The 57,671-nt window shown below is 43.1% G+C and carries 56 protein-coding genes and 1 pseudogene (1 of these 57 running past the window's edge); 26 read left to right on the forward strand and 31 right to left on the reverse strand.

The features are described from left to right. A pseudogene (locus ACNPNW_RS09285) lies at positions 1-542 on the forward strand (hypothetical protein); the annotation flags it as partial. Positions 543-606: 64 nt separating this feature from the next. On the opposite strand, the gene ACNPNW_RS09290 reads toward ACNPNW_RS09285, so the two are convergent. Beyond that, positions 607-1,371 carry a glutathione S-transferase family protein gene (locus ACNPNW_RS09290; protein WP_448766919.1) on the reverse strand — a complete coding sequence of 255 codons (765 nt, stop codon included), beginning with the start codon at positions 1,369-1,371 and terminating at the stop codon, positions 607-609. A 294-nt stretch (positions 1,372-1,665) separates the two neighbouring features. Here ACNPNW_RS09290 and ychF point away from each other — a divergent pair, with 294 nt between their 5' ends. Together ychF and ACNPNW_RS09300 are read left to right on the forward strand one after the other, a co-directional pair. Further along, positions 1,666-2,757, forward strand: coding sequence for a redox-regulated ATPase YchF (gene ychF, locus ACNPNW_RS09295; RefSeq protein ID WP_004645523.1), 1,092 nt, complete (start codon positions 1,666-1,668; stop codon positions 2,755-2,757). 210 nt (positions 2,758-2,967) lie between these two features. Further along, a complete protein-coding gene (locus ACNPNW_RS09300) occupies positions 2,968-3,585 on the forward strand; it encodes a superoxide dismutase (protein ID WP_213687448.1) in 618 nt (205 codons plus the stop codon). A gap of 190 nt (positions 3,586-3,775) precedes the next feature. Here the strand turns inward: ACNPNW_RS09300 and ACNPNW_RS09305 are convergent, their stop codons facing one another. Next, positions 3,776-4,273, reverse strand: a complete 498-nt coding sequence (locus ACNPNW_RS09305; RefSeq protein ID WP_191112690.1) for a hypothetical protein — start codon at positions 4,271-4,273, stop codon at positions 3,776-3,778. A 103-nt stretch (positions 4,274-4,376) separates the two neighbouring features. Here ACNPNW_RS09305 and ACNPNW_RS09310 point away from each other — a divergent pair, with 103 nt between their 5' ends. The 6 genes from ACNPNW_RS09310 to dapC all read left to right on the forward strand — a co-directional run bounded on the left by ACNPNW_RS09310 (position 4,377) and on the right by dapC (position 11,427). Then, the gene (locus ACNPNW_RS09310; protein ID WP_004278940.1) at positions 4,377-5,129 is read left to right on the forward strand and encodes an AzlC family ABC transporter permease; all 753 of its coding nucleotides are present in this window, start codon (positions 4,377-4,379) and stop codon (positions 5,127-5,129) included. Beyond that, the gene (ygaH, locus tag ACNPNW_RS09315) at positions 5,126-5,473 is read left to right on the forward strand and encodes an L-valine transporter subunit YgaH (RefSeq protein WP_004278941.1); all 348 of its coding nucleotides are present in this window, start codon (positions 5,126-5,128) and stop codon (positions 5,471-5,473) included. The genes ACNPNW_RS09310 and ygaH overlap by 4 nt, the downstream gene beginning before the upstream one ends. A gap of 93 nt (positions 5,474-5,566) precedes the next feature. Continuing rightward, positions 5,567-6,211, forward strand: coding sequence for a hypothetical protein (locus ACNPNW_RS09320; protein ID WP_448766920.1), 645 nt, complete (start codon positions 5,567-5,569; stop codon positions 6,209-6,211). Positions 6,212-6,326: 115 nt separating this feature from the next. Beyond that, positions 6,327-7,541 (forward strand): formate-dependent phosphoribosylglycinamide formyltransferase, encoded by a 1,215-nt coding sequence (gene purT / locus ACNPNW_RS09325; RefSeq protein ID WP_448766921.1) that lies wholly within the window; start codon positions 6,327-6,329, stop codon positions 7,539-7,541. Between the two features lie 26 nt (positions 7,542-7,567). Continuing rightward, positions 7,568-10,240 carry a [protein-PII] uridylyltransferase gene (gene glnD / locus ACNPNW_RS09330; RefSeq protein ID WP_448766922.1) on the forward strand — a complete coding sequence of 891 codons (2,673 nt, stop codon included), beginning with the start codon at positions 7,568-7,570 and terminating at the stop codon, positions 10,238-10,240. 17 nt (positions 10,241-10,257) lie between these two features. Then, positions 10,258-11,427, forward strand: a complete 1,170-nt coding sequence (gene dapC / locus ACNPNW_RS09335) for a succinyldiaminopimelate transaminase (RefSeq protein WP_448766923.1) — start codon at positions 10,258-10,260, stop codon at positions 11,425-11,427. A gap of 101 nt (positions 11,428-11,528) precedes the next feature. Here the strand turns inward: dapC and ACNPNW_RS09340 are convergent, their stop codons facing one another. After that, positions 11,529-12,005 (reverse strand): glutathione peroxidase, encoded by a 477-nt coding sequence (locus ACNPNW_RS09340; RefSeq protein WP_004278946.1) that lies wholly within the window; start codon positions 12,003-12,005, stop codon positions 11,529-11,531. Further along, the gene (gene msrB, locus ACNPNW_RS09345) at positions 12,002-12,421 is read right to left on the reverse strand and encodes a peptide-methionine (R)-S-oxide reductase MsrB (RefSeq protein WP_004645533.1); all 420 of its coding nucleotides are present in this window, start codon (positions 12,419-12,421) and stop codon (positions 12,002-12,004) included. The genes ACNPNW_RS09340 and msrB overlap by 4 nt, the downstream gene beginning before the upstream one ends. Positions 12,422-12,649: 228 nt before the next feature. Here msrB and ACNPNW_RS09350 point away from each other — a divergent pair, with 228 nt between their 5' ends. Both ACNPNW_RS09350 and ACNPNW_RS09355 read left to right on the forward strand, forming a co-directional pair. Continuing rightward, entirely contained in the window at positions 12,650-14,080 is a 1,431-nt protein-coding gene (locus ACNPNW_RS09350) for a pyridoxal phosphate-dependent aminotransferase (RefSeq protein WP_448766924.1), read from the forward strand. Positions 14,081-14,292: 212 nt separating this feature from the next. Beyond that, the gene (locus ACNPNW_RS09355; RefSeq protein ID WP_448766925.1) at positions 14,293-15,504 is read left to right on the forward strand and encodes a YbfB/YjiJ family MFS transporter; all 1,212 of its coding nucleotides are present in this window, start codon (positions 14,293-14,295) and stop codon (positions 15,502-15,504) included. On the opposite strand, the gene ACNPNW_RS09360 is transcribed toward ACNPNW_RS09355, so the two are convergent. From ACNPNW_RS09360 to icd, 3 genes are all read right to left on the reverse strand, one after another. Next, positions 15,483-16,040, reverse strand: a complete 558-nt coding sequence (locus ACNPNW_RS09360; protein ID WP_448766926.1) for a M23 family metallopeptidase — start codon at positions 16,038-16,040, stop codon at positions 15,483-15,485. The genes ACNPNW_RS09355 and ACNPNW_RS09360 overlap by 22 nt on opposite strands. A gap of 143 nt (positions 16,041-16,183) precedes the next feature. Further along, entirely contained in the window at positions 16,184-16,312 is a 129-nt protein-coding gene (locus tag ACNPNW_RS09365) for a hypothetical protein (RefSeq protein ID WP_267460046.1), read from the reverse strand. A gap of 299 nt (positions 16,313-16,611) precedes the next feature. After that, positions 16,612-17,868: an NADP-dependent isocitrate dehydrogenase gene (icd, locus tag ACNPNW_RS09370; protein WP_448766927.1), complete on the reverse strand. Its 1,257-nt coding sequence runs from the start codon at positions 17,866-17,868 to the stop codon at positions 16,612-16,614. Between the two features lie 194 nt (positions 17,869-18,062). Here icd and ACNPNW_RS09375 point away from each other — a divergent pair, with 194 nt between their 5' ends. Together ACNPNW_RS09375 and uraH are read left to right on the forward strand one after the other, a co-directional pair. After that, positions 18,063-18,851, forward strand: a complete 789-nt coding sequence (locus ACNPNW_RS09375) for an rRNA large subunit pseudouridine synthase E (RefSeq protein WP_004731551.1) — start codon at positions 18,063-18,065, stop codon at positions 18,849-18,851. A 118-nt stretch (positions 18,852-18,969) separates the two neighbouring features. After that, positions 18,970-19,365, forward strand: coding sequence for a hydroxyisourate hydrolase (gene uraH / locus ACNPNW_RS09380; protein WP_253173563.1), 396 nt, complete (start codon positions 18,970-18,972; stop codon positions 19,363-19,365). Between the two features lie 26 nt (positions 19,366-19,391). Here the strand turns inward: uraH and ACNPNW_RS09385 are convergent, their stop codons facing one another. Further along, a complete protein-coding gene (locus ACNPNW_RS09385; protein ID WP_249449791.1) occupies positions 19,392-20,438 on the reverse strand; it encodes a DUF2971 domain-containing protein in 1,047 nt (348 codons plus the stop codon). 167 nt (positions 20,439-20,605) lie between these two features. On the opposite strand from ACNPNW_RS09385, the gene paaI reads away from it, so the two are divergent. Beyond that, complete coding sequence (gene paaI / locus ACNPNW_RS09390; protein ID WP_448766928.1) at positions 20,606-20,998, forward strand: hydroxyphenylacetyl-CoA thioesterase PaaI; 393 nt, start codon at positions 20,606-20,608, stop codon at positions 20,996-20,998. Positions 20,999-21,075: 77 nt separating this feature from the next. On the opposite strand, the gene ACNPNW_RS09395 is transcribed toward paaI, so the two are convergent. Then, positions 21,076-22,779 (reverse strand): M61 family metallopeptidase, encoded by a 1,704-nt coding sequence (locus ACNPNW_RS09395; protein ID WP_448766929.1) that lies wholly within the window; start codon positions 22,777-22,779, stop codon positions 21,076-21,078. Positions 22,780-22,954: 175 nt separating this feature from the next. Here ACNPNW_RS09395 and ACNPNW_RS09400 point away from each other — a divergent pair, with 175 nt between their 5' ends. The 3 genes from ACNPNW_RS09400 to slyD all read left to right on the forward strand — a co-directional run bounded on the left by ACNPNW_RS09400 (position 22,955) and on the right by slyD (position 26,415). Further along, the gene (locus tag ACNPNW_RS09400) at positions 22,955-24,268 is read left to right on the forward strand and encodes a D-alanyl-D-alanine carboxypeptidase family protein (protein ID WP_448766930.1); all 1,314 of its coding nucleotides are present in this window, start codon (positions 22,955-22,957) and stop codon (positions 24,266-24,268) included. A 241-nt stretch (positions 24,269-24,509) separates the two neighbouring features. Next, positions 24,510-25,796 carry an NAD(P)/FAD-dependent oxidoreductase gene (locus tag ACNPNW_RS09405; RefSeq protein WP_004645547.1) on the forward strand — a complete coding sequence of 429 codons (1,287 nt, stop codon included), beginning with the start codon at positions 24,510-24,512 and terminating at the stop codon, positions 25,794-25,796. A gap of 136 nt (positions 25,797-25,932) precedes the next feature. Then, positions 25,933-26,415 carry a peptidylprolyl isomerase gene (gene slyD, locus ACNPNW_RS09410; protein ID WP_004278960.1) on the forward strand — a complete coding sequence of 161 codons (483 nt, stop codon included), beginning with the start codon at positions 25,933-25,935 and terminating at the stop codon, positions 26,413-26,415. 166 nt (positions 26,416-26,581) lie between these two features. Here slyD and ACNPNW_RS09415 read toward each other — a convergent pair whose 3' ends face one another. The 5 genes from ACNPNW_RS09415 to ACNPNW_RS09435 form a co-directional block, all read right to left on the reverse strand. Continuing rightward, positions 26,582-27,355, reverse strand: coding sequence for a M48 family metallopeptidase (locus ACNPNW_RS09415; protein WP_425879889.1), 774 nt, complete (start codon positions 27,353-27,355; stop codon positions 26,582-26,584). Positions 27,356-27,467: 112 nt separating this feature from the next. After that, a complete protein-coding gene (locus ACNPNW_RS09420) occupies positions 27,468-27,776 on the reverse strand; it encodes a hypothetical protein (RefSeq protein WP_004731567.1) in 309 nt (102 codons plus the stop codon). 160 nt (positions 27,777-27,936) lie between these two features. Beyond that, positions 27,937-29,256: an adenylosuccinate synthase gene (locus tag ACNPNW_RS09425; protein ID WP_004278963.1), complete on the reverse strand. Its 1,320-nt coding sequence runs from the start codon at positions 29,254-29,256 to the stop codon at positions 27,937-27,939. 70 nt (positions 29,257-29,326) lie between these two features. Continuing rightward, positions 29,327-30,493 (reverse strand): ATP phosphoribosyltransferase regulatory subunit, encoded by a 1,167-nt coding sequence (locus tag ACNPNW_RS09430; RefSeq protein ID WP_004278964.1) that lies wholly within the window; start codon positions 30,491-30,493, stop codon positions 29,327-29,329. 206 nt (positions 30,494-30,699) lie between these two features. Further along, the gene (locus ACNPNW_RS09435) at positions 30,700-31,155 is read right to left on the reverse strand and encodes an Lrp/AsnC family transcriptional regulator (RefSeq protein ID WP_114541872.1); all 456 of its coding nucleotides are present in this window, start codon (positions 31,153-31,155) and stop codon (positions 30,700-30,702) included. Positions 31,156-31,302: 147 nt separating this feature from the next. Here ACNPNW_RS09435 and ACNPNW_RS09440 point away from each other — a divergent pair, with 147 nt between their 5' ends. Together ACNPNW_RS09440 and ACNPNW_RS09445 are read left to right on the forward strand one after the other, a co-directional pair. Further along, the gene (locus ACNPNW_RS09440) at positions 31,303-32,052 is read left to right on the forward strand and encodes an AzlC family ABC transporter permease (RefSeq protein ID WP_253111946.1); all 750 of its coding nucleotides are present in this window, start codon (positions 31,303-31,305) and stop codon (positions 32,050-32,052) included. Continuing rightward, positions 32,049-32,348: a branched-chain amino acid transport AzlD family protein gene (locus ACNPNW_RS09445; protein WP_114541870.1), complete on the forward strand. Its 300-nt coding sequence runs from the start codon at positions 32,049-32,051 to the stop codon at positions 32,346-32,348. Before ACNPNW_RS09440 ends, ACNPNW_RS09445 begins: the two co-directional genes overlap by 4 nt. A gap of 42 nt (positions 32,349-32,390) precedes the next feature. Here ACNPNW_RS09445 and ACNPNW_RS09450 read toward each other — a convergent pair whose 3' ends face one another. Together ACNPNW_RS09450 and ACNPNW_RS09455 are read right to left on the reverse strand one after the other, a co-directional pair. Next, positions 32,391-32,687 carry a hypothetical protein gene (locus ACNPNW_RS09450; protein WP_004645555.1) on the reverse strand — a complete coding sequence of 99 codons (297 nt, stop codon included), beginning with the start codon at positions 32,685-32,687 and terminating at the stop codon, positions 32,391-32,393. A 192-nt stretch (positions 32,688-32,879) separates the two neighbouring features. Beyond that, a complete protein-coding gene (locus ACNPNW_RS09455; protein WP_448766931.1) occupies positions 32,880-33,902 on the reverse strand; it encodes a type I glyceraldehyde-3-phosphate dehydrogenase in 1,023 nt (340 codons plus the stop codon). Between the two features lie 389 nt (positions 33,903-34,291). Between ACNPNW_RS09455 and alaS the strand changes: the two genes are divergently transcribed. The 3 genes from alaS to csrA all read left to right on the forward strand — a co-directional run bounded on the left by alaS (position 34,292) and on the right by csrA (position 38,835). Then, entirely contained in the window at positions 34,292-36,985 is a 2,694-nt protein-coding gene (gene alaS / locus ACNPNW_RS09460) for an alanine--tRNA ligase (RefSeq protein ID WP_314103407.1), read from the forward strand. Positions 36,986-37,049: 64 nt separating this feature from the next. Next, positions 37,050-38,330: an aspartate kinase gene (locus tag ACNPNW_RS09465; protein WP_253173579.1), complete on the forward strand. Its 1,281-nt coding sequence runs from the start codon at positions 37,050-37,052 to the stop codon at positions 38,328-38,330. Between the two features lie 250 nt (positions 38,331-38,580). Continuing rightward, on the forward strand, positions 38,581-38,835 hold the full coding sequence (csrA, locus tag ACNPNW_RS09470) for a carbon storage regulator CsrA (RefSeq protein WP_004278972.1): 255 nt from the start codon (positions 38,581-38,583) through the stop codon (positions 38,833-38,835). 95 nt (positions 38,836-38,930) lie between these two features. On the opposite strand, the gene rnhB is transcribed toward csrA, so the two are convergent. Together rnhB and ACNPNW_RS09480 are read right to left on the reverse strand one after the other, a co-directional pair. Next, positions 38,931-39,518 carry a ribonuclease HII gene (gene rnhB / locus ACNPNW_RS09475; protein WP_004278973.1) on the reverse strand — a complete coding sequence of 196 codons (588 nt, stop codon included), beginning with the start codon at positions 39,516-39,518 and terminating at the stop codon, positions 38,931-38,933. Positions 39,519-39,577: 59 nt separating this feature from the next. Continuing rightward, complete coding sequence (locus ACNPNW_RS09480; protein WP_448766932.1) at positions 39,578-39,949, reverse strand: hypothetical protein; 372 nt, start codon at positions 39,947-39,949, stop codon at positions 39,578-39,580. A gap of 217 nt (positions 39,950-40,166) precedes the next feature. Here ACNPNW_RS09480 and ACNPNW_RS09485 point away from each other — a divergent pair, with 217 nt between their 5' ends. Beyond that, positions 40,167-40,730: a cytochrome b gene (locus ACNPNW_RS09485; RefSeq protein ID WP_026055720.1), complete on the forward strand. Its 564-nt coding sequence runs from the start codon at positions 40,167-40,169 to the stop codon at positions 40,728-40,730. A gap of 43 nt (positions 40,731-40,773) precedes the next feature. On the opposite strand, the gene ACNPNW_RS09490 is transcribed toward ACNPNW_RS09485, so the two are convergent. From ACNPNW_RS09490 to yaaA, 4 genes are all read right to left on the reverse strand, one after another. Further along, complete coding sequence (locus ACNPNW_RS09490) at positions 40,774-41,127, reverse strand: hypothetical protein (RefSeq protein WP_448766933.1); 354 nt, start codon at positions 41,125-41,127, stop codon at positions 40,774-40,776. A gap of 45 nt (positions 41,128-41,172) precedes the next feature. Continuing rightward, complete coding sequence (locus tag ACNPNW_RS09495) at positions 41,173-42,174, reverse strand: adenosine deaminase (protein ID WP_448766934.1); 1,002 nt, start codon at positions 42,172-42,174, stop codon at positions 41,173-41,175. Positions 42,175-42,250: 76 nt separating this feature from the next. Beyond that, the gene (locus tag ACNPNW_RS09500) at positions 42,251-43,573 is read right to left on the reverse strand and encodes an NCS2 family permease (protein ID WP_004645563.1); all 1,323 of its coding nucleotides are present in this window, start codon (positions 43,571-43,573) and stop codon (positions 42,251-42,253) included. Between the two features lie 1,181 nt (positions 43,574-44,754). Next, entirely contained in the window at positions 44,755-45,537 is a 783-nt protein-coding gene (yaaA, locus tag ACNPNW_RS09505; RefSeq protein WP_044113004.1) for a peroxide stress protein YaaA, read from the reverse strand. Positions 45,538-45,660: 123 nt separating this feature from the next. Between yaaA and ACNPNW_RS09510 the strand changes: the two genes are divergently transcribed. Then, positions 45,661-46,293 carry an alpha/beta hydrolase gene (locus ACNPNW_RS09510; protein WP_448766935.1) on the forward strand — a complete coding sequence of 211 codons (633 nt, stop codon included), beginning with the start codon at positions 45,661-45,663 and terminating at the stop codon, positions 46,291-46,293. A 31-nt stretch (positions 46,294-46,324) separates the two neighbouring features. Here ACNPNW_RS09510 and ACNPNW_RS09515 read toward each other — a convergent pair whose 3' ends face one another. The 5 genes from ACNPNW_RS09515 to pheA all read right to left on the reverse strand — a co-directional run bounded on the left by ACNPNW_RS09515 (position 46,325) and on the right by pheA (position 51,834). Next, positions 46,325-46,867, reverse strand: coding sequence for a GNAT family N-acetyltransferase (locus ACNPNW_RS09515; RefSeq protein ID WP_448766936.1), 543 nt, complete (start codon positions 46,865-46,867; stop codon positions 46,325-46,327). Then, on the reverse strand, positions 46,855-47,217 hold the full coding sequence (locus ACNPNW_RS09520) for a hypothetical protein (protein ID WP_004278984.1): 363 nt from the start codon (positions 47,215-47,217) through the stop codon (positions 46,855-46,857). Before ACNPNW_RS09520 ends, ACNPNW_RS09515 begins: the two co-directional genes overlap by 13 nt. A gap of 99 nt (positions 47,218-47,316) precedes the next feature. Continuing rightward, a complete protein-coding gene (locus ACNPNW_RS09525) occupies positions 47,317-49,563 on the reverse strand; it encodes a bifunctional prephenate dehydrogenase/3-phosphoshikimate 1-carboxyvinyltransferase (RefSeq protein ID WP_448766937.1) in 2,247 nt (748 codons plus the stop codon). A 3-nt stretch (positions 49,564-49,566) separates the two neighbouring features. Further along, positions 49,567-50,658, reverse strand: a complete 1,092-nt coding sequence (hisC, locus tag ACNPNW_RS09530; protein WP_004645569.1) for a histidinol-phosphate transaminase — start codon at positions 50,656-50,658, stop codon at positions 49,567-49,569. A 66-nt stretch (positions 50,659-50,724) separates the two neighbouring features. Beyond that, positions 50,725-51,834 carry a prephenate dehydratase gene (gene pheA / locus ACNPNW_RS09535; RefSeq protein ID WP_004645570.1) on the reverse strand — a complete coding sequence of 370 codons (1,110 nt, stop codon included), beginning with the start codon at positions 51,832-51,834 and terminating at the stop codon, positions 50,725-50,727. 488 nt (positions 51,835-52,322) lie between these two features. Between pheA and ACNPNW_RS09540 the strand changes: the two genes are divergently transcribed. Beyond that, positions 52,323-52,841, forward strand: coding sequence for a DJ-1/PfpI family protein (locus tag ACNPNW_RS09540; protein ID WP_448766938.1), 519 nt, complete (start codon positions 52,323-52,325; stop codon positions 52,839-52,841). 83 nt (positions 52,842-52,924) lie between these two features. Here the strand turns inward: ACNPNW_RS09540 and ACNPNW_RS09545 are convergent, their stop codons facing one another. After that, the gene (locus ACNPNW_RS09545) at positions 52,925-54,067 is read right to left on the reverse strand and encodes an acyl-CoA dehydrogenase family protein (RefSeq protein ID WP_004731607.1); all 1,143 of its coding nucleotides are present in this window, start codon (positions 54,065-54,067) and stop codon (positions 52,925-52,927) included. Between the two features lie 158 nt (positions 54,068-54,225). Further along, complete coding sequence (locus ACNPNW_RS09550) at positions 54,226-55,569, reverse strand: dicarboxylate/amino acid:cation symporter (RefSeq protein ID WP_448766939.1); 1,344 nt, start codon at positions 55,567-55,569, stop codon at positions 54,226-54,228. A gap of 409 nt (positions 55,570-55,978) precedes the next feature. On the opposite strand from ACNPNW_RS09550, the gene ACNPNW_RS09555 reads away from it, so the two are divergent. Next, a complete protein-coding gene (locus tag ACNPNW_RS09555; protein ID WP_253174995.1) occupies positions 55,979-56,980 on the forward strand; it encodes a glycosyl transferase family protein in 1,002 nt (333 codons plus the stop codon). An 82-nt stretch (positions 56,981-57,062) separates the two neighbouring features. Here the strand turns inward: ACNPNW_RS09555 and ACNPNW_RS09560 are convergent, their stop codons facing one another. Beyond that, positions 57,063-57,335, reverse strand: coding sequence for a YeaC family protein (locus ACNPNW_RS09560; protein WP_448766940.1), 273 nt, complete (start codon positions 57,333-57,335; stop codon positions 57,063-57,065). 3 nt (positions 57,336-57,338) lie between these two features. Beyond that, on the reverse strand, positions 57,339-57,671 hold the 3' end of the coding sequence (locus tag ACNPNW_RS09565; protein ID WP_004645573.1) for an NAD(+) kinase. The gene runs 606 nt beyond the window's last position; only the last 333 of its 939 coding nucleotides appear in the window; its start codon lies beyond the right edge, outside the window; the stop codon is at positions 57,339-57,341.

Here is a 57,671-nt window from a genome sequence, read left to right on the forward strand (position 1 = left end):
GTGTAGATATCGGTGCCATCGCAGGACTGGTCGGCAACCTGATTGGCGGTAATGCAGGCAGTGATTTTGATCTTGGTGCTATTACCGATTTAATTAGCGGCTTTGTAGGCGGAAATGCAACGGGTGGTTTTGATGTCGGTGGCTTCACTGACTTACTGAGCGGTCTAATCGCGAATGGTTCAAATGGCATAGACTTAGGTGGGTTATTGGGTAATCTGAATCTCGGTAGCGATCTGGATCTGGGTGGTATGATCGAAGGTATTTCCTCTGCTTCAAACGGCTTTGACTTAGGCAGTATTGCCGAAGGTGTTGGTCAGTTGGTGGGTAGTGGCTCTTCGATTGAATTGCCTGACCTCGGTGATCTTATGCAAGGTGTGGGCGCGACTGATTCCAATATTGATCTGTCTGCTCTCCTGCCTGGCATCAAAGATACGATTCAGAATATTGGCAGTGGCGGTTCTTCATCCGGATTTGATTTTGGTTCACTCCTCAATAATTTTACTAAAAATATTGATATCGACCAGACTAATCCTTGGGGTTAATCATAATCTCATCAAAAAAACGCGCTTCATGCGCGTTTTTTAATTCTTGGATTGGCATTTAAACTTATACACCACGCCAGTCTACCCGGGCATTACGTTCGGTTCGGTAAATACGGCAAATATATTCACCCAGTGGAAGCTCATTCAAATACTGCTGATAGTCGCGATATTCTTCGGACAAGGTTTCAAAATTTTCTTTTTCCCATGGCGTACCTGGAATCGCCAGAAGCGGTGCCAACATGGAACAGACTGCAATATCCGCCAGACCTAAACGATTTCCGACAAAATAATGCCCACCTTGGCTGACCAGCATCTGATTGAGCTGTTGTACCGCAACATCGATGTGTTGTTTAGATTCCGCCACGGTTTCCTCATTCAATGCATACCCCTTGGCCACCATCGCTTTCAATAAAGGTTTAGAAAATTTTTCAAACTGGCGCAGATAGCCCTGCTCACCAATTAGAATATCCAGAGATTCATGATCAGAAGTCAGTGCTTGAGAGAGCATCCAGCGACGGACATGACGACCCAATTCCAAAGTAATTTCATTAATTTCTAAAGCTTTATTTCGAAAATATCCTTCCGCGCGCAGTAAACGATGTTCTGGATAAGTATCATCCAGATACAGAGCAATCTGGGTGGAATCTGCGATCCATCGATCCTGATCACGCAAAATAGGCAGACGATTCTGACCTGTTTTCAGGCGGGCAAAAGCGCGGTGTACCCCGGGTATCAGATTGTGAGCAACATAGTACAGCTCTTTATGGTCCAGCATCCAACGTGCTTTTTCGCAAAAGTGAGATAAAGGAAACTGGTATAAAGTTCGCATGTATGCTCCATGTTTATCGTTATTGGATCAGGGCGTGTAGGCCGCTGTTTTATTCAGATACTTTAGTCACTCACTTTTAGAAAAACAATGTGATTTTTATTCAAAAGTAAAATACTGGCTGATTATTCCTTTATGGCTGGTGGACTCACGATACATCCTGGAAAGCTCAGCGAGTCATTTTAGGTCGCCAGAAGCATTTGATTGCAATAAACCACAAGCACATGACCTGACTTTAGTCATGCTTTCATGTAAAATCGGGGGCAATTTTTATATAACGCTTTTGTGAGTTATTTCATGGGTTTTAATTGCGGTATTGTCGGCTTGCCGAACGTTGGTAAATCTACACTTTTCAATGCCTTAACCAAAGCTGCTATTGCTGCAGAAAACTTCCCTTTCTGTACGATCGAACCAAACACCGGAATTGTACCTGTTCCTGATCCACGTTTAGACAAATTGACTGCAATTGTTAAACCGCAACGTGTTATTCCGACTTCTATGGAGTTTGTAGACATCGCAGGTCTGGTAGCAGGTGCTTCTAAGGGTGAAGGCTTGGGTAACCAGTTCCTGGCCAACATTCGTGAAACTGATGCAATTGCTCACGTTGTGCGTTGTTTTGAAGATGAAAACGTGATTCATGTGAATGGTCGTATTGATCCACTGGATGACATCGCTACGATTAATACCGAACTTGCGCTTGCAGACTTGGATGCTGTAGCCAAAGCGATTACGCGTTTGACTAAATCTGCTAAGGGTGGCGACAAAGAAGCGCTAGCTACTAAAGCAGTTCTGGAAAAAATCCAGCCTTTACTGGATGAAGGTAAACCGGCTCGCGCAGCGGACCTAGATGATGACGAACGCAAGCTGGTACGTGGCTTTGGTTTAATGACGCTTAAACCAACGATGTATATTGCCAACGTTGCTGAAGACGGTTTTGAAAACAACCCGCATTTAGATGCAGTCAGAAAATTAGCCGCTGAAGAAAATGCAATTGTGGTTCCACTTTGCAACCAGATTGAAGCTGAAATTTCATTGCTTGAAGATGAAGACCGTGCTGAATTCCTTGAAGCAATGGGCATGGAAGAACCGGGTTTAAACGTGGTCATTCGTGCAGGTTATTCACTGCTTGGCCTACAAACTTACTTCACCGCGGGTGTACAAGAAGTTCGTGCCTGGACCGTAAAAGTTGGCGCAACTGCACCACAGGCAGCAGGCGTGATTCATACCGACTTTGAAAAAGGCTTTATCCGTGCAGAATGTATCGCTTATGATGATTTCGTGCAGTACAACGGCGAAGCCGGTGCGAAAGAAGCAGGCAAATGGCGTCTAGAAGGTAAAACTTACATCGTTCAGGATGGCGATGTTTTACACTTCCGTTTTAACGTTTAAGTCATTGCTGTTAAAAAAAGCCCCTTCTTGGGGCTTTTTTATTGCTTATAAAAAGAGGATTCACACGTATAACAGGCTTTCTGGAAGCGCATAAGATCAACATATATTAACAATAATGATAACTATTCTCATATATGAATATTAAATTAGAGTGTACCTTAAATCTAATGAAAAATAACCTAACTCCATTCTCCCCAAGGAATCCTGCCAATGAGCTACACCTTGCCTGTACTGCCTTATGCTTATGATGCGCTAGAGCCTCATATCGATAGCAAGACTATGGAAATTCATCATAGCAAGCATCATCAAACTTATATCAATAATATCAATGCAGGAATCGCGGGTACAGAATGGGAAGATTTATCAGTCGAAGCCTTAATTAGCAAATTCAATGAAGTGCCCGAGCAACTCAGACAGAACGTGATCAACAATGCTGGTGGACATGCCAATCATTCCCTGTTCTGGACAGTGATGAGTCCAGACGGCGGTGGTCATCCCGAAGCTGAAATTGCCAAGGCAATCGAACATGAATTAGGAGGATTCGAGGCATTTAAAGAAGCGTTTACCCAAGCAGGGCTTAGCCGTTTTGGTAGTGGGTGGGCCTGGTTAAGTATGGCGCCAGATCAAACGCTTATTGTAGAAAGTAGCGCCAATCAGGATTCTCCACTGATGCATGGCAATATTCCCCTTTTAGGTCTGGATGTTTGGGAACATGCCTATTATTTACAATATCAAAACCGTCGTCCGGAATATATCTCAGCTTTTTTCAATGTCGTGAACTGGAAAGAAGTAAATCGTCGTTATCTGGAAGCGTTAAACGCACTTTAAATCTTTGAGGAGATCAGTCATGTCTACACGTATGCTGATTCAACGCATGATTGGCAGCACCCTGCTGATCTGCGGTGTCATGGTGCTTTTATTAGAACATGTGTGGATGCCCTATTTTTAAAGTTTATTTTGCTAAAAAAGCCAGTCTAAATGACTGGCTTTTTATAGGTACATTTAAATGGGCAAAGGTTTATTGCATATTGGCAATTGCAGTACCTTTTTGCTTAGGATCAGTATTTCCGAGTGCAGGATGGGCAATGGCATTCTGGCATTGCAGTTTATCCCGCTCATAATCCGCCTGTTTTTGTTGCAGACTATTACCATTTTCCATGGTCGTCCGCGCCCAGATTTCCAGACTGGTCAAGGCTTTACGACACAGGGCATATTTGCCTTCGGTTACCGAATCAGTCATTTTGACATTAATACGCCAGTCTGTACTCAATTTACGTGCTGGTTGACGTACCTGTGTTTCCAGCTGATCCACTTCTTTATTATAGACCAGAGGATCCACTTCATTGATCAGTTGCCATGCGGCATTGGCATAAGTCGTCGCATCATTAGTCAGTTTAGGTGCCGGTTTAATTTCTGGCTTATCAGTCGATTGACTGTCATTCCCACACGCTTGTAACAATATTACCGTGCCTATTAAAGCAGCAGTCAGCATCGTACGTGTCTTGAACATCCACATATCAGGCTCGCCAATTTAAACATTTCGGCACTATGCTATTAAATTCACGTAGAATACACAATCTTCATTTGACCCATCGTTCAACTCTCCTTCAAGGTGTGTCGTGTCTGAACCGAATCAACTCGCTACGCAACCTGCTGGCTTCTGGCAAGGTGCAAAAGATAGCCAAGCGATTATCTTCACTTATTTACCGGTGTCGTTTGCTTTTGGTGTGTCAGCTACTCAGTTTGGCTTTACCGCCTGGGAAGCACTGTTCCTGTCCTGTTCGATGTATGCAGGTGCCAGCCAGTTCCTGGTAGTTGCGCTCTTAGGCAGTGGTACATCTATCTGGATGACAGCATTGACCGTGATTGCCTTGGACATTCGTCATCTGCTCTATGGCCCTGCGTTACAAAATCTGATTCAAGACCGGCTCAATTTAAAAAAAACGGCAATCTGGTCTTGGGGTCTGACCGATGAAGTCTTTGCCTCCGGTATGATCAAACTCTCGCAACGGCGACAGGAATGGTCAGAATCCTGGATGCTGGGTTTAAGTCTGTTTAGCTGGATGTCTTGGGCGCTCGGATCTTTCCTCGGTGGATTGTTTGCTGATCAAGTCAGCAACTTGCCACAGTTCTTGCAGGCAGCGCTGGATTTCTTGTTACCTGCGCTGTTCCTGAGTTTCTTGTTGGCTGCCTTTGAGAAAAAACATACTTTTGTGGTAGCTGTCACGATTCTGGTGTCTGCGATTGCCTGTTATTTTATCGACCTGTCTGCCGCGATTTTTATCGGTATAAGTTCTGGTATTTTCGCAGGCCTGTTCAAGCACTATATTTTGAAACAGCCAGATCCTGAACACGCAGGAGATCAAGCATGAATCTAGAGATTATTCTGGTCGGGATTTTAGTCGGAATCGCCAATTTTGCCTCACGCTTTGGTCCTTTTTTTGTCATTCAGAAATTTCAGCAAGGTTCGCAAAAACGCGGAGCGTTGTGGCTAAAAATTGCCTTGGGTTCAATTGGCATCGCTGCGATCAGCTCCATGTTGGTAGTTGCTACCCTGCCACCTTTATTAGAAACGCCGAATAAAAGTTTTGCGATGCTGGTTGGCTTTATTGTGCTCACGGTTTTGTACTTTAAGTTTAAACGTATTGTGATGGCGACACTGACCGCAGCGCTCACCTATGGTCTGGTTTACACCTATGTTCCAGTACCCTTTTAAGCTTTAACTCGTTGATCAATCGAAACAAAGACTTATGCTAAACTCATAGTATAGGTCTTTTTTATATAACAATAAAAACAAGGAAGGATGCGCATGTTTGAGGTCAAACAGGTGATTGAAGGCAAAATCTTTATTCATCATCGGCGCGATGAAATGTTAACCGTATTCCATCGACATGAAGTGCCGGCACAATATTTTGAATGTTTTATCAATGCTCAAAATTTTACCGAACATTTTGTCGAAATACATGCTCAACCAGCAGATCAAGTTCGGGTGGTTTATATTAAAAAGAATAGCACCCATCAAATTATTGCTATGCTTAATCAGAGCCAATACGTGCTGCATCTTCATCCTTTGACATTGATTTTGGGTAAATGGAGCTTCAGACATCGTGTCCTGCCGAATACTCTAAAAATTTTTGCTGGTTTATTTGCGCTCCTTTTTATTCTTTTTTCAGCTACCGCCTTTTCAGCAGATCAGTTCCAGCTCACCACCATCTTGCGAGACTGCATTCAATTCACAGTTTTTGGGCTACTGTTATTTTTGCTGTGCTTGGTACTGCCTTTTGTATTGCCCTATGCGTATTTCCTGCATGTTCGTACATTACGTCTGTTAAAGATGCTAAATATCAATACTGAACAAGTTGCACAAATAGAAAAGCTCAAGTCTCAAAGCGAGATTTATCTTCTGCAAACGCAGTCTGACAGCGATGTGAAAATGACAGCGCCTCCTTATTAAAATCTAGAAAAACTTTATAAATAAAACTGTTGGTCAATATCACAATTTTGTATGAATCTTGGCTTAACTGTCGGCTCAGTTCTGCTATGCTAAAAGTCCATAAAATCAAGCATGGATGATCCACATGAGCGTGACTATTGGTACTCCCCTTCAATCTTCTGCCTATAAAGTTCTATTATTGGGTTCTGGTGAACTGGGCAAGGAAGTGGTGATTTCACTACAACGCCTTGGAGTCGAAGTTCATGCTGCTGACCGTTATGATCATGCCCCTGCCATGCAGGTTGCGCATTATTCCTATACCTTGAATATGGCAGATGCTGTAGAACTCAAACAACTCATCAATCAAATCCAGCCACATTTAATTGTTCCTGAAATTGAAGCGATTGCGACCGAAGTTCTGCTTGAAATAGAAGCCCAGAACATTGCTACAGTCATTCCTTCTGCTAAAGCCGTCAATCTGACCATGAACCGTGAAGGTATTCGTCGTCTGGCTGCGGAAGAACTCGGTCTGCCAACTTCAGCTTACCGTTTTGCCGACAGTTTAGAATCCTTCCGCGCGGCCTGTGACGATGTCGGCTATCCAAACTTTGTGAAACCGGTGATGTCATCTTCAGGCAAAGGTCAGTCTCGTGTTACCCGTTTTGATGAAGTCGATGCTGCCTGGGAATATGCGCAAACCGGTGGCCGGGTCAATCAGGGTACTGTGATTGTAGAATCACAAATTGACTTTGATTTTGAAATTACCTTATTGACTGTTCGTGCAAAAAATCCAGAAACCGGCGAAATCGAAACGTCTTATTGCGACCCGATCGGACATCGTCAGGACTCAGGTGATTATGTGGAAAGCTGGCAGCCTCAACCGATGACTCCAGCCGCGCTGGAAGAATCCAAGCGCATTGCCAACAAGGCCACTACAGCACTTGGTGGCTGCGGAATCTTTGGAGTGGAACTCTTTGTAAAAGGCGACAAAGTATGGTTTAGTGAGGTTTCCCCACGTCCACACGATACTGGACTGGTGACTTTAGCCTCCCAATTTCAAAGTGAATTTGAGCTGCATGCACGTGCTATTTTAGGCTTGCCGGTGAATACTGCACGACATAGTGTGGCTGCCAGTGCGGTAATTTATGCTGGAGTAGATGGCCGTAATCTTTCATTTTCTGGCCTGAATCTTGCTTTAGCAGACGGCAATACCGATTTGCGCCTGTTTGGCAAACCAGAAGGTTTTAAACGTCGTCGTATGGGCGTTGCCACGGCACGTGCAGAAACTATTGAACAGGCACGTGAACTGGCCCTCCAGGTCGCCAACCAAGTTAGCGTCAACCAAAACTAAGCTGAAATACCAACGGACGACTGTACATGATCAACACCCATCCACTGCTGAATTACGCTAAAAGCAACCATGACATTAAAGCCATCAATCAATGGCGCAGTGATGTCGAAAATCAGCTTCAGGAAAGTTTTGAAAATGGCCAGTCGATTCGGGATATTATTCTGGCGCGTTCCAACCTGATTGATGAAGCATTGCAGTTTCTCTGGCAGCATGCCGAACTGGATCAAACTGATTTGGCCCTGTTTGCAGTCGGAGGCTATGGCCGTCGTGAAATGCTGCCTTATTCTGATGTCGACATCATGATCTTGTCAGAAGACGAGATTAACCCGGAACAGGAACAACTGATTTCTACATTCATTTCATCGCTTTGGGACGTGGGGAATTTCAAACCCGGTATCAGTGTCCGCACCATCAATGAATGTGTCAATCAGGCCAGCAGTGATCTGACCGTCGCCACCACCCTGATCGAAGCCCGCCTGATTATTGGCAATGAAAACCTGTGTAGATGGCCACGTCGTATCGTGTCACGTACCTGGACTGACAAAACTTTTTTTGATGCCAAGATGGATGAGCAGCATAAACGCTATGCTCAGCACAACAATACCGAAAGCAATCTGGAACCGGATATTAAAAATGCGCCGGGTGGCATCCGTGATATCAACCAGATTGGCTGGATTGCCAAACGGCATTTCCGCGTCAATCGCATTTATGATCTGGTACATCTCGGTTTTATTTCAGAATTTGAACTCGGTGTGCTTGAGGAAGCCGAAAGTTTCCTCTGGGAAATCCGTCATCACCTGCACCGCCTGACCAAGCGCGATGAAAACCGCTTATTGTTCGATTATCAGCGTGATATTGCTGCCAAATTTGGCTATGTACGTGAAGAGGCGCATCATCCGAACTACCCAATTGAACAGTTCATGAAGCGCTATTATCGCAGTGCACAGCAAGTGTCTACGCTGAACGAAATGCTGCTGGCCTATTTTAATGAATCGGTCATTACGCCACGTTTACCGCAATATGAACGCCAGATCGAAGAAATCAACCAGAACTTTAAACTGGTCGATGGCAAACTGGCTGTGCAGCATCACAAGATTTTCTCGGAAAATCCAAACGCAATTCTGGAAATTTTCTATTTACTAGCCAATCGTCCTGAGATCGAAGGTATTCGTGCGCGTACTTTACGCCTGCTGACCCTGGCTGGAAAACGCATTGATCAGGATTTTCGTGATAATCCGGTGCATCAGGCGCTATTTATGGCGATTATCCGTTCACCGCATCGACTCTACGATACTATGGTCGCGATGAAGCGTTATGGTGTGCTTGGAAATTACATCCCGGCCTTTGGACAGATTCTGGGACTGATGCAATATGACCTGTTCCATATCTATACGGTCGATGCGCATACCTTATTGCTACTGCGGAACTTAAACCGCTTTAAAGAACCTGAATTTGCCAAGGAATTTCCAGTGGTCAGTTCAGTGTTTCAGCGTCTGACCCGTCGTGACATCGTCTATCTGGCAGCAATTTTCCATGATATTGCTAAAGGTCGTGGCGGTGACCACAGTGAACTCGGTGCCAGCGATGCGATTAAATTCTGCCGTAGCCATGGCTTTACTGAACGCGAAAGCAATCTGGTGGCTTGGCTGATCCAGAATCATCTGGTGATGTCTGTCACCGCCCAGAAAAAAGATATCTCCGATCCGGATGTGGTCAAAGAATTCGCCGAAAAAATGGGTGATATGGAACATCTGGATTATTTATACACCCTGACAGTTGCCGATATTAACGCCACCAATCCGAAGCTGTGGAATACCTGGCGCGCTTCGCTGATGCGTCAACTATATACTCAGGCACGTGACGTAATCCGTTCTGGTCTGGGCCGTCCGGTTGATTATCAAATGCTGATTGAAGATACTAAATTTGCAGCCAGTGAACTTCTGGTTCAGGACTTCTCACTGGATGAGGTAGAAAAAGTCTGGCAGGAACTTGGTGATGACTATTTCCTCAAAGAAACAGCAGATGAAATTGCCTGGCATACCCGTGCCATTTTACAACACGGCGATAATCCTGCCCCACTGGTGCTGATGCGGGCGCACCGTAAATATGCGCAGGATGCGGTACAGATCTTTATTTATACGCAGGATCAACCCAACCTGTTTGCCACCACCGTGGCTATTCTGGATCGTATGAATCTGGATGTACAAGACGCACGGATTATTACAGCGACTAAAGCCTTCAGTCTGGATACCTATGTAGTACTGGACCGTTTTGGTACCTTATTGACCGATCCGGAACGCGAAGCCACAGTGATTGAAGCTCTGAAAGATGCCTTGAGTCATTCTGATGAATATCCGGGCCTGATGCAGCGCCGGATTCCGCGTCAATTACGTCATTTCGATATTGAAAATACAGTCGATATTAGTATCAATCCTGCCTTGAATCAAAATATGGTCGAAATCGCTACTCTCGATCATCCTGGTTTACTTGCCAAAATCGGTGGTTTATTTATGATGCAAGGCCTGGATATCCACTCTGCCAAAATTGCTACACTTGGCGAACGTGCCGAAGACATATTTTTTGTTACCAAAAAAGATGGCAACCCTATGACACCTGAAGAATCTGCTGAATTTGCAGCTGCACTTAAAACTGCACTGGATGAAGCCTCTCATCAGGTTTGTAGTCAACACTCACATTAAAACGCGGTTACTTATTCATGAACTCTAGCTTGTCTCTACTGCACCCTTATCCGTTTGAAAAGTTAAATCAGCTTTTTGCGGATATCCAGCCTGCAAATATGCCCTTAATTCCCCTGTCGATTGGTGAACCAAAGCATCCTGCACCGGAGTTTGTGAAACAAGCGATTATTGATAACTTTAAACATTTATCGACCTATCCAAACAGTAAAGGCTTGCCTGAGCTACGCGAAAGTATTGCTCAATGGCTGACGCGCCGTTTTAAGCTAAATAGCATCAGTGCAGACAGCAATATCCTGCCTGTTTCTGGTACGCGTGAAGCGATTTTCTCGTTTGTACAGGCTTTGGTAAATCGTGAAGAGGCACCTTATGTGGTGATGCCGAATCCGTTTTATCAGATTTATGAAGGTGCAACACTGCTCGCAGGCGCCAAACCTTATTTCATCAACTGTACTGAGGAAAATAACTACCTTGGTGATTTTGATGCGGTTCCGGCGGAAGTCTGGGAAAAAACGGCATTGCTATTTGTCTGCACCCCGGGCAATCCAACAGGTGCAGTGCTATCCAAAGAACAGTTCAAAAAACTGATTGCCCTGTCGGATCAATACAACTTTGTGATTGCTTCAGACGAATGCTATTCGGAACTGTGGTTTGACCAAGCACCCGTAGGTTTACTGGAAGTTTGTGCTGAAATTGGCCGGGATGACTATAAAAACTGTATGGTGTTCCATTCACTGTCTAAGCGCTCTAACCTTCCGGGCATGCGTTCAGGTTTTGTTGCCGGTGATGCCAGCCTGTTAAAACCTTATTTGCAGTACCGTACTTACCACGGCGCAGCGATGCCGGTTCAGCACCAGTTAGCTTCAATTGCTGCCTGGGATGATGAAGCACATGTGGAAGAAAACCGGGTGCAATACCGTGCCAAGTTTGATTTATTCCAGAAAGAACTCGGTCATCTGCTGCCACTCAAAAAACCGGATGCAGGTTTCTATTACTGGTTAAAAGTCGACAATGATGAAGCCTTTGCCAAACATTTGATGGAAGAAGCACATATTAAAGTTCTTCCGGGTCGTTATTTATCCCGCGATACCGAACAAGGTAATCCGGGTGAAAATCATGTACGTCTGGCACTCGTAGCCGATCTGGCGCAATGTGAAGAGGTTATTCGACGTCTGAAAACCATCCTCTAAGTTTTAATCATGACTAAAAACCCACTTTAGATAAGTGGGTTTTTTAATTAACATTAGATGAGCTCTATTTTTATCACATACTGAGAAGATGACGCTGATTCTTACAAGACTTTGGCAATTTCATCTTCAAGATCTTCAGGCTTGGTGGTCGGAGCAAAACGGTTCAATACCTTGCCATCACGGCCAATCAGAAACTTGGTAAAATTCCATTTAATTCCATTGCCTAAAATACCTTTGGAATTGTTAGTCAAATAGCGAAAAATGGCGTGCGCTTCAGGGCCTTTGACATCCACCTTGGAAAACATCGGGAAAGATACCCCGTAATTCTTCTGGCAAAATTCACCAATCTGTTCATTGGAACCTGGATCTTGACCACCAAACTGATTGCATGGAAATCCCAAAATTTCCAGACCTTGATCTTTATATTTTTCGTAAAGTTTTTCTAATCCTGAAAATTGTGGGGTAAAACCACACTTACTCGCTGTATTGACGATCAAAAGTACCTTGCCTTCATAATCTGCAAGTGGCTTGCTTTTGCCATCTAACAATTCAGCTTCAAACTGATAAATGTTAGTCATGGATAGGTTTCCTCATCATTTTTTTCTTGTGTTTCTAAGTCCAAAGAAGCCGAGTTGACACAATAACGCAAACCGGTCGGTTCTGGGCCATCCGGGAAAACATGCCCTAAGTGTGCGTCACAATGATGACAAACAATCTCAGTTCTGACCATTCCGTGTGAAGTATCAGGTAATTCTTCTACCACTGAACTGCTGACAGGACGGTAGAAACTTGGCCAGCCACAGCCGCTGTCATACTTGGTCTCAGACGAGAACAGTGGCGTGCCGCAGCAACGGCATACATAGGTGCCATCTTGCTTGGTATTCCAGTATTTTCCAGTAAATGCCGGCTCGGTTCCCTTCTCGCGCGTAATGCGAAACTCCTCAGGTGATAACTCTCTTTGCCATTCCCGGTCTGATTTATTGAGTTTTCCCATGATCACATACCTTTTTATCTTGCTATTTAAAATAGGATAATCCTATATTTACGTGATTCATTTTAAAAATTCTAGTCTTTATTCAACATTTTACAAAAGACATATAATGCTCAAAAAAGCAAAAAGGAAGCAAATGTAAAAATAAAAGTAAGCAATTTTTACATTAAATGTTTTTTAGTGAGCAAATTTAATGGTATTCTTAGCTCTAAATTTGCTCAGGATTAAAAAATGTCGCAAAAAAAGAGCGTAATTTTTAAAAATCTGCTGCCTGTGATCAAACAATATCAGCAGCTTGGATTTACGCATGAAAAAATTGTTGCACTACTTCGAGATGAACATAATCTCGATCTAGTCACAACTGAGACATTTAAAAGTTATTTATATCGTTATGCAAAAGTGACCTCCACTCCTTCCGAGAACATCAAAATGCCGAACACTTTCCAAACCCCACGCGAGATCAAGAAATCATCTAAGCTCGAGCATGTGTGCTACGACATTCGCGGACCTGTGTTACGAGCGGCCATCGAGATGGAAGAAGCCGGTCACAAAATTATAAAATTAAATATTGGCAATCCTGCCCCATTCGGTTTTGAAGCGCCGCAGGAAATCATCAACGATGTGGCTTTAAACCTGCCGAATGCGATTGGCTATACGGATTCCAAAGGGATTTTCCCGGCGCGTAAGGCGATCTGTCAGTATTATCAGCAAAAAGGCATTCTGGATATGCACGTTAATGACGTCTATATCGGCAATGGTGTATCTGAACTGATTGTTATGGCCATGCAGGGTCTGCTGGATGATGACGATGAAATGCTGATTCCAATGCCAGATTATCCACTCTGGACTGCGGCAGTGAATCTATCTGGCGGTACAGCGATTCACTATAAATGTGATGAAGAAAATCACTGGTATCCAGATATTGCTGATATGGAAAGCAAAATCACGCCAAATACCCGTGGTATTGTGATTATTAACCCGAATAACCCGACCGGTTCGGTTTATCCACGTCATGTGTTGCAACAAATCGTCGACTTGGCCAAGAAATATGACCTGATTTTATTTGCTGATGAAATCTACGACAAAATTATTTACGATGGGATTGAGCATGTTGCGGTAGCAGCTCTGGCTGGCGATCAGCTATGTGTCTCATTTAACGGTTTATCTAAAGCCTATCGTATTGCTGGTTTCCGTTCCGGCTGGATGGCAATTACCGGCGATAAAGCACGTGCAGCAGATTATATCGAAGGTCTGGATATGCTGGCGTCGATGCGTCTGTGTGCCAACCATCAGGCACAATATGCGATTCAGACTGCACTGGGCGGTTATCAGTCGATTAATGACCTAATTCGCCCAGGTGGGCGTTTATATGAACAGCGCAATATTGCCTGGGAAATGCTGAACGAGATTCCAGGTGTATCTTGTGTCAAGCCTGAAGGTGCAATGTACTGTTTCCCGAAACTGGATCCGAATGTGTATCCAATTCAGGACGATGAAAAACTGATGCTGGATTTGTTACGTGCAGAGAAAGTACTTTTGGTACAAGGTACAGGCTTTAACTGGCCGACACCGGATCATTTCCGTGTAGTATTCCTGCCGGCTGAAAATGAACTGCGTGAAGCCATTACCCGTGTTGGCCGTTTCCTGGCCAAGATGCGTTAATTCTTGAAATAGACAATATAAAAAACCGCGTTGAGACGCGGTTTTTTATTTCTCTGAAAAAATTCAGGCTTTTGACTGATGAAATTTTAAAAATCATACCGGTTTCTTTGAGCAAATTTCTGCACTCAATGGTTTCTTCTCAGGCAATTTCCCCTCAATCATGAAGATTCATGTTATTTTTTAACCAAATATAAAATTCTATGAGTGCACGGATGTCCTCAAACACAATGAAGCTCAGCCTTTTTCTTTGTCTTAGTATGTGCTTGGGCATTGGCATTCTTCGTTTTTCTTATACTGCACTGTTACCTGGCACACGAGAAGCCTTTGGCTGGAGTACAGATTTTGCCAGCCTCTTGGGCAGTGCCAATTTGCTGGGTTATTTAATCGGTGCATTTACGGCCATGCGTCTGCCTCAAGACCGCAGCATGAGTACCTATATTCAAATTTCAGCCTTTGCCGGTATGCTCAGCCTGATGTGCTGTGCATTTTCTGGTTTTTCTGAAGTATGGTATATCGCTTGGCGGATTATTTCCGGGATCAGCGGTGGACTGATGATGATCTTATCGCCGAGTGTGGTTGCACAGTGCTGTGAACTTCAAGACCGTCTTAAAATCAACTTTATTGGTTTTAGCGGAATTGGACTAGGCGTTTTAATTGCGACCCTGTTTCTGCCTTATCTGGATCAAATTTCCATACAGACGGCCTGGCTAATCTTATGTGGTTTTGCTTTGCTTATCTGTATCGTTTTAAGTTTACTGATTCAGAAATTTAAGCCGTATTTGTCCGCACAAGCCCCTTCGGTTATCTCTACTCTATCTTTGAATAGCGTCTTTTATAGTTTATTGACGGTTTACGCCTGTAGTGCTTTCGCCTATATACCACATTCACTCTTCTGGATTGATTATTTAAGCCAGCAGTTGGGATTGAGCTTGTTCTGGATTAATTTCAACTGGATTCTGTATGGACTAGGTAGTGCTTTAGGCGCCTTGAGTGCTTATGCACTGGCCAGAAAATGGGGTAATTTTGCTGCCCTGAAAATTCTTTATAGTCTTTATATTATGGCTATTTTTATTGCGACTCTAGATGCCAGTCCATTGCTCACTTTTAACTCTTCCTTTTTCACTGGGATGCTAAATCCGGCTGTGGTCTTCCTGACCTCCTATACCATTTTGCAACTGTATGGACTGGCTTATAAAAAGCTCTGGAGTATTGCTACCTTGTGTTTTGCCTCGATTCAGCTGATCGGTGGACTCAGCTTTAGTGCGCTGCAATATTTTGGATTGAGCTATCATCAACAGTTCATACTGGCCACATTGGTTCTTTTATTAGGAACATTGCAATTGTTCTGGTGTACACGTCCTGCCAGACTCAAGCCTGAACAACAAACTCAGCCAGTGTCTACTCATGGAGAAGGAACTAAATAAGGATAAGGATTGGTTGCTCCTTGCCCACCCAGATAAATCCCATAATGTAAATGCGGTGGGGTATTTTTAGCATTGCCCGTATTACCCACATAAGCGATGACTTCACCTGCTTCGACCCAGTCGCCTTCCTGAATATCCGCTGCATAATCATCCAGATGTGCATAATAATGCTGACTCATATTGGGGCCAGTCACCCAGATAATTTTTCCACCCAGATTATTAGTGCCAATCATACGCACAATCCCTTGGGTCGCGCTAAATACTGGCGTACCACGTTTGGCAAAAATATCCGTCCCTTCGTGTTTACGACCTGCACTACGCGCTGCTCCCCAAGTATCATTAATTTGGCCAACTCTGACGCCTTCAACCGGAATCTGTAGCAGAGCTTCTAACTTGGTTCTCTGTAATTGCCAATATAGATAAGGGCTTTTCCAACCGGCTGCTTCACCTGAAGGCGGTGGCTGACAGGCAGTTAGTAAAAAACCTATAGATAACAGTAAACTTATAATCCGAAGAAATTTCACCAATATTCGCATTAAATTAAATAGATGACTTTTATCTTAATCACAACCGCCTAATTTAAAGTCACAATCCTGTTATTTTTAGTGATGATTTTATATTAGCCTTCAAATAACAAAACCCTCAAATGAGGGTTTTGTTATTTCAGGTGGATAGGAGATTATCTACGTTTTTTAGCACGAGATGGTTTCGATGGTTGTTGCTGTTGCTGTTGCTGCTCTTCATTCTGAGCATTGTCCTGCTTGTCTTTTTGTTGGACCTGCTTATGTCTCGCTTTAGCTTTAGCCATGATTTACTCCTTTGGAGAAACGTCTCTATATCACTGGAAGTTCCATTCATCACTGTAACGTTTATACAAAATAAGCCAATCGCTGAGCTGTATCCAAATACGTCAATGTAATACAGTCTTTACTAAGTCATTCAGCTTAGAACGAATCATTTCTAGGCTCATTACACTTCTTACATGATCTTGCAGCCTGATACTTATTTTAACGTTTAGCTCTTATCTGTTCAGACTTTGCCTGAAAATAAAACTATAAAAAAGCCCGCAATTACTGCGGGCTTTAACTCATAAATTGCATCGCAATTTTAGGCTTCCATATTAGCAATGATCGCTTCACCAAACTCAGAACAACGTAGCAAGGTCGCACCTGGCATCAAACGCTCGAAATCATAGGTCACCGTTTTTGCCGCAATCGCACCCGAAATCCCCTTGATGATCAGGTCGGCAGCTTCTGTCCATCCCATATCACGCAGCATCATTTCTGCTGACAGAATAATCGAACCTGGATTTACTTTATCTTGTCCAGCATATTTAGGTGCTGTACCGTGGGTTGCTTCATAGACTGCAATCGAACCACCAATATTGGCACCCGGTGCAATCCCGATCCCCCCAACTTCCGCAGCCAGCGCATCAGAAATATAGTCACCATTTAAGTTAAGTGTCGCAATCACAGAATAATCCGCCGGGCGCATCAAAATTTGCTGCAAGAAGGCATCGGCAATGACATCTTTAATAATAATGTCTTTGCCTGTTCTTGGATTTTTGATTTTAACCCACGGACCACCATCTAAAAGCTCACCGCCGAAACGTTCCAATGCGACCTCATAGCCCCACTCTTTAAATGCTCCTTCGGTGTATTTCATGATATTGCCTTTGTGCACCAAGGTCACACTCGGCTTGTCATTTTCGATGGCGAACTGAATCGCTTTACGCACCAGACGCTGGCTACCTTCTTTGGAGACAGGTTTGATTCCGATTCCACAATTGTCTTCAAAGCGGATGTTGGTTACACCCATTTCTTCTTTCAGAAACTTGATAACTTTTTTCGCTTCCGGAGAATCTGCTTTCCATTCAATACCGGCATAAATATCTTCTGAATTCTCACGGAAAATCACCATGTCGGTCAGTTCCGGATTATGTACTGGCGAAGGTACCCCTTCAAACCAGCGCACCGGACGTACACAGACATATAAATCCAGTTCCTGACGTAAAGCCACATTCAAGGAACGAATACCACCACCGACTGGCGTGGTCAGTGGACCTTTAATCGATATCACATAATCGCGCAGTGCTTCGAGAGTTTCTTCAGGCATATAGGTGCCGTAAATTTTGTCAGCTTTTTCACCGCAGTAGACTTCCATCCATTCGATGGAACGCTTCCCGGCGTATGCTTTTTGCACAGCAGCATCTACCACAGTTCGCATTGTTGGTGTAATATCTGCACCGATTCCATCCCCTTCGATAAATGGGATAATTGGATTATTTGGTACGTTGAGTGACAGGTCTGCATTAACGGTAATTTTGGTACCATCCACAGGTACTACGATTTTTTGATATCCCATTATTAGTATTCTCCCGGATGCCGCTGACAAATCTAAAATAATTGCCGATTAGGCAATACTTTCAACTGTTCTTAACGCATAATATTCTAATCCAGATTTGTTGTTTTTGAGATTTATACGGGAAATAACTAAATTTCCCTTTTAAATAAACCTCTACATTTTTTAAATTAATGTAATTATAGAAGTTATTTCCTATGAAAATCGTCATTCTAAACAAACCTTATGACGTCCTCTCCCAATTCCGTGCGGATGAAAAGCACCCAACCATGGCTGATTTTGTCAACGACAAAGATTTACGTCTTGCTGGCCGTTTGGACATGGACTCAGAAGGTCTGGTTTTCCTCACCGATCACGGTGGTCTCAACCAATATATCACCAATCCTGCCAATAAAAAGTTTAAAACTTATATGGTGCAAGTGGAAGGTGATGTGACCGAAGAAGCACTTGAACAGCTTCGTAAAGGCGTTGAACTGAAAGATGGCATGACGCTTCCTGCACGTGCTGAAAAAGTGTCTGAACCGGAATGGTTGTGGGAGCGTAATCCTCCTGTACGTTTCCGTGCCTCTGTTCCGACGTCTTGGGTTGAGATTTCAATCTGTGAAGGTCGTAACCGTCAGGTTCGTCGTATGACATCTGCTGTCGGCTTCCCTACACTGCGTTTGATCCGTACCAAAATTGGTGAGATTGATTTGGTTCGTATGGGATTGCAACCGGGTGAAACCAGAGAAATTGAACCATTACTTTATCCAGACTTCCAGAATGTTCCTGCGGAAGAACCATACCGTTCACGCTCTTATGTGAAAAAGCCGGGTGGTACGGGCGGTAAGCCAATGGTTCGCAAGAACAAAGATGGTTCTGTGAAAAAGTCTGGCACTAAACGTATCTGGCAAATGGATGAAAGTGAAAAGCCGCGTCGTAAGACCAATGGCACAACTCGTCCAAATACCAAAGCACCACGTGGTCGCGGCCGCGGTCGTGGCTAAGTTTGAATAGATTCAATCAAGCTCACTTCGGTGGGCTTTTTTTATTACATAACTTAAATATTTTTTTATTTTTCAATCTATTAGAATTAATTAAAGTATTCATTTTAATGTGAGTCTCATGAAAAAAATAATTTTCGCTTTAGCTGCGACGTCCCTCTCAACTTTTAGCTTTGCCAATCCGCTGAGTGTGCATGTACTTAATCAAGAAACTGGCCTACCCTCTGCTAATGTCACGGTCACCCTAGAAGCTCAACAAGGTGAGAAATGGGTCAAGCTCAATGAAGCCAAGACAGACAGTAATGGCCGTATTAAAGAATTTTATCCTAAAGACACCGCGTTACAAAAAGGCGTTTATAAAGTAACGTTTAAAACGGGTGATTGGTTTAAGGCCAATAATCAACGGACGTTCTTCCCTGAAGTACCGGTGGTTTTTGTGATTGATGGTGCTTTAGAGCACTACCATATTCCACTGCTGTTAAGTTCTTATGGGTATTCGACGTATCGGGGGAATTAAAATGTAGGGCATGTTTTCACAAAATTTTAACGAATATTCAAGAGGCTATATTTTTCATTGACTTCATCCAAAGTGAAATATCTTTTAATTTGGCGTAAATTATTCTTTTCATAAGAAAATCCTGCGAAGATAACAGGCTGATTTTTCTTAATCGATTCTTCCTTAGAGATATGGATACTATTTAGCTCATAAAAATATGGTTCTTTACTAATGATTTCTGCAACCTTATCAAAATAACCTCTTTCAACCCCTCGACCATAGTCATTATAGTCAATCAAATTCTTTGGAATTAGATGAACTTTGTCTTTGTATTTTTGAGAATTTTGATAAATATCTGCTATCTCATAACAATCAAACTCATAACTATCCTCTTTTAATTTCATTTGATAATACTTAATACCTCTTCCTTTCAATACTTCCATGACTTGCTGTTGGCATACTTTTGCATAAGAATCCGGCAATTTGTTATTGTTTTTTACGAGATCAATTTTTGATTTAGGCATCCTCATTCCGAAGTAGATTGCTTTCACTGCCCTATAATCATAGTTAAATCTACCAAAAGGTTCGATACAAATCCTGTACTCTTCTTCGTGTCGCCATTTTATAGATTTAGTCCCTGTTGTAACTCGCAATAATTTTTCCACAGCTGTCGCTCCATTTTTGAATACATGATCAAACTTCAATTCTGGTCTTTGTTCAGCATAATCAATCTCAAACGCAGCACTTATAGATCTCAGTTCATCAAGCTTTTCAAAATCATATTCAATACAGAATCCTGTATGCGAATCGGCATAATATGCCCAAAGCAATTCGTCCTTTTGAATTCGACTTAGAGAGTAAATCCCAACCTCCTTCCTAACTTTTTGACATAGTTGATCAAATTCTTTCCTAATATCAGAAGTCGAAAAACTAAATATATTATGAAACAGCTCAAATACTTTATGAATGTCTTTTTCACTGAATAGATTCTCAGATGGATCATTCAGCTGTGTCGAATGTGGAGCATAAAAATAATTGTTCTGTAAAGCTTCCAAATCACGTTTTGAACCATATCTATATTTATATAATTTCATTTTATCCAATAAAAACCCATACCTGAATATTGGTTTTACCTGCTTTTTCTTATGTGTGCAAACAAGATTTCTAACCCCTCCCACTTGTCATTCTGATTCTGCAATGCTATTTATGATTCATATAATTTTTATTTTAAAATAAAAAGTATCTAAAAAGGAGTTGTGCAATGGATCAGCAAGTCAGCCAGATGTTTAATCAGGACCGGTTAATTCAACATCTTGGTGCTCATCTGGTTTCTTATAACCACAATTATGCAAAGATCGAATTAAAGGTGACTGAACAGCATTTACAGGGTCATCAGACCTGTAACGGTGCCGTGATTTTCGCACTGGCAGATGCAGCTTTTGCAATTGCCTGCAATACCAGTGAACATCCGGCAGTCGGTCAACATTGCGGTATTCATTATTTAAAACCGGGCTTGCTTGGCGACACACTGACTGCTGTAGCAGAACACAAAGCCAGCAGTGGCCGTAGTGGCATTTATGATATTCAGGTAATGAATCAACATAATCAAATCGTAGCGGAATTCCGTGGCACATCACGACTGATTATTAAATAATGTTTTCTCAAAGTTTAATACAATAAAAAACCGGTGACGAAGCACCGGTTTTTATTGAATGACAAACACTTGTAGATTTAAGCTTTAAGCCATTTCTCGGCTTTAGCCGGATCTTCCACTTTCAGTTCAACTTCAGTCAGCTCAGAACCCGCGGCTTGAACGTCGAAGGTCATCAACTCATCACGACGGAATGCATACACTGTAAAAGTACCTTGCTGTTTTGCATAGCTTTCAACAAGCTTAGTCGTTGCCTTTAAACCATCAATTGCAATAATGACATCATTGGCAGAAAGGCCAGCGAGCACAGCAGCACCCTCACGACGCGCAGATTGAACCAGCACACCTTCCGGCTTATCTGCCAGTTTTAAACCGAATGGCAAAGACTTGTCATTTTTCAGGCTATAAGCCATACCAAACTCAGGGAAAAGCTGATCCAATGGTAATTCGTCTGTGGTATTGATCAAGTGATTGATCTGTTCTGACCAATCATCTCCTGTCAGTTCTTTACACAATTCAAAGATTGTCCGCTCATGCACCTGAACACCCTTCTGGGCATTTTCATACAAACGGCGCATCACGGCATCCAGACTTGAACCGCGTAAACGCAAACCTAAGTCTAAGCACAAAGCAACTAAACAGCCTTTGTTGTAATAGCTGGTACCCGCATTATTCGAGTTTTCATCCTGACGATAGAATTTCACCCAGGCATCAAAACTGGATTCAGACACTGACTGAATCGCACGCCCCGGATTTTGCAAATAACGGTCAATCTGTGCTTTTAACAAAGCAATATACGATTCCTGATTAATCACGCCACTGCGCAGCAAAATCAAATCATCGTAATAAGAGGTAAAACCTTCAAAGATCCATAACAGAGAGGTATAGCCTTCTCTGTTTAAATCATAGTTAACAAAGTTTTCAGGGCGAATAAATTTCACCAACCAGGAATGGAAATATTCATGGCTACATAAGCCGAGGAAACGCTGATAATCTTTTGAAGGTTCTTCAGGTTCATTGGCCTTAGGCAAGTCATCACGTGGTGAAATCAGGCTAGTCGAGTTCGGATGCTCCAGACCACCATAGCTATTACCGGTTGCCATGGTCATAAAGGTATAGTCTGTAAACGGCGCCGAACCAAACATTGAAATTTCTGTGGCACAGATTTTTTCAATGTCCTGCTGCATACGCGCGGCATTCATGGCATGTTTACCTGAGACCACAAATTCATGTGGAATGCCATTTGCTTCAAAACTGAAACGGGTTTGTTCTGCTAGCTCAAATGGCGCATCAATCAATTCGGCATAGTTTTTGGCTTTCAGGGTGAAACGGCCTTTGACCAGACTTTTGGCTTGCAGGCCGGTTGCCAGCTGAAAATGCTTTAATTCATCTGGCAGGAAGATTTCCAGTTCAATTTCTTTATTTTCCTGACCTTCTAGCCCTAAACATGCACAAGCGGGATTCACATAGAGACGATTTTGATCCACATATGCACCACGAACGGACAGATCATAGGCATACACATCATATTCCACCGTAATCAGCTCATGATCGGTATTGAATAAACGCCATTTGTTCTTTTCAAATTTCTGGATCTGTAACTGGCGCCCATCTTCATCATAGGCTTTGACCGCTTCAATGTGCTTGGAAAACTCTCGAATCAGATAGCTTCCCGGAATCCAGGTCGGTAATGACAAGACTTGAGTCGGGTCCGCAAGAAAACGAACAGTCACGTGAATAAGATGCTGACGATAATCGTCAAATTCAATTTGATAATGCAACATAATGAACGATATAAAATTAAAATAAATGAGATATAGCTTAGCTTAGCATTTTTTAAGCCAGTATGGTTTAGCTGTCTTATTTGTCTACATTTACGACTAGCTATCTGTATAAAAAAGGCATAGCATGCGTGAAAATTAAATCGTTCAACACCCGCCGGGTTATCAAGGAACACCATTGAAATACATCATCTCACTGATTGCGGTTTTCAGTTTATTTATTTCTGCATTTTCACATGCTGCCCTACTCAATATTGTGCCTGAAAGCGTTGAAGCTGAAGCCTGGAGCATTCTGGATTCACAGTCTGGTCAAGTCATTGCAGAGCACAATGCCGACGTTCAGCGTGCTCCGGCTTCGCTGACCAAAATGATGGTGGCTTATATTGCCTTAAAGGAAATTGAGGCCGGAAAATTAAATAAAAATGAAGTTTTAACCGCGACCTCTGTGGTGAAAACCGTGATGTGGGATGAGTCACAGATGTACCTGAAAGAAGGTGATCTAATTTCAGTCGATCAGCTTCTGGCGGGCTTAATTATCATGTCTGCTAATGATGCCGCAGTCACGCTGGCTGAGAAAATTTCGGGTGGTATTCCGCAGTTTGTTGAACGTATGAATCAGGAAGCCAAAGCGCTGGGCATGCAGCATACCAATTTCCAGAATCCGGCCGGTATTACCATGCCTGAGCATTATTCGACTGCCGCCGATTTGGCCAGACTGTCTATGGCGGTGGTGAATGAAACCCCGGATTATCTGTATTATTCCAAACAGCCAAGCTTTACCTACAATCAGCATTTTCATCGTGCGACCAACCGTGTGCTTCAGGTCGATCCTACAGTAGATGGTTTAAAAACCGGTTTTACCCGTGCAGCGGGCTATAATCTGGCACTAACCGCCAATCGCGTCACCGCAGATTTTGAAATGCCAAATCGCCGTCTGATTGTGGTGGTGCTGGGTACTAAAAGTGCCGCAAAACGCGCTGATGTATCACATAAGCTGATGAATCTCGCTTATACCTATACCCGCAATGAAGTAGCGATCAAAGATCAACAGCTACTGGCTGAATTGCCTGTGATCAAATCCACCTTAAAAATGTTTAAGGTGCAAACCAAGCAACCGCAGATCATTACCACTTCTTTATATGATCAGGGCTACAGTATTGACCTGAACCAGTTTGATCAAACCCAACAGCGTGTCATGCTGAATACAGGTGATGGCGTTTTAAAAAGTATCGAGCCTTTACAGGAAACGCAAACTCATATCAATGTTGAAGTGAAAGCATCTGAACTCATTGCACCTTTGGCGACCATGATGCCTTTGGCGACTATTCAGGTTTATCAGAATAATCAGTTGATTCGCACCATTCAAATTGAAGATCATGTCGAAATTGAAGAAGCCAACCTGTTTCAGAAATTCTTTACTTGGCTACAAGGCTTATTCGGTTTGTTTTCAGACAATACGCCAAGCGTAAAGCTTTATCCTTTAGATAGATAATAGCCCTACATCTCAAGTTACTTTTCTTTAAGCTAGAAGATCTACTCGCTGATCTTCTGGCAGATTTTCTTTTCTCCCTGCATCACTCCCCAAGACAGGGAAACTTACCTGCCCTCACAGAATTGCTACGTTTTGTAATGTGTATAACAATTTTAACCAAGACGCGATCTGGCCCATGCCATAGTATATTTTCTCTCTATTTCTCTTATTTTTATTAAAAAAATAAACAGGTTAATCATATATGACAGCACATAAAATCGTGATTGTGGGTGGCGGTGCCGGTGGTCTGGAACTGGCAACTCAGCTGGGTGAGAGCTTGGGTAAAAGCGGCAAAGCGCAGATTGTTTTAGTCGATCAAAAACTGACGCATATCTGGAAACCGCTGCTGCATGAAGTTGCCGCAGGCACCTTAAATCCACATGAAGAAGAAACTAATTATTTTGCCCATTCAGCCGCACATCATTATGAATTTGTCTTGGGGACATTTACCGGTCTGGATCGTGAAGCGAAACAGATTGTGGTAGAAACAGAATATTTCTCCAAAAAAGCCCAAGCCAAGAAGAACCAGCGCATCGACTATGACACCCTGGTACTGGCCTTGGGTTCTACCTCGAATGACTTTAATACCGAAGGCGTCAAACAGTTCTGTCATTTTCTCGACAGCCGTCCACAAGCTGATATCTTTCAGCAGGATCTGTTGCATCTCTACTTGAATGCTCAACATGAAGCTTCGAGCCGTGAACTGAATATCGCGATTATTGGCGCCGGTGCGACTGGAGTAGAATTGGCTGCCGAGTTGGTGGAGGCCAAACACAATTTCTTTAAATATGGCTTAAACAAGGTCGATCCAAATAAAGTCAAAATTACCTTAATTGAAGCGGCGGATCGTATTTTGACTGCGCTCTCGCCGAAAGTTGCTGAACATACCATGCAACAGCTGGAAAAATTCGGTATTGAAGTCCTTACCAGTCATCGTGTGGCCAAGGTAGATGAAGACAAAATTTATTTTGCAGATGGCTCAAGTCTGGATGCCGAGATTAAAGTCTGGGCCGCAGGTATCAAAGCACCTGAAGTCTTGGCACAACTGCAAGATATGGAAAAGGACAATATTCACCGCTTGAAAGTCTTCTCCACCCTGCAAACCAAATCTGATCCAGACATTTTTGCTTTTGGTGATTGTGCTCACTGCCAGCCTGCTGCAGATGAACCGGTCTTGGGTCCACGCGCACAAGTGGCTAGCCAACAGGCCAATTTCCTGGCCAATGCCTTGAAAGCACGTGTCAATGAAGAAAGTTATTTACCGATGTTTAAATTTTCCGACAAAGGCTCACTGATTTCCTTAAGCCAGAATAAAGCTGTCGGTGAATTACTCGGTCAGGTCAATGTGCAAGGCTTTGTTGCCAAATCGATGTATGTTTCTTTATATCGAATTCATCAGGCGACCATTCATGGTTATGCGCATGCTGGCATTCTCACCGCAAAAGATTTTGTTACACGAAAAATTTCTCCAAAGCTGAAATTGCATTGAAATTCCAGAATTTGGCCCAATCAATGAAAAAATCGTCAACAAAATTGTCAAATTGCGTTTTTTTGCTAATTTTAGTCTACAAAAATGCAATTTCACTTTATGATGTACCCTTAAAAAATTGAATGGATCAATTAACATGACTGCTATTGCAAATAACCTCGTGGTTTCTTTCCACTACACATTGACTAACGCAGAGGGTGAAACTCTCGACCAATCTCAAGGTGAACCACTTGCCTATTTGCACGGTGCAGGTAACATCATCCCAGGTTTAGAAAATGCGTTAGAAGGCAAAACTGTAGGTGAAAAATTCACTGTAAACGTTCCTGCTGCTGAAGGTTATGGCGAATACAACCCTGACCTAGTTCAAGAAGTTCCTGCGCAAATGTTCCAAGGCGTAGACAACATTCAGGCAGGTATGCAGTTCCAAGCTCAAACTGATGACGGCGTGCAAATCGTAACTGTTAAAGCAGTTGAAGGCGACAATGTTGTTGTTGATGCTAACTTCCCACTTGCTGGTCAAGACCTGACTTTCGAAGTTGAAATCGTATCTGTTCGTGAAGCTTCTCAAGAAGAATTAGATCACGGCCACGTACACGGTGTAGGCGGTCACCAGCACTAAGATCTTCTGATCTTGAGTGAAAAAAGGCAAAGTCAGACTTTGCCTTTTTTATTGCCTGAAAATAGCCCGCAGAATATTAACCACCCAATTAGCCATAAAAAAAGCAGAACCATTGCCCTGCCTTTTCAATCCGATCAAGATCTCCTTTCAGAGGATGATCACTGGATTATTTGTTTTGGTTATAAATCTGCATCGCTGCTGGCAATTGTTGACGCATTTGCCCAATACGCTGGCTATTCGATGGATGCGTAGACAGGAAGGTTGCACCACTGCCGCCACCGAGTTTGTTCATTTTTTCCCACAAGGTAATGGCTGCATTTGGGTTATAACCTGCGCGCGCCATCAGCATTAAACCGCCTTGGTCAGCACGGCTTTCCAGATTACGCGAGTATGGCAAGCCAATCCCGATTTGACTACCCAATTGTGCGGCTGCAGCACCACCTTGACCCACACCTGCTGCATTTAAGCCAATACCCAAGGCCAGATCAGTCAGGGCCTGAGCACCGATTTTCTGCTTAGAATGCTCTTCTAAAGCATGCACCATTTCATGACCCATAATCGCTGCAATTTCAGCATCGGTCAGATTCAGTTTATTCACGATACCCGTATAGAATACAACCTTACCACCTGGCGCAACAAAGGCGTTAACCTGGTCAGATTTGAGCACAGCCAATTGCCACTGGAATGCCGTACCGGTTTGATTCATCTGATTGGCAACCGGCTTCAAACGGTTAAATACATTATTAATCCGTTTATAGGTCGCTGAACTGGTATCCAGTTGGCCTTTATTGCGCGCATCATTGACCATGGCATTATAGCTTTGGCTCGCAGATGCATTTAAGGTCGCAGTATCTGCCCCTGCCATATCGGCAATGGTGGTACAACCTGATAATGTGACGACTGTAGCAGCCGCCATACTCAATAAAAGTTTATTCTTCATTATAATTTACTCCGCCTTGGCTCAAGGGCAATTTACATTGTAAAAATTATAAGTGAAAGCGCGCAGCAGCTAAACGCTTAATTCATTCATCTTCTTATAAATTATGTAATTTTTAAGCCAAATACTGTATCGCCAACCAATAAATCAGACAAATAATATTGAGACCCAAATAAATCTGACTCAGTGGTTTTATTTTCTGTTCAAGTATTTCATCTTTACGTTTGAAATATAAAAAAGCATTTTGCAATAAAATAATAGGCACTAAAACACAGGCAATAATGACACTCAGACCAATCAGTGCCGCATAAATCACCTCGGGATTTTGGGTTTGCGCACGAATAATCATCATGGCAATTGTTGGCGCCCCGCCCATCGCGAATAACAATGAATAAAACATGGTCGCCGATATATTTTTTTGCATCCTGCTGCTCATTTTTCTTTCTTTATATACCGCTATGTTAAAGCACATCACGTGGTATTACCGATGCAACTTTAGTCTTGAAATACCTGCATAAATTCAGCATATAAAAAAACCCATCCGGAGATGGGTTTTTATCATTTAAGCTTTAATCAAATCAAAATTAAGCATCAAACGGGTGGCGAAGAACAATCGTTTCTTCACGGTCTGGACCCGTTGAAATGATGTCGATTGGACATTCAATCAATTGCTCAAGACGTTTTACATAGTTCAATGCAGCTTCTGGCAATTGATCCAGTGATTTCGCACCGAAAGTTGACTCAGACCAGCCTGGCATAGTTTCGTAAATCGGTTTTAAAGTTTCGAATGCAAGCGCATCAGAAGAACCGACACAACCAGAATCTGCAGCTTCATAACCCACACAGATTTTCACTTCTTCTAAACCGTCAAGAACGTCAAGTTTAGTCAGGCAAATACCAGAAAGTGAGTTTACGTCAACTGAACGACGTAGAATTTCAGCATCGAACCAGCCACAACGACGTTGACGGCCAGTAGAGGCACCAAATTCATTACCAATCGTACCGAGGTGTTTACCAATCGCATCACCTGTGTCATTTGCAGCGTCATACACCAACTCAGTTGGGAATGGGCCAGCACCTACACGCGTTGTGTACGCTTTAGTAATACCCAGTACATAGTCAAGGTGCAAAGGACCCAGACCTGAACCAGAGCTTACGCCACCAGCAGTGGTATTTGAAGAAGTTACATATGGATATGTACCGTGGTCAACGTCAAGAAGTGAACCTTGCGCACCTTCGAACATGATATTGTCACCGTTTTTACGGTAGTTATGCAATTCAGTGGTCACGTCCACAACCAGTGGCGCAACAACTTTACGCCATTCGTCGCACAGTGCCAGCACGTCTTCCAGTTTAACTGCTTCAACACCGTAGTATTCAGTCAGCTGGAAGTTATGGTAGTCCAGAAGTTCAGTCAGCTGAGCAGTAAGATGTTCACCACCACGTACTAGGTCAGCAACACGTACTGCACGACGCGCTACTTTGTCTTCGTATGCAGGACCGATACCACGACCTGTCGTACCAATCTTCGCATTACCACGTTTTTTCTCACGCGCCTGATCAAGTGCGATGTGGTTCGGAAGAATCAATGGACAGTTAGGAGAAATGCGTAAACGTTCTTTAACAGGAACGCCTTCTTTTTCAAGAATGTCCATCTCTTTGATGAGCGCTTCAGGAGAAAGAACAACACCGTTACCAATTAAGCACAATACGTTTTCACGTAAAATACCTGATGGAATGAGGTGTAAGACAGTTTTCTTACCACCAACCACAAGAGTGTGACCTGCGTTATGTCCGCCTTGATAACGAACTACCGCTGCCGCTTGATCTGTGAGCAGGTCGACGATTTTACCTTTACCTTCGTCGCCCCATTGGGTACCAAGTACCACAACATTCTTGCCCATAATAGCCTCATTACATCATGCTGTTAAAGTTGAAAGCCCCGCTCAGCGACATGAACACTGAGCCAAGCAGTTAAATCGTTTTGACTGTCCACTCACCATTCGCATTCACCAGCTGGTGCGTTGCATATGGAATCGAGTTTAAATCATCATTACCCAGTAACTGAATTACACTTAAGCCTTGTGCGCGAATGTTCTGAATCGCATTCAGAAGTTCTGCATCAGTGCCTTTAGGTGCAACCACGACCTGTACCGCATCAAACTGACCTGCGCTTAAAGCATATAAGTCACAAGAGAAACCGGTTGCCGGACGCGCGCGGCCAAAATGCTCACCAATGCCATCATAACGGCCACCTTGTGCCAGTGCAGCTGCACGGTTCGGTGCATAGACTGCATACATCAGGCCAGTATGATAATGGTATGAACGTAATTCAACCACATCAATCCCAATACTCAAGTTTGGCCAACGGGTTTGAACTTCGTCTTTGGTCGTTTGCAAGACATTAAAAGCCTGAGTGAATGCTGGATTTGCCAACACTTCAGCACTTAAATGCGCTTGTAATGCATCCAGGTCGCTGGCATAGCGTCCAAGTGCATAGAAATCTTGACCAAATTTCAGGTCTGCCGTGAATTCTTCTAATTCTGGCAAAGCCTTGCGTTGGTATAAATCAGATAATTGCTGTTCAGCGACTTTGTTCAAGCCTGCTTGAGCCACCAGACTGCGGAATAAACCGACATGACCTAAGTCCAGATGGATACCATCTGCCAGACCTGTCTCCTGAATCAGACTGATCATCAAGTCGACCATTTCTACATCGGCATCGATGCTGTCTGAACCAAATAGCTCCGCACCTAACTGTAGTGGCGCGCGCGAGGTATTAAAACCGCGAGGCTTGGTATGCAGAACGGTTCCTGCATAGCAGTAACGTGCCACACCTTCCACTGGATGTACATGCGCATCAATACGAGCCACTTGTGGTGTCATATCGGCACGCACACCAAGCAAACGACCAGAAAGCTGATCAATCACTTTAAAAGTGGCTAAGTCTAAATCTTGATTCGATTCTGAGAGAGAAGATAGAGATTCGATGTATTCAATGAATGGCGTGTACACCAGCTGATAACCTCGAGATGCAAGGAAATCCAGTGATTTACGGCGCAGACTTTCAATAACTTGCGCTTGTTCTGGTAATACATCAGCTACACCATCAGGTAATAACCATGTCTCTGAAATGGGCATGTTGTAAACCTAAATTCTTGTCAGCGCGGAACGAATCCGCATAAAAAAATCGGGAGCACACCCGATTTCTCCTAGTCTAGCACGATAGTTTTGGCTGTGCATCGCAAATTTTATAATTTTCGCTACCTGATGAAATCAACAACAATTGTGTCAACTATCAGCGTTTTAATGCACATTTAAAACAAATAGCATGACAAAATCCGGCATTAAACCAAAGGCAATGCAGTCGTGCTTTTAACCGTTTGCAATGGAATTTCAGTTTTTACACTTTGAATGCAGGGAATTTGGGTTAAATGATGAATCTGAAATTTACGATAGGCATCCAGGTCAGCCACTACAATTCTTAAAAAGAAATCACAATCGCCCGCCATTAACTGGCACTCGACCACCTCTGGCATTTCCTTGATCGCTTCGACAAATTGGTCGACTACGGCAGCCTCTTGAGACTTGAGCCAGACACGTGCAAACACACTCATCGCCAAATTGACCTTTTGCGGATTCAGCAGCGCGACATATTGCTCAATCACACCATCATCTTCCAGCTGTTTCACCCGTCTTAAACAGGGTGATGGCGACAAGCCAATTAATTGAGCCAGTTCATTATTTTGCAGTTTTCCATTCATTTGCAGCTCATGCAAAATGCGTTTATCTATTTGATCCATATTTATACTTTGGCATTTAAAACCCTTTAAATTCAATTTAGCGCAATTTAATTTTAAATAAAACGTAAATCTCTTTCATTACAACAGCAAATAGCCAGAATATCGCCATAAAATATGGTCTAGTTTTGCAGTACCCAGGTCATTTCCATGCTTTTGTTTAGACAAAGCACCGCAGCGGTGGTTGTCCCTACCGATTTCAGCGAATTTCAACGTGGCATGAAAGATTCTATCCCCATGCTTTTGGGAATTATCCCCTTTGCGCTGGTGCTGGGTGCGACGGCGGTACAGAAGAATTTCAGCTTGCTCGAAGTGCCTTTACTGACAGGCCTGAACTTTGCCGGTGGTTCTGAATTTGCCATTCTGGAGGTCTGGAGCAGTCCACCAAATTTACTCATGCTGATGTTCATTACCTTTCTGGTGAATAGCCGGCATCTGTTGATGGGCGCCAGTTTGGTTCCGTATTTAAAGCATCTTCCGAATCGTAAAGTTTTTCCGGCGCTGTTTTTTATGGTCGATGAAAGCTGGGCACTCGGTCTGGCTGATGCACAAAGGAAACAGGCGCAACTGGGTTATCGTGCTGCGTTTAGCATGCCTTATTATGCCGGCCTGTGTTTTTGCCTGTACTTGATGTGGGTCGGATTTACCACACTCGGGGCCATGCTTGGACCTGTATTAGGCGACATCAACCGTTTTGGTTTTGATATGGCCTTTCCTGCTGTATTTCTGGTGTTACTAAGAAGTATGTGGAAAGGTTTTGAGGCTGCCCGGCCATGGCTGGTCAGTTTAGTCTGTGCGGCTTTGGCTTATTTATATTTACCTGCGGGCTGGTATGTGCCGATTGGCGCCTTGTCTGGAATCACTTCGGCATTTTTCCTGATTCAAGAGGATCAAGCATGATCCAGATAAATACCTTGGTGGCCATTATCCTGATTGCTGTGACCACCTATTTAACCCGGCTCTTGGGCTATGTCTTATTAAAAAATAAAACGCTGACACAGCGCCAGCGAAAAATTCTGGAAGTAGTTCCCGGCTGCGTGCTGATTTCAGTGATTGCGCCTTATTTTGTACGCGACCATCCGGCAGACCTGATTGCCTTGGCTTTAACGCTATTTGCCGCTACACGTTTTGGATTATTACCGACCGTCGCCATCAGTATGGTTTCTGCTGCAATTTTAAGAATTTTAATAATCTAACGCTAGAAAAACCCCTTTAAATGATCTCTAAAGGGGTTTTGTTTATTTCTGTGGATCAACCACTTTGGTCAGCAAACTGACCAGTTCGGCATTTTGCAATTCAACCTGCTGAAGTTTGGCTGTGGTCTGATCCAGCACTTCCTGCTGCACATGCATTTTTTTGGCTAGATCCTGCATGATTTCCAGGGTCTTTTTTAAATTTTCTTCCAGATGCACGATTTTTTCTTCGACTGGCACGCCTTCCACGCTACGTGGTTCATCATTCTGATTAAACTGCAGCCAGATCAGAAAAATCACCGCCAAAGTCAGCAATATAATAAATCCCCAAACCACCATCATGTGCTTGCTCTTATTTCATTTTATTGTCTTTATCTTAACGAAAAATGCTGCAGATAACGTAAATAATTCAGCCTCAATTCCTGATTTTCGATCAATTACCGGCAAATTCTCTTAAAACATGGCTTGCAGAATATTTACAGGCAAGAAAAAAGCACCGTATCTCGGTGCTTTTGAGGTTTAGATAACCCGAACTTAATGAAATGATTCACATAAATCCAGCAGACGGTTGGCATAGCCCCACTCGTTATCGTACCAGGCAAAAACCTTAGCTTGATGCCCAACGACTAGAGTCTGGGTCAAATCCACAATCAATGAATATGGGGAATGATTAAAATCACTCGATACCAATGGCTCATCTGTCACGGCCATAATTTCCGCAAAATCCCGCTGGGCAGCCTTGATCAGCACTTCATTCAGCTTGTGATCGGTAATCGGCGACTGGGAGACAAACGTTAAATCAATCGCGGCCACATTAATGGTCGGCACCCGAATTGAATAACCATCAATACGATCTTCCATTTTTGGCATGACACGCTTTAAGGCACCGAGTGCGCTCGAAGTCGTAGGAATGATGTTATGGCCTGAAGCACGTGCACGACGCAAATCACGATGCGCATGATCCAGTACCGACTGATCCGCCGTTACAGCATGGATTTCAGTCATCAGGGCGCTAGTGATGCCAAAAGCATCATCGACAATTTTGACCAGTGGCACCAAAGCCTGTGTAGTACAAGAAACACTGGAAATGATCTGGTCCGATGCTTTGACTTCATGATGATTGACACCATAGACAATCGCGGCATCGACCGTATCAAAAGGTGCTGCGCCGATAATCACACGTTTCGCCCCTGCTCCAATATGCTGGGTCGCGGCTTCACGAGAACGGAACAGTCCAGTACATTCAAGCACTACATCTACCGCCAAGTTTTGCCAAGGCAACTTAGCCGGCTGCGACTCACACAAAACCTGTACTTTTAATGCAGCATCTTGATAGCTGATATGCATATAGATATGTTCAGTATCATAGCTGAGATCCACCTGCCCCGGAAAACGGCCATGGGTCGAGTCATATTTAAACAGGTGAATCAGGGTTTCAACATCGGCAATATCGTTAATGGCAACGATTTCAAAATTAAAATCTTTCGGGTTTTCAAACCATGCACGCAGTACATTCCGTCCAATACGCCCAAATCCATTGATTGCCACTCGTTGCATGACTCGACCTTTTATATGCCTATTTTAAAACTCTTCTATGTTAAAGGATTTCTGGCGCCGTACATTAAAAAACTTCAGTGAAAATACTGATTTTCGATTATTTTATTTCTGATCCATCTGTCTGTATTTGGATCATTTAAAATTCCGTTTATTTTTTAAAGAGATGGATATAGACGAATTCTACTGTGGGAAAATTCAATTTAATTATTCAGCAAAAAACCTGAGTAAATAAATCCTTCGCAATTGGTTTTAAAATGATTGGTGCATACTGCTTTTTCCGTTATAATTTGGCGTTTTAAATTTTTAAGCCCCGCATTGCAGCAGAGCTCTTATATGCTTGTCAGACTGTGGTGTTTTAGCCAAATCGGAAATTATGGAGTGACTTGGTTGTGAGTACTCGTTTTATGACATCAGCTGAAATTCGTGAAGCATTTTTGCGTTACTTTGAATCGCAAGGGCATACACGTGTCGCGTCGAGTTCTCTAGTACCTGCCAATGACCCAACTTTGCTGTTCACCAATGCTGGTATGAACCAGTTTAAAGATTGCTTCTTAGGTCTAGAAAAACGCGATTATGTACGTGCAGTGTCATCACAAAAATGCGTGCGCGCAGGTGGTAAGCACAACGACTTGGACAATGTAGGTTATACAGCACGTCACCACACTTTCTTTGAAATGTTGGGTAACTTCTCCTTTGGTGATTACTTCAAACGTGATGCGATCAAATTTGCTTGGGACTTTTTGACTAACGAAGAATGGCTTGGTCTTCCTAAAGATAAACTCTATGCAACCGTTTACCATACAGACGACGAAGCATTCGACATCTGGAACAAAGAAATCGGTCTAGACGCTTCTCGCATTATTCGTATTGGTGACAACAAAGGCGGTCAATACGCATCTGATAACTTCTGGGCAATGGGTGACACAGGTCCTTGTGGTCCATGTTCTGAAATCTTCTTTGACCATGGCGATCACATCTGGGGTGGCCTACCGGGTTCTCCTGAAGAAGATGGCGACCGTTTCATTGAAATCTGGAACAACGTTTTCATGCAGTTCAACCGTACTGCGGATGGCGTACTGCACCCTCTTCCAGCACCTTCTGTAGATACAGGTATGGGCTTGGAGCGTATTTCTGCTGTTTTACAGCACGTCAACTCAAACTACGAAATTGACTTATTCCAGCATTTACTTAAAGCTGCGGCTGAAATTATTGGTCTGGATACTACAGCGCTTGAAGCTGAAGCTGCTGAGAAAGGCACACCAGTTCAGTATCCTGCTTCATTGAAAGTCGTTGCTGACCATGCACGTTCATGTTCATTCCTGATTGCTGATGGCGTAAACCCATCGAATGAAGGTCGTGGTTATGTACTGCGTCGTATTATCCGTCGTGCAGTACGTCATGGTAACAAATTAGGCGCAACAGGTTCGTTCTTCCACAAAATGTTGAAGCCACTGATCGAAGTGATGGGCGATGCATACCCTGAACTTGCTGCTCAACAAGCACGTATCGAAGCACAACTTCTTAAAGAAGAAGAACAATTTGCCAAAACACTTGAGCAAGGTTTGAAATTGCTTGAAGGCGAATTGGCACAGTTAAAAGGTTCTGTGATTCCGGGCGAAGTGGTATTTAAACTTTACGACACTTATGGTTTCCCGACTGACTTGACTGCTGACATCGCACGTGAACGTGACTTAACCATTGATGAAGCCGGTTTCGAAACTGAAATGGCTGCACAGCGTCAACGCGCACGTGATGCAGGTAAATTCGCGATCGACTACAACAGCGTAGTTAAAGTTGAAGGCGAAACTCAGTTTGATGGTTATGACGCAACTGCAGGTGAAGGTCAAATCATCGCAATCTACAAAGATGGCGAGCAAGTTGATGAAGTGTTTGAAGGCGATGAAGCACTGATCGTACTCAACCAAACACCTTTCTACGCAGAAAGCGGCGGTCAAATCGGTGATACAGGTATCTTTAAAAACGATACTGGTATTTTCGAAGTTCAAGATACCAAAAAATCTGGTGGCGCATTTGTACACCAAGGTATCGTGACGATGGGTAACTTGAAAGTTACTCAAAATGTAGAAGCAACAGTAAAAGCAGATATTCGTGCAGCAACTGCGCGCAACCACTCTGCGACTCACCTGCTACATGCTGCGTTACGTCAAATTTTAGGTTCACATGTACAGCAAAAAGGTTCATTGGTTGCATCTGATGTGTTACGTTTTGACTTTGCCAATGACCAACCTGTAAGCTTTGAACAGCTGCAAGAAATTGAACGCTTGGTCAATGCTGAAGTGATTGCCAATACTGCGGTGTCTACTGAACTTCTGGATATCGAGTCTGCGAAGGCTAAAGGCGCGATGATGCTGTTTGGTGAGAAATATGGTGACGAAGTACGTGTACTGTCTATGGGTTCAGTGATTGAAGAGAAAAACTTCTCAATCGAACTTTGCGGTGGTATTCACGTAAAACGTACCGGTGATATCGGTCTGTTCAAAATCACCTCTGAAGGTGGTGTGGCAGCCGGTGTACGTCGTATTGAAGCAGTAACAGGCACTAAAGCAGTTGAAGTTGCGCAAAAAGCCGATCGCGATATCAATACGATTAACGGTTTGCTCAAAGCACAAAAAGACCAGACTTTAGAAAAAGTTGAAGCGTTGGTTGATACTGCATCGAGCTTGCAGAAACAGATCGAACAACTCAATCAAAAACTTGCTAGCCTGCAAGCCGGTGAACTTCTAAGCCAAGTTCAAAGCATTGCAGGTCGTGCAACCTTGATTACAACTGTTGAAAACATGGATGCGAAAGCACTTCGCAACCTGCACGACGGTGTGAAATCAAAATTAGAAAATGCAGTGATTGTTCTTGCAGGTGTAGAGGGTGACAAGGTGAGCTTGATCGCATCTGTGGCAAAAGACTTTACTGCTTCTATTAAAGCAGGTGACATCATCAAACATTTAGCGACTGAGCTAGGTGGTAAAGGTGGTGGTAAACCTGACTTGGCACAAGGTGGCGCGCCACTTAACGAGAAGTTTGCTCCAGTGATGGCAGATTTAACTGCCTGGCTTGCAGCAAAATAAAACTTCAATTTTGTGTAACTGACCCTGATAGGTACATCAGGGTCATGGCTTATATGGAACAACTATGGCATTAATCGTTCAAAAATATGGCGGTACCTCTATGGGTACTCCCGAGCGCATTTTAAATGTTGCTCGTCGTGTAAAGCGCTGGCATGACCACGGCCACAAGGTAGTGGTAGTGGTATCAGCAATGAGTGGCGAAACCAATCGTCTGCTTGCTTTAGCGAAGGCCATTACCGAAACCCCTGACCCACGTGAACTAGACCAAATGGTATCTACGGGTGAACAGGTTACGATTTCTATGTTAGCAATGGCGCTGAACTCAATTGGAGTTGAAGCAAAATCACTAACAGGTCGCCAGGTTGGCATGAAAACCGACAGCTCATTCAATAAGGCACGTATCGAATCCATTGATACTGAAGTCCTAAACTCAAATCTGGATGCAGGCCGCGTACTTGTCGTTGCCGGTTTCCAGGGTTTTGATGAACATGGCAATACCACCACTTTAGGGCGTGGCGGTTCTGATACTTCAGGTGTTGCAATTGCTGCCGCCCTTAAAGCAGATGAATGCCAGATTTATACCGACGTTGACGGTGTCTATACGACCGATCCACGTGTTGCACCAAAAGCAAAAAAAGTTGATCGTATTTCATTTGAAGAAATGCTTGAGATGGCGTCACTCGGTTCGAAAGTCCTGCAAATTCGTTCAGTTGAATTCGCTGGTAAATACCAGGTGCCTTTACGCGTATTATCAAGCTTCGACAATGACAACGATGGCGCATTCGACGAAGAGTTTAAGCAAAACGTTGGTACACTTATTACGACTGAATTGGAAGACAACATGGAACAGCCAATTATCTCCGGTATCGCATTTAACCGTGACGAAGCAAAATTAACTATATTAGGTGTGCCTGACGAACCGGGTATTGCTTCTAAAATTTTGTGCCCGATTGGTGATGCCAATGTTGAAGTGGATATGATTATCCAGAACGTTGAAGAAGATGGTACAACTGATTTCACTTTTACTGTGAACCGTGGCGAATTAAATAAAGCCAAAGCCATTCTTGAAGCGACTGCTCAAGAAATTGGCGCACGTGAAGTTGCGACCCGTTCAGATATCGTAAAAGTATCGATCGTAGGTGTAGGCATGCGTTCTCATGCCGGTGTAGCGAGCAAAATGTTTACAGCATTGGCAGATGAAGGTATTAACATCCTGATGATCTCGACGTCTGAAATCAAGATTTCTGTGATCATTGAAGAAAATTATCTTGAACTTGCGGTTCGTTCATTGCATACCGCATTCGGTTTAGACCGTGAACAAGGCGAATCTAGCGTACGTGCTTAATCGTTAAGACAGAATATTGTCATTGTTTGACAGTATTTTATAAAAGTCTACAAAAATGCAGAGCCACTATAGTTTTTTTTATAGTGGCTCTGTTATATTAAGCCTGAGGATTTTTAACCAGCTGAGATAGATTAAAATCTTTCACCCAGATGACAGAATTTCTATCCAGATCTTATTTTGTAATTTTTGGTTGTGCTTTTTGTTTTACATTCAATAGATTGCAGGTTTTGCATTTTGCAAGGAGAAAAACATGCTGATTCTGACTCGACGCGTCGGGGAAACTTTAATGATTGGTGATCAAGTCAGTGTGACTGTGCTTGGTGTAAAAGGTAACCAGGTTCGTATCGGGGTAAATGCTCCGAAAGAAGTCTCTGTGCACCGTGAAGAGATTTACCAGCGTATCCAGCATGAACGTGCAATGCATGAACATCTTCAACATATCGATCAAGATTACCAACCTTCTTATGAAGACGATAGCCAGACACAAAATAACTTTAACCGTTAATGTTTGTGCGAAGAATAAAGCGGCTTTTGAGCCGCTTTAAATTTGTCTAAATTTTATACAAAAATATTAAATACTTAGATAATTTAAAATAAAACTTAAAGTTCTGCACCCTGCTGTAATGCTGCAATCACCTTTTTTACCGGCCCAAAACTGCGACGATGCTCATCAATCACGCCATGTAAGGCAATCGCTTCAAAATGTGCCTTGGTCGGATAACCCTTGTGCTTGGCAAAGCCAAATTGCGGATGCTTCTGGTCCATCTCGATCATCTGATGATCACGGGTTACTTTCGCCAGAATACTGGCTGCTGAAATTTCAGCATGCAGTGCATCACCACCCACCACGGCATCACAGCTCATAGCAAGGCCCTGTGGAATCTTGTTGCCATCGACCAATACATGCTCAGGCTGAACTGGCAAAGCTTCTACAGCACGGCGCATGGCCAGCAAAGAAGCTTGCAAAATATTATGTTCATCAATCTCTGCCGCAGAAGCCTCAGCAATGGCCCATGCCAGCGCTTTTTCCTGAATCTCGATAAAAAGTTTTTCACGCTTCTTTTCAGTGAGTTTTTTAGAATCATTTAAACCCTCAATCGGGTTGTTCGGATCCAAAATAACTGCCGCAGCGACCACCGAACCCACTAATGGCCCACGCCCTGCTTCATCTACACCAGCAATCTTCATGTCTATTTTTCCATAAAAAATAGGCTGAACCAGTCAGCCTATTTCAATTTAATCTTGGCTTAGTTTACAGCTTCAGCTACACAAGCGTTAATGGTTTTTGCAACCACATTGCCGACAATCGCCGCACGTGCTGCCGGGTCAATCGCTGCAGTCGCCAAATCTACCGCTGTTACGCTTTGGGGTGCTTTTTCGCTGACACAGCCACAAATTTCAGTCTGGATATTCTGCTTTTGGGTCGTAGTCATTAGACGTGTAGCTGTTTGCCATGCTGGAATATTATTCAGCTCAGTCGTACATTTTGCATTGATCGCGATTTTAAGCGCAGCCCCACCCAGCTGTTGAGTCGTGGTTTGCGTTTCAGGGCTGCCTGTTGTTGCACAAGCCGATAAAACCAAAGTAAGCGGAGCAAGTGCAGCCAATAATTTTTTCACAGATCTGTTCCTTGTTTATTCATATATGAAGCGTGACGCTATTGTGCCGAAATTCACCTGAATAAGAAATCTATAAATCATCCTGAATGTTTAATCTGCACCCAGCCATTTCAATGGATGTTGCATGAAAGCCACCATAGCGTTGCAGATTTGGAATTGCTGGGCTGATTCGCCCTTTGCTAAGGTGCATCCATCTTTGAGGGCAATCGAAAATCACATGGAAAAAGTACAATATTACACGCGCACGGCACAATGGTTGCACTGGATCATGGCAGTTATCTTTATTGCGGCCTGGCTGATTGGTTTTTATAGTGGGAATTTTTTAAGTTATGAGGTCGATGGCAGCTTTAAAGGCGATGTCATTACCCTGCATAAAAATATCGCCACCACCATTATTTTCCTGTTGGTTGTGCGAATTTTCTGGCGTTATACCCATCCTGCCCCTGAACTACCGGACACTATGTCACCCCGGATGAAAACTTTGGCACATGCAGGTCATCTGGCTTTGTATTTTATGCTGATTGCTCTACCTGTCACCGGCTGTTTATATAGCTGGAGTCTGGGCTATCCAGCACCAGTGCTATATTTATTTAACCTGCCGGCACTGATTGCAGAAAATCCGGCTGTAACCGCGATCGTAAAACCCCTGCATATCTGGCTTTCCTGGGCAGTTGGCTTACTTTTAGTTGGACATATTTTCGCAGCACTGAAACATCATTTTATCGATAAAGATCATGTACTCAACAGCATGACCCGACAATCCAAATCTTCTAAAAAATAATCTGCAAAACCACACTCAATCAGCTTTCATTGCAAAGCTGATTTTATTTTAAGAACTCGGTCATGCAGCCTTTCAGACTGTTTGCAATAGCCTGTTGCGTGAGTTTTGACTTTACTTCTTCATCCAGAGTCGCTTTCAGTAAAGTACTGGCTGGAATATCCTTGAGTGCATGCTCACCTACACATGAACAGACATTCTGTTCAAGTTCAGCTTTATTTTTGTCCTGCATAAAATAGGTCGAGGCAGTCCAGAATTTAGACGCTTTCAATTCTTTTGCACATTGGTATTCAATCACGGGCTTTAAAGTACGCTGTGTCAAAGTCATATCCGCATTTGAGCAAGCAGATATCAACACGGTACTGATGAGCAGAATTACATGTTTCAATTTCATATCCATCTATAAAAACAAAGGCAGAGCGAACCCTGCCTATTATTTAAAAACTTAAACCAGGGCACGGATCTGGTTGATCCATTGCTCTTTATCAGCATCGGTAATAAAAGAAGCTTCAAACGAGTTGATGGCCAACTGCTTCAATTCGTCGTTGCTTAAATCCAGTGCTTCGGCAATGGCAATAAAATTGTCATTCATATAACCACCAAAATAAGATGGATCATCTGAATTGACCGTGACATGCACGCCTTGCTGTAAGAGGCGACGGATATTATGCTGCTGCATATCATCCACGACGCAGAGTTTCAGGTTTGACAATGGGCAAACCGTCAGTGGCATCTTTTCTGCGATCAGGCGCTGCATTAACGCCGGATCTTCTTCCGAACGTACACCATGATCAATACGATTCACTTTCAGCAAATCTAAAGCTTCCCAGACATAGGCTGCCGGGCCTTCCTCACCTGCATGTGCTACAACCAAGAAACCTGCTTCACGCGCTTTAGCAAAGACACGTTCAAACTTTGAAGGTGGATGCCCGACTTCACTTGAGTCCAAACCGACTGCAATAATCTGGTCTTTATAAGGTAAGGCCTGTTCCAATGTTGCAAATGCAGCATCTTCACTTAAATGACGCAAGAAGCACATAATCAGATGTGAACTGATACCCAGTTTAGTTTTGGCATCATCACAGGCTTTTTGCAAGCCGTTGATCACGGTTGCAAAAGCAACGCCACGATCGGTATGGGTCTGTGGATCAAAGAACATTTCAGTATGCACGACCCGGTCTTCAGCACATTTCTCAAAATACGCCCAGGCCAGATCATAAAAATCCTGTTCATGAATCAATACAGTAGCACCAGCATAATAAATATCCAGGAAGGACTGAAGATTATGAAAGTTATAGGCCTGTTTAACTTCTTCAACAGATTTATACGGGATGGCAATTTTATTACGCTGAGCGATCGCAAACATTAGCTCAGGCTCAAAAGTGCCCTCAATATGAACATGAAGCTCGGCTTTTGGCAAAGCTCGAATCAACTCAAGACGGTTCATCGCTTCTCCTTATGAAACCTAAAATAATAAAAAAAGGGTGCAAACTGAGTTTACACCCTTTCCAAATCTAGAAAAATTAGCCGCCAAATAGTGCGAATTTAAGCGTCCATAGTACTGCAATAATCCAGACCATATACGGTACAGTTGATGCTTTACCGGTTAACAATTTGATCAGTGCATAGCTGATGAAGCCCATCGCAATACCATCCGCAATCGAATAGGTAAATGGCATAAATACAATGGTTAAAAATGCAGGAACTGCTTCTGTAATATCTTCCCAGTCAATATGCACGATACCTTGAATCATTAAGACACCGACAAATAACAGCGCTGGCGCGGTTGCAAAGCTTGGTACAGACTGTGCCAATGGAGCCAGGAACAAACAGGCAACAAACAGGATACCGACTACAACAGCAGTTAGACCTGTACGACCACCGGCTGCTACGCCTGCAGAAGATTCAATGTATGGTGTAGTCGATGAGGTACCTAAAGCTGCACCTGCAACAATTGCAGAAGAGTCAGCAAAAAGTGCTTTTTTCAAACGCGGCAGTTTGCCATCTTTCAACAAGCCTGCACGGTGTGAAACACCTACGAGCGTACCGGTTGAGTCAAACAGATCAACCAGAAAGAAGACAAAAATCACGCCAATTAAACTGGCAGTGAACAGACCTTCAAAGCTCATTTGCATAAATGTGGGTGCAATCGATGGCACTGCGCCAACCACACCTTTAAATTCACTCAGACCCAATGCTGCTGAAATACCGGTTAACACCAAAATACTGATGATGATCGCACCACGCACTTTAAAGTGATGCATCACAACAACCAAAAGGAAACCAAATAATGCAAGCAAAACCGATGGTTGTTTTAAATCACCCAAACCTACCAACGTAGCGGGATTATCCACAATCAGGCCGGCATTTTTCAAAGCAATCAGCGCCAAGAATAAGCCAATACCACCACCGATGGCCAGTTTCAGCGACATTGGAATCGCATTTACAATGGCTTCACGGATTTTGAACATGCTGATCGCAATAAACACAAGACCGGAGATAAACACAGCCCCGAGTGCTGTTTGCCAAGGCACACCCATTCCCAAACAGACGGAATAGGTAAAGAAGGCATTTAAGCCCATGCCTGGTGCAAGTGCAATTGGATAATTTGCAATCAAGCCCATGACTAAACAGCCAATCGCGGCTGCAAGACAGGTTGCTACAAAGACAGCCCCATGATCCATCCCCGTTTCGGACAAAATCATCGGATTGACAATAATGATGTAACACATCGTTAAGAATGTTGTCACACCAGCAAGAACTTCTGTACGGAAACTGGTTTTGTTTTCACTCAGTTTAAACAGACGTTCAAGCATACTTTCTGAAGATGGATTAGGAGTCGTCATGACCTAGCCCCTATTGAGTAAACTTTATGCTTTAAGCAAGCCGTCAAATAAATGAAATTTTATAAAAAAATTCATCAATTTTAAGGATGTGTTAGCAACGAATATGCCAGCATAGCCATTTGACGGGTTAAAATGTTGGAACAGCTTACAGCCCCAGGGCTATGCTATAAAAACCCAAAAAAAATCTAAACAAAAAAGCTGCATAACCTTTATGCAGCTTTATTTTCTCGATTTAAATCAAATGCTTAACAAGATGAATTCTGCTTCATCCTGATCGTTGGCAAATTATAACACATTGATTTCTTATTGCTTATTTGATTTTACACTTTATTAGAAATTAATATATTCCAGGTGAATATTTAAAAAAATTTATTATATTTATTATGGTTTTAATTTTATTAATCCAGCCCAATTGGCGGGAGGAAGATATATAACCTGCTTAATGTCGATGCCGATTGGATTCCAGCAATTTGCTTGAATCACGTCCATCGTTCAAGACATGACGGATCTTTTCATATTTTCTGATTTCTGACTGTTTATGGACACAAAATCCTAATAAACTGATCATTAAGGCAAAAACAGGGATAGCATATATTTTCATTTTTATTATGCCGCTTTGTAACACTATGCAATTATGCTAACAAAAAACCTAACAAACTTGTGACATAGTTTACATTTAACCCGATAGAAGGCATTTATTTATCCTCTAAATATTAATTTTATGTCGTTTTATTTATTAATACTTAATTAATTTATAATTCTTTTTTTCAAAATATCGATACTATTAAAAATTCTTTCAAATAAACAATAAATAATTGAATTTAATATATTTTTTAAACAACCTAAAAGAAGTTTATTCAAAATTAAAATATGTAGATAAATGAAATCTAACCTATTCAATAGAACTTATTTCGGTTTATTTTATCGGCCTTTTCCAAGAATGCTCAACTTTAATTTTTAAAATAAAATGATCTAAATAAGGGAGATTTTGCGAGGGATTTCAAAGTGTTTAACGATATTTTTTATTTTTAACTATCTTGAAGTTTTCATTATGCAGTTCATCCATACTTCACTCATCATAGAGGCAAATCGTTGAACACTAGTTAAGAACCTGACCATAATAAATACATCCCAGTATCCAACATATATATCCTCATGCTGGATACTGGGAATCATCTCATTTATGCACTCAGTTGTTCATCACGCTTAAACACCAGTTCTCCCTTGAGTGAACTGTCTGCATCAAAATAATAGCCATCGCTATTAAAAGCTTTCAGTTCTTCGACATGATCAATTTTATTTTCAATCATAAAACGTGCCATGAGGCCGCGTGCTTTTTTGGCATAGAAACTAATCACTTTATATTTGCCATTTTTCTGATCCAGAAATACCGGCTTGATAATGTCTGCCTGAATTTTGCGCTCGTTGACTGATTTGTAATATTCATCAGAAGCAATATTCACCAGAATTTCAGAATTTGCTGCGGTTAAATCCTGATTAATCAGATCAGTAATGTGATGAGCCCAGAACTCATATAGATTATGCCCACGGGAATTGGCTAACTTGGTTCCCATTTCCAGACGGTACGGCATCATTAGATCCAAAGGACGTAAGAGTCCATATAATCCAGACAACATGCGTAAACGGTCTTGTGCATAGTGCAGATCTTCATGTTTTAAACTATAGGCATCCAGACCTGTATAGACATCGCCTTTAAATGCAAAAATCGCCTGACGGGCATTGGCTAAATTAAAATCCGGTTGCCAGTCATTAAAACGTGCGGTATTTAAAGTGGCAATTTTTTCACTAACACTCATTAAGCTGGAAATTTCTGTTGCAGAAAGTGTGCGACAAACGTTGATCAAGTCCTGTGAATGTTCTAATAATCTCGCTTGAGTAAATTGGTCAGTCGGTAATGGAGTATCGTAATCGAGAGTTTTGGCTGGAGAAATTAAAGCGAGCATGGCAACCTGGTCAAAAAATGATTAATCAAACTATATCAGTCTGCTTATTTTAATTCCAATTCATGTTTTTATTCACCATAATCGTTAAAATGCACGATTCTCCTGTTAATCATCGGTTTTTATATGCCCGAGCAAATTTTTCTTCAAGGGCCTGCGGGTCAGATTGAAGTTTTTGTGGATTATCCTCAGGGTGAAGTGAAAGGATTCGCGGTAGTTTGTCACCCTCATCCATTGCAAGGCGGTACACCACAACATAAGGTTCCGGTTTTACTGGCACAAATGTATCTGGAACGTGGCTGTATTGTGTATCGTCCAAGTTTCCGTGGTTCTGGTCAAAGTGAAGGTATACACGACGAGGGCTTCGGTGAAACAAATGATGTATTAGAAGTCATTCGGTTCGCTCGCAACCAGCATATTGCCCTGCCTTTTTATGCAGGCGGTTTTAGTTTTGGTGCGCATGTCATGGCAAAAAGCTATGCAGCCTTACCAGTAGAATTGCAACCACAGCAAACCATTTTATGTGGTCTGCCGACTGCAACAGTGGCTGGTATTCGTCATTATGTGACACCCGCCATTAAAGGTGACATTCTGTTCATTCATGGTGAAGCCGATGAAGTAACTTTGCTCTCAGATATGATTGAATGGGCAAAGCCACAACGCCATTTAGTGACCGTATTACCTGGTGCCAACCACTTCTTTACCGGCTATTTAAAGCAATTGCGGATCGCAATGACCCGGTACTTAGCGCTTGGCTAAATAAAAAACCCATCAAATGATGGGTTTTTTATTAAAAGACAAAATCTTCTGCAAAAATTTCATACATCAAAGCCCGATATTTAGGCTTATCGATGTAGCGGATAATTTTTCCGCCCAAGCGTTCTGCAATTTTACGGCTAGCCCAGTTTTCTTCTGCTACCGGGTAGCTTAAAACTTGAATCCCTAATGTATTGAAAGCATAAGCCACAACACAATGCACTACCTCATGTCCATAATGATGACCATGTGCAGTTTCACGAATCCAAATACCGACTTCAGGTATTTCATCATGAAGTCGATGCAAACCACATAGCCCAATAAATTCTTGTGTTTCAATATGACGGATCACAAATACATATTCTTTATAATCAGTCATATTTTCCAGCCAATTTTGCCAGACTGTTGCAAATCCCTGTTCAGATTGTGGTGGGTCCCACGCCATAAAACGTGTCAAACTCGGCGTAATTGAAGCATAAGTTTCTTTGGCATCGGCTGATTTAAAACAATTCAGGATCAAGCGTTTACTTTGCAGTGTAGGCAAAGCTGATTGAGTCTGTTGAATTAGCTCTTCCATTCAAACTCGCTAAAGCGTTCCTGCTCTTTTAGAGAGGTTTCCACTGCCTGTGCAAGCTGATTAAGCAAACTTCTTTCGGTGATACGATCCAGCCAGTCCTGTTCTTCTTCAGGATATGAGGCAATCTCACAGACCAGATGCCCTTGTTCATCTCTGGTTTCGCAACTCACTGATAAAGGCAGCGCATGTTCTTCTACGCTGACGGCAACCTGAGCACCACTTTGGCTTAAGGTCTGAAAACCGTATTTACCTAATTTTTCGGCAAGTAAATGTGCTACATATTCCTGGGTTTCTTGACCATCCCGTGGTGTTTGGCTCTGGGTATTGGCCATGAATTTTAATTTTCGCATCGCTACTTCCAAATGGCTTTTTTCTTATATGGGTTTAGCATAAGCAATATAAACAAAACAGCCAAGCAAAAGCTTGGCTGTTTCACATAATTTTAAAAATTATTCTGATACTTGAATTGGCAGTCCTGCGATTGAGGTCAATTCTGTGAAGGTCGGGAAACTGGTTGCGACCGTTTCGGTTCCGACAATCTTGATCTGCTCCGAATTACGCAAACCGGCAATCGAAAAACTCATCGCGATACGGTGATCATGATGTGATTCAATTTCACCACCCGTAAAGATTGGCAACCAGTCACCGGACTTACCCTTACCTTCAATGATGATGCCATCTTCAGTTGGGGTACAGTCGATGCCCATGGTTTGAAGACCATCTGCCATGACCTGAATACGATCCGATTCTTTCACGCGAAGCTCGGCAGCGCCGGTCAGAATCGTCTGACCTTCAGCACATGCAGCGGCAATGAATAGCGCCGGGAATTCATCAATTGCTAATGGCACCTGATCTTCCGGCATATGAATCCCTTTTAATGTACGTGTACCACGAATACGGATATCAGCAATCGGTTCACCGCCTACAATACGCTCGTTTTCAACTGTAATGTCCGCACCCATTTGCTTGAGGATTTCAATCACACCAGTACGGGTCGGGTTAATGCCTACCGCTTCAAGGGTGACGTCCGAATTTTCAGTAATGGCCGCACCCACCATAAAGAAGGCTGCTGAAGAAATATCTGAAGGCACTTGAATGTTGGTACCCACTAACTTGCCGCCACCTTGCAGGGAAATTCGGTTGCCTTCTGTTTTCACTTCATAACCAAATGCACGCAGCATACGTTCAGTATGGTCGCGTGTTGGTTCTGGTTCAGTCACCGAAGTTTCACCTTCCGCCCATAGACCTGCAAGTAGAATCCCTGATTTCACCTGAGCAGAGGCCATTGGCAAATCGTACTGAATCCCTTTAAGGTTTTGATTGCCGGTGATGGATACAGGTGGTGTACCGCGTTCACCTGTGGTCTGAATTTGCGCACCCATTTCACGTAAAGGCTTGGCAATACGCTCCATTGGACGCTTGGATAAAGATGCGTCACCAGTCATGACTGAATCAAATTTTTGTGCAGCCAGCATACCCGACAACAAACGCATTGAAGTGCCCGAGTTGCCCATATAAATGGCAGACTGTGGCGCTTTAAGGCCATGCATGCCAACACCATGAATGGTCACTTCACCATTTTTAGGGCCTTCAATGCTCACACCCATATCACGGAAAGCTTGCAGTGTCGCTAGAGCATCCTCACCTTCCAAAAAGCCGGTCACATGTGTGGTACCTTCTGCAATCGCACCAAACATGATCGAGCGATGTGACACAGATTTGTCACCTGGCACGGTAAATTTACCCTGAAATTTCTTGGCACCCGGCTGAATGGTAAATTGTTGTGTCACTTTATTTTTCTCCATGAAAGGTTTCTTGGCGAGCATATGGTTGAAATGCTGGCGAGCTGCCTGCGCATGACCCAATAAGCCCATCAATGCGTGGGAATCTTCATCTTCAATCAATTTGCGGATAATCGCGAGCTGCTGTTCAAAGCCATCAACAGCATTCAGAACTGCTTTTTTGTTGGCAAAAAAGATGTCATGCCACATTTGTGGATCGCTGGCGGCAATTCGCGAGAAATCCCGGAAGCCACCGGCAGCATAACGAAATATATCTAAATTGTCTTCACGCTTGGCCAGTTGCTCAACCAGGTTAAAGGCCATGAGATGCGGAAGATGACTGGTATGCGCTAGCACTTCATCGTGCTTGTCGACATCCATACAAATCACTTCGGCTTTCGCCGCTTGCCACAGCTGAATCAGTTTATCGACGGCCCAGCCTGCACTACTTGGCAGTGGCGTCAAAATCACCTTATGATTGGCAAATAAATCGACTTTTCCTGCATGTACACCAGTATGTTCTGCACCTGCAATCGGATGGCCCGGTACAAAACCTTCAGGTAGTGCATCGCCAAAGACTGCTTTCGCTGCATCGACTACATTGCCTTTAGTACTACCGACATCAGTGATAATGGTATTGGCAGATAAATAAGGCTTGATGGCTTCCAGCACCTTTTGCGTGGCACGCACCGGTAATGCAAGCACTACCAGATCAGCACCTTTGACCGCTTCCACAGGATCTGCATAGCCTTCGGAAATCAGGCCAAGAGATTTAGCATCTTCCAAAGTCTTTTGTGAACGTGTCGATGCAACAATGTCATTGGCCAAATGCTCGGCTCGAATGACACGCGCCAGACTTGAACCAATCAGTCCAAGCCCGATAAATGCAACTTTTTCAAACAGTGGCTGCGACATGGTTTAAGCTTTTGCCTCTAAACCGAGTACTTTAGCCAATGCGCTCAAGAATTTCGCATTTTCTGCTTCAGTACCAATCGATACGCGAATGTGATTTGAAATACCAACCGGACGCACAATCACCCCTTGTTTGAGCAAACCATTGAAGGTTGCTGATGGGTCTGCCTGTACATCTACCAGAATAAAGTTGGCACGTGAAGGCACATAGTTAAGACCCAAAGCCTTAAAGCCAGCTTCAAGTTGCGCCATACCGGCTTTATTCACTTCACGAGAACGCGCGATAAAGTCTTCATCTTTCAGTGCAGCCACCGCAGCCACCATCGCAAGATGGTTGACATTAAATGGTTGACGAATACGGTTCAGGTAATCTGTCACTTCAACTGAAGCCAGAGCAAAACCAACACGTAGTGCAGCCAAACCATAACACTTCGACAAAGTACGGCTAACGATCAGGTTTGGATATTGCGCAAGGAATTTCAAGCTGTTGAAGTTTTCCGGGAAATATTCCACATAGGCTTCATCCAGAACCACGATGACATTAGCAGGAACTTTTTGCATGAAAGCTTCAAATTCAGCTTCTTCGAACCAGGTTCCCGTCGGATTATTCGGGTTTGCAATGAAGACGAGTTTGGTGTTGTCCTGAATGGCAGCCGCCATTGCTTCCAAGTCATGCGAGAAGCCTTTAGCTGGTACTTCAATCGCTTGCGCATTAATGGCTTGAGTTACCAATGCATAAACCGCAAAAGCATGCTGGCTATACACCACCGAATCATTTTCTGAAACGAATGCACGGGCAAACATTTCCAGTAAGTCATTTGAACCATTCCCCAAGGTAATCTGATCATGATTAAAACCAAACTGGGTTTTGATCTGATCTTTCAGGATAAAACCACCACCATCTGGATAACGGCCAATTTCAGCAATTTCCGCAGCGACCGCTTCTTTGACTTTATCTGAACAACCCAGCGGGTTTTCATTTGAAGCCAGTTTGACGATATCAGTAAGACCCAACTCGCGCTCAAGTTCACTGATCGGCTTACCCGGTTGATATGGCTTTAATTTTGAGATGCCTGAATTAGCTGGAACAAACGACATTTTAGACTTCCAATTTTAAATATAAAACAGTGGTCAGCACCCTCGCCCTGACCACGGATAGCTGACTTAAAGTACAGCTGCAGGATATGAACCGAGTACGCGAACTTCTTTGACCAAAGGACGAATTTCTTCAATGGCTGCTTTCACGTGTTCCTGCTCAATATGGCCTTCAAGATCAATGAAGAACACATAAGCCCATTTTTCAGGAAGTGCAGGACGGGTTTCAATACTGGTCAGACTGATATTGTGCTTGGCAAACGGCGCCAGAATTTCCAGCAAAGCTCCGGCACGATCATGCGCTGAGATTAGTAATGAAGTCTTGTCATTACCACTTTGAGGCACTTTTTCACGACCAATCACCAGGAAGCGTGTGGTATTTTCCGGATTGTCCTCGATATTGCTATGCATGATTTCGAGATCATAGATACTCGCAGCAATTTCAGAGGCAATCGCAGCAGAATGCCATTCATTACGAATACGGCGCGCTGCTTCCGCATTGGAACTTAAAGCGACACGTTCCACACCTGGATAATGAGCATCCAGCCACTTACGACACTGTGCCAAAGTCTGCTGATGCGCATAAATCTGTTTGATGCTGTCTTTACGGGTATTTTCAGAAATCAGGAACTGATGGTGAATCGGTAATTCAACTTCGCCAATCACATTCAGGTTCGAGGTTTTGAAACAGTCTAAAGTATGGTTAACCACGCCTTCAGAGGAATTTTCTACCGGCACCAGACCATAATGGGCACTACCCGCTTCCACGTCACGGAAAACTTCATCAATGGTCGGTAAAGGACGAACCACAGCATCATGGCCAAAGTGCTTGAGTACCGCAGAATGAGTATAGGTCCCGACTGGTCCCAAGAAAGCAATGCTTTGCGGAGCTTCAAGTGCAAGACAGGCCGACATGATTTCACGGAACAGACGTGCCATGGTGGTATCAGACAATGGCCCTTCATTACGTTCCATGACATTACGCAAAACCTGAGCTTCACGTTCTGGACGGTAAAACAGCGGATTCTCTTCTGAGGCAAACTTTGCTTTTGCCACAGCTTCAGCCAAACGTGCCCGACGGTTAATCAATTGCTGAATTTGCTGATCAACAGAATCGATATCTTCACGAATTTTTGCCAAATCAAGAGAAGTCGTGGTGTTTTGATCGTCGTTGATCATTGTTCTGTCGCCCTTCATAAACCTTATCTGTTCAGTATAACAATAGTGAGCTTTCAAATGTTACGCAATATGACATTGGTAGATTAAGTCTTAAAAACATACAGTTGATTTTAACCGTTTATCGCTTTTGGTCATATCTGGTAACATTTACTTCAGCTTTTCTGCTTGATTTACATTATTAAATTGTAAACTTTGCCTCTCCATATTAACTGATTTTAAGGAAGATAAAATATCACTATTTCTTAATCTATATAGCGGTTTTAAGCATAAGAAAATTAAAATAATTACTTTTCACACGTCATTTTTGAACCATTCATATCTAAGATAGATTTCACAATAAAATGCACACTCTGCAACCCCATTTTTATCGACTTCTCTTTGATTTCACTTATTTTTTTACATTAAATCACTACTCAATTACAAAGCAGAGACGATTTTTTAACCAATCATAGATAGTCTAACTTAAAACAAGCGTTTGGGTGTCAGTCATGCCAAAAAGAATAGCTGTACTTTTGACGAATAATTTTGAAGATCAGGAATATCTTGAACCCGTTGCGGCCTTGCTGGAAGCAAAGCATAGCATCTGTAATATTGAGTTTAATGCAGGAAAAGTGGTCTATGGTCTGCATGGCTGTTCTGCAGTGACGATTGACCGGGGCATCGAACAAATCAGTATTGATGATTTTGATGCCTTGCTGATTCCTGGCGGTGAATCTGCAGTTTCTTTATCTACCGATATGCGGGTGCTGCAATTTATCCAGGCTTTTAATCAAGCCAAGAAAACCATCTTTAGTTTATGTGATGCATCATTATTACTGTGTGAAGCAGATGTGCTGAAAAATCGAATTATTGCCAGTATTCGCGCGCATGCCAGTCGCGTACAACGTGCCGGTGGAACGTATTATGATGCAGAACTGGTGAATGACAATAATCAGTTGATTTCATCGCGCCTACCCAATGATTTACCCATTTTTATTCATGAATGTTTGGATGTTTTAAAATCATAAAGTCTTAAAAAATATTTCCCATCTTGGCCATGTTCTCCCCTATAAAAAAGAGTCCTTCGGGACTCTTTTTTATGGTTGAGCTATTAACGCCCTAACAGACCGCGGGCCACAATCTCCTTCATGATTTCATTGGTACCCCCATAAATCCGCTGGATCCGCGCATCAACGAAGAAACGTGAAATTGGATATTCAGTCATATAGCCATAACCCCCAAATAATTGCAGGAGATTGTCCGCGATTTTCATCTGCATATCGGTAGAAAAGCTCTTCAATGCCGCTGCAGTTTCTACATCCAGTTTCCCTTGCATATAAAGCTCAAGATTCTGGTTATAAAATGCTGCGGTCGCCAATTCATCAATTTTCGCTTGCGCAAGCACAAAACGGGTATTCTGGAATTGACCGATCGCCTGACCAAAAGCCTGACGCTCTTTCACATACTGTGTGGTCACATCAATAGATCCACGAATGGCGCCTAGAGCGGTGGCAGCAATGGCGGTACGCTCACGCGGCAATTCCTGCATCAGGTAAGCAAATCCCTGTCCCGGCTGACCCAGTAATTGCTCCTTTGGCACTTTGACATTGTCGAAGAACAGTTCAGACGTATCCTGAGCATGCAGACCAATCTTGTCCAAATTGGTGCCTTTTTTAAAGCCTTCCAGATGGGTATCGACCAGCAACAATGAAACGCCTTTGGCACGGGCTTGCGGATCGGTTTTGACGGCAAGCACCACTAAGTCAGCATGCTGACCATTGGAAATGAAGGTTTTTGAGCCATTTAACAGATAATGTTCATCCTGCAAGATGGCACTAGTACGCATGGCTTGCAAATCTGAACCTGCACCTGGCTCGGTCATGCCAATCGCACCGACCACTTCACCGGTGACCATTTTTGGTAACCAGTATTTTTTCTGTTCTTCAGTACCAATATGCAGGATATACGGTGCTGCAATATCGGAATGACAAGACAGACCTGTGGCGATAGCACTGTATCCGGCACGTGCAGATTCTTCGATCAGCATCAATGAATAATCGGTGGGCACCCCATAGCCGCCATATTCTTCTGGGACATCGACACACAAGAAGCCATTTTCACCGAGTGCATTCCAGACCGAACGCGGCATCAGACCTTCACGTTCCCACTGGTCATAGTACGGCGCGACATGTTCGTTCATAAAGCGTTTAAAATTATCGCGGAATAATTCTAGATCGGCATCGTAAGCAAGCATTCTATTGTCCTTGTTGTTTATCATTTTAGTTTCCTTTTCACAGACTATCGACTTTCATGCTTCCTGTCATGTGCCGGCATTCATCTTTTTACTAACTTCACAGTCAATAAAAAAGGAAGCCGAAGCTTCCCTTTTAGACACGAAAAACAGACTCAAACTTAGTGAGCGTTATTGCCTTCTTGCGCCATTTTTTCATCAATTTCTGCAGGATTCGCTAAAGCGTAGTTCAGCTTGTCCATATCTAACTGGCCCACCCATTTCGCAACCACTAAAGTCGCCAAAGAGTTACCGACCAGATTGGTCAAGGCACGTGCTTCAGACATGAAACGGTCGATACCGAGAATCAATGCCAGACCTGCAACAGGAATATTACCTACAGCAGCCAAGGTTGCCGCCATCACAATAAAGCCTGAACCAGTCACACCTGCCGCACCCTTAGATGAGATCAGGAGTACCAGAAGCAGCGTAATCTGATGAGATAAATCAAGTTGCGTATTGGTTGCTTGTGCAATGAAGATCGCAGCCATCGTCAAGTAAATCGACGTACCATCGAGGTTAAATGAATAACCAGTTGGAATTACCAGACCTACCACTGATTTTTCAGCACCGGCAAGTTCCAGTTTCTTCAACATACGTGGCAGTACTGACTCTGAAGAAGACGTCCCCAGTACAATCAGAAGTTCTTCGCGAATCAGGCGGATCATCTTCATGATGCTGAAACCAGCAAAACGCGCAATTGAGCCTAATACGATGAAAATAAACAGTACGCAGGTGAGATAGAAACAGATGATCAACTGTGCCAGCTGAGCAAGAGAACCAATACCATATTTACCAATTGTAAATGCCATCGCACCAAATGCACCAATTGGAGCAAGTTTCATGATCATATTCACGATGTTGAAGAACACATGTGAAATCTGGTCGATGAGTTTCAGGACTGGCTTGCCTTGATCACCGAGCTTATGCAGTGCAAAACCAAAGATGATCGCGAACAATAGAACTTGCAGGATTTCGCCTTCTGCAAATGCGCCCACAACCGTATTTGGAATGATGTTCATCAGGAAGTCGATAGTCGATTGTGACTCACCTGAAGCGACATATTTACTGATGCCAGTGGTATCCAGTGAAGCAGGATCAACGTTCATGCCCACACCAGGCTTGACGATGTTAATCACGACCAGACCGATGACCAAAGCAATCGTGGATACGATCTCGAAGTAAAGTAAAGCCACACCACCAGTTTTACCGACTGATTTCATGCTTTCCATACCTGCAATACCGCTCACTACGGTACAGAAAATTACAGGTGCGATAATCATTTTAATCAGACGGATAAATGCATCACCAAGCGGTTTAAGCTGTTCGCCCAAGCCAGGGACATGCTGTTCTACGCCATTGATAATTTGCGTACCACTAGGCGAAAAATGCCCGACCAGAATACCTGCGATAATGGCCACAATCACTTGAAAATACAGTGACTTATAAATTGGTTGTTTCGCCATAATAAATCTACTTGAACGATATCAAAAATAAGAAAGACCATTTTGAGAAATATACTGACCTCTTCATCCCTTCTCAGGATGAACCGGATCAAGTCTCAAAAGGCTCAAGAGAATGTTCAAAAATGATAATCAGCCATGCATTGAATCTGACACTCAAGTATCAGACCAAAGTATTAAATGGGAGAAAGAGATTAAGAAAAATTAAACAGACTCTAAAAATTGCCTAAATTTTACCGAATATTCAGACTAAATGTGCATAACTTATTATGCGCTTGTTTATGTTTTAAACAGAATAGATTAGACATTAGTCGATAATCAGATTTAACTGATTGTTTTACGTATACTGAAATGTTTATGGATTTTCACCCTCTCCCTTGACATTAATATTTTCTGCAAGCTGTAAAAAGTTATGAATACCGAAAGAAATATTTATAAAGATTTCGAACATCCCTTTGCCCAATATGTACGCATTGTGGGTAAAGGGAAAAATGGCGCCCGCTCTCTCTGCTATGATGAAGCCTATCAAGCCTTCAGTATGATTTTGAAAAATGAAGTGCTGGATGTGCAGTTAGGTGCATTCTTGATGTTATTGCGGGTCAAGGAAGAATCTGTAGATGAGTTGGCCGGTTTTGTACAGGCGACACGTGACCAGCTGAGTTTCAAAAAACTGGATGTCGATCTGGACTGGTCTTCATATGCGGGCAAGCGCAAGCATTATCCATGGTTTATTCTGGCAGCCCTGACACTGGCCAAGCATGGTTATAATATTGTGATGCATGGTGCCTCGGGCCATACCATGAACCGCGTTTACACCGAACAGGTGCTGACTTACTTAGGCTATCCAATCTGTCAAAATGATGCCGAGGTTGAACAGCAACTTCTACAACAGCATTTTGCTTACATACCGTTAGAAGTAATTTCTCCGATTCTTGCAGACTTGATTGCGCTGCGTAATGTCATGGGCTTACGCTCCCCAATTCATACCCTGGCGCGTCTGATCAATCCCTTTAATGCCAAAGCGACCCTGCAAGCCATTTTCCATCCAGCATATCGTGGTTCGCATCAGCAAGCAGCTTTCCGCTTGGGCTATAAAAATAGTGCCGTGATTAAAGGTGAAGGGGGCGAATTCGAGCGTAATCCGGATGCCAAAACGCTCATCTGTGGCATTAAAGATGGCCTGCTCTATGAGCATGAATTGCCAAAGCTCACTGACAACCGCAGTCCAATTGAAGAAGAACTGGATCTGGCGCTATTTAAGGCTGTCTGGGACGGTCAGCAAAGCCATGATTATGGCGAGATTGCAGTGATAGAAACTATGGGCATTGCGCTATATACCATGGGCGTGTGTGACAGCTTTGAAGCTGCGATGCAAAAAGCCAAAATCTTATGGGCGAATCGCCACACGGTTTAATCTTGTGCAAAAGAAAAAAGCATTGTTCAGTGAATGAACAATGCTTTTTTTAATTGTATTGCTATTGGCTGGGAATTAAGCCTTAAACAAAACGAATCGGCTTGAATTCAGGTTCATTCTTGTGATGATCATCATCACACTCTTCACCCTCTTCTTTAGTACCGCGATCGATATAACCGCTGCGCTCATTTTCAGGCAGGTTTTTCATTTCCCAGGCATACACTGCCTGCATACAGGTCTGATGTTGTTCTGGTGTCAAGGCTACACCGTTTGGCCACTTTCCAATTTCGACTGCTGTTCTTAGGCGTTCAACAATCTCAGGATTGAGTACGGCAAGCATTTGTTCAATATTCATGATTTAATCCTGCTTAAAATAATCAAAGTCCTGATTCCACCCCAGTTTGGTTCGACAGGCATTATAAAAGTCATAACCCGGTGGATGCAGAAGATTCAGTTTAAAGGGATGCTTGCGAATATGGACGCTATCGCCCACATTCAAAGACACACTGTGTTGCCCATCCGCACTAACCATCGGCAGTACGCGATTTTCACGAATCAGTAATTTAATTTCACTATGTCCACCAACCACAATCGGGCGTGAAGACAAGGTATGCGGATGCATCGGCACCAAAGCAATCGCATCCATGCTTGGATGTACGATCGGGCCACCACCAGAAAGTGCATAAGCTGT

Source organism: Acinetobacter endophylla, from assembly GCF_053543775.1.

What these genes read in the sequence shown, in the direction of transcription:
- ACNPNW_RS09290 (WP_448766919.1), bottom strand. Translation starts at nt 1,371, where the DNA reads ATGCGAACTTTATACCAGTTTCCTTTATCTCACTTTTGCGAAAAAGCA.
- ychF (WP_004645523.1), top strand. Translation starts at nt 1,666, where the DNA reads ATGGGTTTTAATTGCGGTATTGTCGGCTTGCCGAACGTTGGTAAATCT.
- ACNPNW_RS09300 (WP_213687448.1), top strand. Translation starts at nt 2,968, where the DNA reads ATGAGCTACACCTTGCCTGTACTGCCTTATGCTTATGATGCGCTAGAG.
- ACNPNW_RS09305 (WP_191112690.1), bottom strand. Translation starts at nt 4,273, where the DNA reads ATGTGGATGTTCAAGACACGTACGATGCTGACTGCTGCTTTAATAGGC.
- ygaH (WP_004278941.1), top strand. Translation starts at nt 5,126, where the DNA reads ATGAATCTAGAGATTATTCTGGTCGGGATTTTAGTCGGAATCGCCAAT.
- ACNPNW_RS09320 (WP_448766920.1), top strand. Translation starts at nt 5,567, where the DNA reads ATGTTTGAGGTCAAACAGGTGATTGAAGGCAAAATCTTTATTCATCAT.
- purT (WP_448766921.1), top strand. Translation starts at nt 6,327, where the DNA reads ATGATCCACATGAGCGTGACTATTGGTACTCCCCTTCAATCTTCTGCC.
- glnD (WP_448766922.1), top strand. Translation starts at nt 7,568, where the DNA reads ATGATCAACACCCATCCACTGCTGAATTACGCTAAAAGCAACCATGAC.
- dapC (WP_448766923.1), top strand. Translation starts at nt 10,258, where the DNA reads ATGAACTCTAGCTTGTCTCTACTGCACCCTTATCCGTTTGAAAAGTTA.
- ACNPNW_RS09340 (WP_004278946.1), bottom strand. Translation starts at nt 12,005, where the DNA reads ATGACTAACATTTATCAGTTTGAAGCTGAATTGTTAGATGGCAAAAGC.
- msrB (WP_004645533.1), bottom strand. Translation starts at nt 12,421, where the DNA reads ATGGGAAAACTCAATAAATCAGACCGGGAATGGCAAAGAGAGTTATCA.
- ACNPNW_RS09350 (WP_448766924.1), top strand. Translation starts at nt 12,650, where the DNA reads ATGTCGCAAAAAAAGAGCGTAATTTTTAAAAATCTGCTGCCTGTGATC.
- ACNPNW_RS09355 (WP_448766925.1), top strand. Translation starts at nt 14,293, where the DNA reads ATGTCCTCAAACACAATGAAGCTCAGCCTTTTTCTTTGTCTTAGTATG.
- ACNPNW_RS09360 (WP_448766926.1), bottom strand. Translation starts at nt 16,040, where the DNA reads ATGCGAATATTGGTGAAATTTCTTCGGATTATAAGTTTACTGTTATCT.
- ACNPNW_RS09365 (WP_267460046.1), bottom strand. Translation starts at nt 16,312, where the DNA reads ATGGCTAAAGCTAAAGCGAGACATAAGCAGGTCCAACAAAAAGACAAG.
- icd (WP_448766927.1), bottom strand. Translation starts at nt 17,868, where the DNA reads ATGGGATATCAAAAAATCGTAGTACCTGTGGATGGTACCAAAATTACC.
- ACNPNW_RS09375 (WP_004731551.1), top strand. Translation starts at nt 18,063, where the DNA reads ATGAAAATCGTCATTCTAAACAAACCTTATGACGTCCTCTCCCAATTC.
- uraH (WP_253173563.1), top strand. Translation starts at nt 18,970, where the DNA reads ATGAAAAAAATAATTTTCGCTTTAGCTGCGACGTCCCTCTCAACTTTT.
- ACNPNW_RS09385 (WP_249449791.1), bottom strand. Translation starts at nt 20,438, where the DNA reads ATGAAATTATATAAATATAGATATGGTTCAAAACGTGATTTGGAAGCT.
- paaI (WP_448766928.1), top strand. Translation starts at nt 20,606, where the DNA reads ATGGATCAGCAAGTCAGCCAGATGTTTAATCAGGACCGGTTAATTCAA.
- ACNPNW_RS09395 (WP_448766929.1), bottom strand. Translation starts at nt 22,779, where the DNA reads ATGTTGCATTATCAAATTGAATTTGACGATTATCGTCAGCATCTTATT.
- ACNPNW_RS09405 (WP_004645547.1), top strand. Translation starts at nt 24,510, where the DNA reads ATGACAGCACATAAAATCGTGATTGTGGGTGGCGGTGCCGGTGGTCTG.
- slyD (WP_004278960.1), top strand. Translation starts at nt 25,933, where the DNA reads ATGACTGCTATTGCAAATAACCTCGTGGTTTCTTTCCACTACACATTG.
- ACNPNW_RS09415 (WP_425879889.1), bottom strand. Translation starts at nt 27,355, where the DNA reads ATGAAGAATAAACTTTTATTGAGTATGGCGGCTGCTACAGTCGTCACA.
- ACNPNW_RS09420 (WP_004731567.1), bottom strand. Translation starts at nt 27,776, where the DNA reads ATGCAAAAAAATATATCGGCGACCATGTTTTATTCATTGTTATTCGCG.
- ACNPNW_RS09425 (WP_004278963.1), bottom strand. Translation starts at nt 29,256, where the DNA reads ATGGGCAAGAATGTTGTGGTACTTGGTACCCAATGGGGCGACGAAGGT.
- ACNPNW_RS09430 (WP_004278964.1), bottom strand. Translation starts at nt 30,493, where the DNA reads ATGCCCATTTCAGAGACATGGTTATTACCTGATGGTGTAGCTGATGTA.
- ACNPNW_RS09435 (WP_114541872.1), bottom strand. Translation starts at nt 31,155, where the DNA reads ATGGATCAAATAGATAAACGCATTTTGCATGAGCTGCAAATGAATGGA.
- ACNPNW_RS09440 (WP_253111946.1), top strand. Translation starts at nt 31,303, where the DNA reads ATGCTTTTGTTTAGACAAAGCACCGCAGCGGTGGTTGTCCCTACCGAT.
- ACNPNW_RS09445 (WP_114541870.1), top strand. Translation starts at nt 32,049, where the DNA reads ATGATCCAGATAAATACCTTGGTGGCCATTATCCTGATTGCTGTGACC.
- ACNPNW_RS09450 (WP_004645555.1), bottom strand. Translation starts at nt 32,687, where the DNA reads ATGATGGTGGTTTGGGGATTTATTATATTGCTGACTTTGGCGGTGATT.
- ACNPNW_RS09455 (WP_448766931.1), bottom strand. Translation starts at nt 33,902, where the DNA reads ATGCAACGAGTGGCAATCAATGGATTTGGGCGTATTGGACGGAATGTA.
- ACNPNW_RS09465 (WP_253173579.1), top strand. Translation starts at nt 37,050, where the DNA reads ATGGCATTAATCGTTCAAAAATATGGCGGTACCTCTATGGGTACTCCC.
- csrA (WP_004278972.1), top strand. Translation starts at nt 38,581, where the DNA reads ATGCTGATTCTGACTCGACGCGTCGGGGAAACTTTAATGATTGGTGAT.
- rnhB (WP_004278973.1), bottom strand. Translation starts at nt 39,518, where the DNA reads ATGAAGATTGCTGGTGTAGATGAAGCAGGGCGTGGGCCATTAGTGGGT.
- ACNPNW_RS09485 (WP_026055720.1), top strand. Translation starts at nt 40,167, where the DNA reads ATGGAAAAAGTACAATATTACACGCGCACGGCACAATGGTTGCACTGG.
- ACNPNW_RS09490 (WP_448766933.1), bottom strand. Translation starts at nt 41,127, where the DNA reads ATGGATATGAAATTGAAACATGTAATTCTGCTCATCAGTACCGTGTTG.
- ACNPNW_RS09495 (WP_448766934.1), bottom strand. Translation starts at nt 42,174, where the DNA reads ATGAACCGTCTTGAGTTGATTCGAGCTTTGCCAAAAGCCGAGCTTCAT.
- ACNPNW_RS09500 (WP_004645563.1), bottom strand. Translation starts at nt 43,573, where the DNA reads ATGACGACTCCTAATCCATCTTCAGAAAGTATGCTTGAACGTCTGTTT.
- yaaA (WP_044113004.1), bottom strand. Translation starts at nt 45,537, where the DNA reads ATGCTCGCTTTAATTTCTCCAGCCAAAACTCTCGATTACGATACTCCA.
- ACNPNW_RS09510 (WP_448766935.1), top strand. Translation starts at nt 45,661, where the DNA reads ATGCCCGAGCAAATTTTTCTTCAAGGGCCTGCGGGTCAGATTGAAGTT.
- ACNPNW_RS09515 (WP_448766936.1), bottom strand. Translation starts at nt 46,867, where the DNA reads ATGGAAGAGCTAATTCAACAGACTCAATCAGCTTTGCCTACACTGCAA.
- ACNPNW_RS09520 (WP_004278984.1), bottom strand. Translation starts at nt 47,217, where the DNA reads ATGCGAAAATTAAAATTCATGGCCAATACCCAGAGCCAAACACCACGG.
- ACNPNW_RS09525 (WP_448766937.1), bottom strand. Translation starts at nt 49,563, where the DNA reads ATGTCGCAGCCACTGTTTGAAAAAGTTGCATTTATCGGGCTTGGACTG.
- hisC (WP_004645569.1), bottom strand. Translation starts at nt 50,658, where the DNA reads ATGTCGTTTGTTCCAGCTAATTCAGGCATCTCAAAATTAAAGCCATAT.
- pheA (WP_004645570.1), bottom strand. Translation starts at nt 51,834, where the DNA reads ATGATCAACGACGATCAAAACACCACGACTTCTCTTGATTTGGCAAAA.
- ACNPNW_RS09540 (WP_448766938.1), top strand. Translation starts at nt 52,323, where the DNA reads ATGCCAAAAAGAATAGCTGTACTTTTGACGAATAATTTTGAAGATCAG.
- ACNPNW_RS09545 (WP_004731607.1), bottom strand. Translation starts at nt 54,067, where the DNA reads ATGCTTGCTTACGATGCCGATCTAGAATTATTCCGCGATAATTTTAAA.
- ACNPNW_RS09550 (WP_448766939.1), bottom strand. Translation starts at nt 55,569, where the DNA reads ATGGCGAAACAACCAATTTATAAGTCACTGTATTTTCAAGTGATTGTG.
- ACNPNW_RS09555 (WP_253174995.1), top strand. Translation starts at nt 55,979, where the DNA reads ATGAATACCGAAAGAAATATTTATAAAGATTTCGAACATCCCTTTGCC.
- ACNPNW_RS09560 (WP_448766940.1), bottom strand. Translation starts at nt 57,335, where the DNA reads ATGAATATTGAACAAATGCTTGCCGTACTCAATCCTGAGATTGTTGAA.